We start from the raw sequence: 56,753 nt of genomic DNA on the forward strand, positions 1-56,753 counted from the left end.
TCCCAGCCGCCGCGCACGCCGCCGGCATGCTTGTCGATCAGTTCGCGCAGCGGGATGCCCATCTCCTCTTCCACGTTGCACGGCGTCTCGACGTGGCCGGAGATGCAGAACAGCTTGGTGCCGGTGTTGTTGGGCTTGCCGAGGCCGGCGAACCAGGCGCCGCCGCGCCGCAGGATCTCCGGCACGACGGCGATCGACTCGACGTTGTTGATGGTGGTGGGGCAGCCGTAGAGACCGGCGTTGGCGGGGAACGGCGGCTTCATCCGCGGCATGCCCTTCTTGCCCTCGAGGCTCTCGAGCAGGGCTGTCTCCTCGCCGCAGATATAGGCGCCGGCGCCGTGATGGACGTAGATGTCGAAGTCCCAGCCGTTCTTGTTGTTCTTTCCGACCAGACCGGCTTCGTAGCACTCGTCGATGGCGGCTTCGAGATGCTCGCGCTCGCGGATGAACTCGCCGCGCACGTAGATGTAGCAGGCATGGGCGCGCATCGCGAAGGAGGCGATCATGCAGCCCTCGATCAGCTGGTGCGGCTCGAAGCGCATGATGTCCCGGTCCTTGCAGGTGCCGGGCTCCGATTCGTCGGCATTGACGACGAGGTAGTGCGGACGCTCGCCGACTTCCTTCGGCATGAACGACCATTTCAGCCCGGTCGGGAAGCCGGCGCCGCCGCGCCCGCGCAGGCCGGACGCCTTCATCTGCTCGATGATCCAGTCCTGTCCCCGGGCGATGATGTCGGCGGTTTCCGACCACGAGCCGCGCTGGCGCGCGCCCTTCAGGCCCCAGTCGTGCAGGCCGTAGATGTTGGTGAAGATGCGGTCCTTGTCGGAGAGCATCGCCTATGTCCTCTTTCCGGTCGGTGCGGAGGATGCCGCGCCGTCCTTGCCGGCCAGGTTGGTGGCCTGGACGATCCAGTCGTCCCGGTCGATCCGGCCCTTGAAGTTCAGATGGCCGTTGACCCACGCCACTTCAGCCGGCGTCCAGGCGGCGATCTGCTCGAAATGGTAGACGCCGATCGAGTGCAGCGTGCTCTCGATCCGGGGCCCGATGCCGGCGATCTTGGTGAGATCGTCGGGCTTGCCGTCGCGGGGTGCGTCGAGCCCGGGGGGCCTGGTCTCCTGCTCGGGCACGGCACCGGCGGTGCTTGAGTCCTCATCGGTATTCGACGCGGAGCGGGCCACTTCGGCTTCGGCCGTGTCTTCGCCGCTCGGCTTGGCGGCATACTCGTGGCGCGCCTTCGGCGTCGCCGGGTCGACATCCGCGTCCGGAGTGTCCACCTTCTCGGCCGCTGCTTCGCGCGTCGGCGTCGCCGGGCCGGGATCGCCCTTGAGCACCTTGGCGCCGCCGAGCGGCGCGGAGTAGTGCCGTCCGTTCTGGGGGCCCGGCGCAGGCGTCTCGCCGGCATCGAAGGCGTCGAGAATCGCCTCGAAGCTCTCCGCCGTCAGGTCCTCGTAGGTGTCCTTGAACACCTGGATCATCGGCGCGTTCACGCAGGCGCCGAGGCACTCGACCTCTTCCCAGGAGAACGCCCCGTCCTCGGAGACGTCGTGGGCGTGCTCGGCGATCCGCCTCTTGCAGACGGCGATCAGGTCGCCGGCCCCGCGCAGCATGCACGGCGTCGTCCCGCAGACCTGCACGTGGGCCTTCGTGCCGACCGGCCGCAGCTGGAACATGGTGTAGAAGGTCGCGACCTCCAGCACCCGGATGTAGGGCATGTCCAGCATGTCGGCGACATGCCGGATCGCCGGTTCTGAGACCCAGCCTTCCTGCTCCTGCGCCTTCCACAGCAACGGGATCACGGCCGAGGCCTGGCGGCCTTCCGGGTAGCGCTTGATGGCCTTTTCGACCCACGCGGCATTGTCCGCCGAGAAGGCGAAACCGTCGGGCTGCTCGTGCCAGAGACGACGCACGGACATCAGCGGTCAACCTCCCCGAAGACGATGTCGAGAGAGCCGAGCACCGCCGACACGTCGGCCAGCATGTGGCCGCGGCAGAGGAAGTCCATCGCCTGCAGATGCGCGAAGCCGGGCGCCCGGATCTTGCAGCGGTAGGGCCGGTTCGACCCGTCGGAGACCAGATAGACCCCGAACTCGCCCTTCGGCGCCTCGACGGCGGCGTAGACTTCGCCGGCCGGCACCTTGTAGCCCTCGGTATAGAGCTTGAAGTGATGGATCAGGGCTTCCATCGAGCGCTTCATCTCGCCGCGTTTAGGCGGGACGATCTTTTGGTCGGTCGAATGCACCGGCCCCTGTCCGCCTGCTGCCTGCAGCTTCTCCACGCACTGCTTCATGATGCTCGTCGACTGGCGCATCTCCTCCATCCGGATGAGATAGCGGTCGTAGCAATCCCCGTTCTTTCCGATCGGGATGTCGAACTGCATCTCCTCATAGCACTCGTAGGGCTGCGACTTGCGCAGGTCCCACGCCGCGCCCGAGCCGCGCACCATGACGCCGGAGAATCCCCATGCCCAGGCATCCTCGAGGCTGACGACGCCGATGTCGACGTTGCGTTGCTTGAAGATGCGGTTCTCGGTGAGCAGCCCCTCGATGTCGTCGCACAGCTCGAGGAACGGGTCGCAGAAGGCGCCGATGTCGTCGATCAGCTCGGGCGGCAGGTCCTGATGGACGCCGCCGGGCCGGAAATAGGCCGAATGCATGCGCGCGCCCGATGCCCGCTCGTAGAAGACCATGAGCTTCTCGCGCGCCTCGAAGCCCCACAGCGGCGGGGTCAGCGCGCCGACGTCCAGTGCCTGCGTCGTGACGTTGAGGAGATGCGACAGCAGGCGGCCGATCTCGCAGTAGAGCACCCGGATGAGCTGGCCGCGCCGCGGCACTTCGATGCCGAGCAACCTCTCCGTGGCGAGCGAGAACGCGTGCTCCTGGTTCATCGGCGCGACATAGTCGAGCCGGTCGAAATACGGCAGCGCCTGCAGGTACGTCTTGTACTCGATCAGCTTTTCGGTGCCCCGGTGAAGAAGCCCGATATGCGGGTCGACGCGCTCGACCACCTCGCCGTCGATCTCGAGCACGAGACGCAGGACGCCGTGCGCGGCGGGATGCTGCGGACCGAAGTTGATCGAGAAGTTGCGGACTTCCGCCTCAGGCATTCCCGGACTCCGGCTTGCCCGTCACCATGGCGATGAATTCCGGTCCGGTCATTTTTCGTGTCTCGTTGGCAAATGCATAGTTCGGCGGCTGCTCGTCGACGAATATCTCGCTGACGAAACGGAACTGGGCCGGATCGTCGAACGCCTGTGCCGAAACGGCGTACTCGGAGCCGTCCTGCATGCGCCAGAACAGCGTCGTTCCGCAAGTCTTGCAGAAGACCCTCTCGCCCCAATCCGACGAGACGTACACGCCGAGCTGGCTGTCGTCGTTCACCCGGACGCTGTTGCCGCACTCGACGGCCATGAACGCGCCGCCCGACCAGCGGCGGCACTTGCTGCAATGGCATACGCCCATCTCGTCGTGTTTGGGCGTCGCCTCGAAGCGCACCGCACCGCACAGGCACCGACCGGTCTTCATGGCTGCCTCGTTCACGATCCGCTTCCCTTGCCCGCCTTCTCGTCGCCGGGAAGCACGTAGTCGACGCCTTCCCAGGGCGACAGGAAGTCGAAGTTGCGGAATTCCTGGTTGAGTCGCACCGGCTCGTAGACGACGCGCTTCATCTCGTCGTCGTAGCGCACCTCGACGAACCCGGTCAGCGGGAAGTCCTTGCGCAGCGGATGGCCCTCGAAGCCGTAGTCGGTCAAGAGCCGCCGCAGGTCCGGATGGCCCGAGAACAGGACCCCGTAGAGATCGTAGGTCTCGCGTTCGAACCACAGCGCGCCCGGCCAGATTTCCGTGAGGCTTGGGACCGGCGTCACGTCATCGGTGCGAATCGTAATCCGGATGCGCTGGTTCTGGCGCGGGCTCAGCAGGTGGTACACGACGTCGAACCGCTGCTCGCGCTCGGGATAGTCGACGCCGCACGCGTCGATGAACGAGATGAACTGGCACCGCGCATCGTCGTGCAGGAACCGGCATGTCTCCAGCAGCATGCCCGGCGACACCGAGAGGTTCAGCTCGCCGAGCGCGACGGTCCAGTCGACGTTGTCGGGACCGAGAGCCTGGCCGATATAGTCGCCAAGCTCGGTCAGTGCCTCTTCGTTCAGCGCCAGGTCCATCCCGCTTCTCCAAACTCTGCCAACGGCGCCGTCAGCGCTCGATGGTTCCCGTACGCCGGATCTTCTTTTGCAGAAGCAGAACGCCGTAGAGCAACGCTTCCGCCGTCGGGGGACAGCCGGGAACGTAGACATCGATCGGCACCACGCGGTCGCATCCGCGCACCACCGAATAGGAATAGTGATAGTAGCCGCCGCCGTTCGCACAGCTGCCCATCGAGATGACGTAGCGCGGCTCCGGCATCTGGTCGTAGACCTTCCGCAGAGCGGGCGCCATCTTGTTGGTCAGTGTGCCTGCCACGATCATCACGTCGGATTGGCGCGGGCTCGCGCGCGGCGCGAAGCCGAAGCGCTCGACGTCGTAGCGCGGCATCGACACCTGCATCATCTCGACCGCGCAGCACGCCAGGCCGAAGGTCATCCACATCAGCGAGCCGGTGCGGGCCCAGTTGATCAGGTCGTCGGATGCCGTGACGATGAAGCCCTTGTCGGCGAGTTCCGCGTTCACCTCGGTGAAGAACGGATCGTCGGCGCCGACCGGACGTCCGGTCGCCGGATCGATGGCGCCGGTGGGCGTTTGCCCGACCAGCGGCTGGTCTCGGTGAATCAGTCCCATTCCAGGGCCCCTTTGCGCCATTCGTAGGCGAACCCGACGGTCAGCACGGCAAGGAACACCATCATCGACCAGAATCCGAACAGTCCGACTTCACTGAATGCGACGGCCCAGGGAAACAGGAAGGCGACCTCCAGGTCGAAGATGATGAACAGGATGGCGACCAGATAGAACCGCACGTCGAATTTCATGCGCGCGTCGTCGAACGCATTGAAGCCGCATTCGTAGGCCGACAGTTTCTCCGGATCCGGATTCTGGTACGCGATGACGAAGGAGGAAAACATCAGGGCGAACCCGATGACCGCCGAAATTCCAATGAACACCGCTATCGGCAGATATTCCTGCAGAATATCGGGCATATCTCCTCAGCTCCGTTCGCGGGCGCTGTCGGGGTGCGCCGCACAATTTCGCTCTCGCCGGTACGCTTAGCCCACGCTCCCCATGAGGGCAAGCGTCCGCGCCGGGAGATTCACTCCGTTCGCCCGTCGCCCTCGGCTATCGCTTTCCGTCTTCCCGCGTTCATGCATAAATAGTGTCGCGGCGAAAGGAAACCATGGCGCGACGGACCGCCCGAGCCGGGGCTCGGTGCCGAATCGCAGCCGCAGCAATAGCGTGCCGGGGGCGGGGTCGTGTCGGTTTGGAGAGTGCTTGCGCCGGCGGCGCTCGTTGCGGCCGGTACGGTGGCGGGATGCGTCGGGACCGACCGGCCGGTGCTGCCGACCGCCTATTCCTTCACGGATCCGGCCGCCCTGTCTGCCGCCGCGCTGCTGCCGGCACGCCCGAAGGCCGAGCGCGGGGATGCGGTGACGGGGTCGTATGCCGTCGAATTCCGTGCCCGTACCGGTCCCGACATCATTGGCCACAGCTATCTCGTCTTCGGCAGGCTCGGCGCCGCTGGAGACATCGTCGATCCGGTCCACACCGGCCTCTATCCCGACGACGTGACGGGCTTCGCCTTCGCCGTCGGCGGCGCCAGGGCAACCACGGAATCGGTGCCGCTGGATGCCGAGATCGCTCCCACTGTGGTGTATCGACGCGCCCTGACGGCGCGCCAGTACGAGCGCCTTGCCGCAGCAGTGGAACGAGCCCGCGGCGAACCGCCGGCCTGGAGCTGGGCGAACTACAACTGCAACACCTACCTGGCCGATCTCGCCCGCGAGATCGGGCTTGAGACGCCGGCAGGCAGCACCTGGACCGCGCCGACGCTGTTCGTCGCGCAGCTCAAGGCGCTGAACGGATAGCCTGCGAGGAGAACCCCGCGGCAGGGAATCGCGTGTATACGGGAGAATTGGCGGGAGTGACGGGACTCGAACCCGCGGCCTCCGGCGTGACAGGCCGGCGCTCTAACCAACTGAGCTACACCCCCACAGGCGCCTGACGTGCCGGTCGATGTCACCGGCCCTCAGCAGCGGGTCGCCACGACTTAAGTGACGGCCCGCGGCAAGTCAAGCGGGCCGATCGCCAATTGTCGGGGCGCATCGAAATAGGTCTGCGGCGCGCCGGTCGAACCGGCGCCGGCGGCCTCCTCGGCCGCAACGGCCATCGGAGCCGAGACAGGCGATGGTGGGCGGTGAGAGGATCGAACTCCCGACATCCACGGTGTAAACGTGGCGCTCTACCAGCTGAGCTAACCGCCCTGCCCGTCTGCGGGGTTTATCGCCGGAACGACCGGCATTCAAGCGGATATCCCCAATCGAAAAGCCCCGTGACGATTCCGGCACGGGGCTCTTCGCAATTCGTTCCGGTGGCGGCGCAGTCGCCGCCGCCCCTTACTTGACGGAGTCTTTCAAGCCCTTGCCGGCCTTGAACTTCGGCAGCTTGGTGGCCGGAATCTTGATCGGCTCGCCGGTCTTGGGGTTGCGCCCGGTAGAGGCCGCACGCTTCGCGACGGAAAACGTTCCGAAACCGGCCAGCTTGACTTCATCGCCGGACTTCAGGGCTCCCGAGATCGCGTCGAACACTGCGTCGACGGCACCGGCCGCCTGTGCCTTCGGTAGCTCGGTATCGTCGGCCACCTTCGCGATGAGATCTGCCTTGTTCACGGTCTTGTCCTTTCGTCCTGCGTTTCTATTGGTTGCATTCGGCGAATCGCGCCTCACTGCGGATTTTAGCGCCGAAGCCCGGAGAAATAAGGGTTTCTTGCCGCCGCATCTACAAAAAAGAAGCGCCCGCCTGAAGAGGCGGGCGCTCTCGGAACGCAGGTGTGGTCAGTGGGCCACGACGCCGGACTTCGCATCGCCCTCGGCGACGACCTGAGGAGCGGCGACCGGCTCCGACCACTCGATCGCTTCCGGCTCGCGGACCAGTGCCAGTTTCAGCACCTCGCCCAGCCGCGACACCGGAATGATCTCCAGGCCGCTTTTGAGGTTGTCGGGGATCTCGGCGAGATCCTTGGCATTGTCCTCGGGGATGATCACCCTCTTGATGCCGCCGCGAAGCGCCGCCAGCAGTTTCTCCTTCAGGCCGCCGATCGGCAGAACGCGGCCGCGCAGCGTGATCTCCCCCGTCATCGCCACGTCCTTGCGGACGGGAATGCCGGTCATCGTCGAGACGATCGCGGTCGCCATGGCGACACCCGCGGACGGCCCGTCCTTCGGCGTCGCGCCTTCCGGGACGTGGACGTGGATGTCGCGCCGGTCGAACAGCGGCGGCTCGATGCCGAAGTCCACCGACCGCGAGCGCACGTAGGCGGCGGCGGCCTGGATCGACTCCTTCATCACGTCGCGCAGGTTGCCGGTCACCGACATCTTGCCCTTGCCCGGCATCATGACGCCTTCGACGGTGAGCAGTTCGCCGCCGAATTCCGTCCACGCCAGGCCCGTAACGACGCCGACCTGGTCCTCGCGTTCGGCCTCGCCGAAGCGATAGCGGGGAACGCCGAGGAAATCGCCGAGGTTGGCTTCCGTGACCCGGATGTCCTTCTTCGACGTGACGATCAGTTCCTTGACCACCTTCCGCGCCAGCGTCGCCAGCTCCCGCTCGAGGTTACGCACCCCGGCTTCCCTGGTGTAGAGGCGGATGACGGTCAGCAGGGCCGCATCGTCGATAGCGAACTCCTTGCTCTTCAGACCGTGCTCGCGGATTGCCTTGGGCAGCAGGTGCCGCCGGGCGATCTCGACCTTCTCGTCTTCCGTGTAGCCGGCGATGCGGATGATCTCCATCCGGTCCATCAGGGCCGGCGGGATGTTCAGCGTATTCGCCGTCGTCACGAACATGACGTTCGACAGATCGTAGTCCACCTCGAGATAGTGGTCGTTGAAGCTGCCGTTCTGTTCCGGGTCGAGCACCTCGAGCAGAGCCGCCGACGGATCGCCGCGGAAATCGGCACCCATCTTGTCCACCTCGTCGAGGAGGAACAGCGGATTGGTGTGCTTGGCCTTCCGCATCGACTGGATCACCTTGCCCGGCATCGAGCCGATATAGGTGCGCCGGTGGCCGCGGATCTCCGCCTCGTCGCGCACGCCGCCGAGCGACACGCGGACGAATTCGCGTCCCGTTGCCCGTGCGATCGACTTGCCCAGCGACGTCTTGCCGACGCCGGGCGGGCCCACCAGGCACAGGATCGGGCCACGCAGCTTGTTGGCCCGCTGCTGCACCGCGAGGTACTCGACGATGCGGTCCTTCACCTTCTCGAGCCCGAAGTGGTCGGCGTCCAGCACCGCCTGGGCGTGACCCAGGTCCTTCTTGATGCGGGATTTCTTGCCCCACGGGATCGACAGCAGCCAGTCGAGGTAGTTGCGCACGACGGTGGCTTCCGCCGACATCGGGCTCATCTGGCGGAGCTTCTTCAGCTCGGCCATGGCCTTTTCGCGGGCTTCCTTCGAGAACTTGGTCTTGGCGATCTTGTCCTCGAGTTCGCCGAGCTCGTCGCGCCCCTCATCGGAATCGCCGAGCTCCTTCTGGATCGCCTTCATCTGCTCGTTCAGGTAATACTCGCGCTGCGTCTTCTCCATCTGACGCTTGACGCGGCTCCTGATCCGCTTCTCGACCTGCAGCACGCTGATCTCGCTTTCCATCAGCCCGAGCACCTGCTCCAGCCGGCCGGGGACGGACACCGTCTCCAGGATCTGCTGCTTGTCGGGGATCTTGACGGCCAGGTGCGAGGCCACCGTGTCGGCGAGCTTGGCGTAGTCGTCGATCTGCGTGACCGCGCCGAGCACTTCCGGCGAGACCTTCTTGTTGAGCTTCACGTAGTTGTCGAACTCGGACACCACCGACCGCGCCAGGGCCTCGACCTCGACGGGATCGCCTTCCTCTTCGGCGAGCGCAACGGCCTCGGCCTCGTAGTACTCGCTCTGGTCCGTGTAGCCGAGGATCTTCGTCCGCGACTGTCCCTCGACGAGGACCTTGACGGTGCTGTCGGGCAGTTTCAGCAGTTGCAGGACGGTCGCCATCGTTCCGACGTCATAGATCGCGTCGGTGTCGGGATCGTCGTCGCTGGCGTTCTTCTGGGTGGCCAGCAGGATCGGGCGTTCGGCCCGCATCACTTCCTCGAGCGCGCGAATGGACTTTTCGCGGCCGACGAAGAGCGGCACGATCATGTGTGGAAAGACCACGATATCGCGCAGCGGCAGGACCGGGTAGATGTCCTGCGACCCGGGTGTATCGATGATGCGCGGCTTCTCGTTGGCCATGTGCATTATCCTCTCGTTTGAGGCACTCAGCAGCGATGCGCCGGGGAGACGCGCACGTTATGCTGACCGGTAGGATTACTACGCATCCGGATCGCCTTTGGATCCGGACCGGCCGACTCGCTTTGCTGCGGTACCGTTCGTCGACCAATTAGGTGGCCACGCGCCCGAGCCAAGTCAAGTAGCGGGTCCGGCGCGCGCCGAAACCCGGGGCAGAACGGCCGGCGCGGCGCGCCGGCCTTGGGATTCGGGGAGATCAGGCGCTGCTTTCGACGTTCTTTTCCGCCCGGTCGGCGTAGATGTAGAGCGGCCGTGCATTGCCCTCGATGACATCGGGGCCCAGCACCACCTCCTCGACGCCGTCGAGGCCGGGCAGTTCGAACATCGTGTCGAGGAGGATCGCCTCCATGATGGACCGCAGGCCGCGTGCGCCGGTCTTGCGGTCGATCGCCTTGCGGGAAATCGCCTGGAGCGAGTCGAGCGGCAGCGCCAGTTCGACGCCCTCCATCTCGAACAGCCGCTGGTACTGCTTCACCAGCGCGTTCTTGGGCTCGGTGAGAATGCGCACCAGCGCCTCCTCGTCGAGGTCGTCGAGGGTCGCGATCACCGGCAGGCGGCCGATGAATTCGGGGATCAGCCCGAACTTCAGCAGGTCCTCAGGCTCGACGTCGCGGAAGATCTCGCCGGTGCGCCGGTCGTCGACCGACTTCACCTCGGCGCCGAACCCGATCGACGTCCCCTCGCCGCGGCTGGAGATGATCTTCTCGAGGCCCGAGAATGCGCCGCCGCAGATGAACAGGATGTTGGTCGTGTCGACCTGCAGGAACTCCTGCTGCGGGTGCTTGCGGCCGCCCTGCGGCGGAACGCTGGCGACCGTGCCCTCCATGATCTTCAGCAGCGCCTGCTGGACGCCCTCGCCCGACACGTCGCGGGTGATGGAGGGGTTGTCGGACTTGCGGCTGACCTTGTCGACCTCGTCGATGTAGACGATGCCGCGCTGGGCCCGCTCGACGTTGTAGTCGGCCGCCTGCAGCAGTTTCAGGATGATGTTCTCGACGTCCTCGCCGACATAGCCGGCCTCGGTCAGCGTGGTTGCGTCGGCCATGGTGAAGGGCACGTCGAGAATCCGCGCGAGCGTCTGCGCGAGCAGCGTCTTGCCGCAGCCGGTCGGGCCGATCAGCAGGATGTTCGACTTGGCCAGTTCGACGTCGTTCGACTTGGCGCTGTGATTGAGGCGCTTGTAGTGATTGTGGACGGCGACCGACAGCACCTTCTTGGCGTGCGACTGCCCGATCACGTAGTCGTCGAGAACCTGGCAGATCTCGTTCGGCGACGGGACCCCGTCGTTGGCCTTCACGAAGGAGTTCTTGTTCTCCTCGCGAATGATGTCCATGCACAGTTCGACGCACTCGTCGCAGATGAACACGGTCGGTCCCGCGATCAGCTTGCGCACCTCGTGCTGGCTCTTGCCGCAGAAGGAGCAGTAAAGGGTGTTTTTCGAGTCGCTGCCGCTGACCTTGCTCATTCGGTCACTCCGCTTCGCCCAAGGCCACCCGCCTTTGGCGCAATGCTTGCCGGGCCATGTGCCCCGCTTACTCCGGCATCACCGTCCCTCTCGGCAATACCACGAAAGATTGTTTATAGCCGCCCATCGGCATCGGGCCAATGCAACCATGCTAGGTAGCCAGAAATCAACAGACCATTAACGCTAACTCGATGCAAATGGTGCCGTTTCGTCCCGGCAGGCGCCCTACGCTCGCCGTCCCCGCCGTCACTCCGGCCCCTTGTCGCCGTTTGCGGCGGCAAGATCGGCGCGCTTCTCCATAACCGAATCGACGATGCCGAATTCCTTCGCCTCGTTGGCGGTGAGGAAATAGTCGCGGTCCAGGGTGCGCTCGATCGTCTCGTAGTCGCGCCCGGTGTGTTTCACGTAGATCTCGTTGAGCCGCCGCTTCATCTTGATGATGTCCTCGGCGTGGCGCTCGATGTCGGAGGCCTGGCCCTGGAAGCCGCCGGAGGGCTGATGCAGCATGATGCGCGCGTTGGGCAGCGCGTGGCGCATGCCGGCCTCGCCGCAGGCGAGCAGCAGCGAGCCCATCGACGCGGCCTGTCCGATGCACAGCGTCGACACCGCCGGGCGGATGAACTGCATCGTGTCGTAGATCGCCAGGCCGGACGTCACCACGCCGCCGGGCGAGTTGATGTACATGGCGATTTCCTTCTTGGGGTTTTCGGCCTCCAGGAAGAGAAGCTGCGCGGTGATCAGCGTCGCCATGTGGTCCTCGATCGGACCCGTCACGAAGATGATGCGCTCCTTGAGCAGCCTCGAATAGATATCGAACGCGCGCTCGCCGCGGTTGGTCTGCTCCACCACCATCGGCACCAGCAGGTTCATGTATGTATCGACAGGATCGCGCACGTCAGTCTCCCAATGTCATTCGCTCGCTCGAGGCCGCGTCATGGCCACGAAGCCACATACAGGAATGTGGCGATTCGCAGGGGGGATTGTTAGGTTCCCCCCGGTTATCGGGCCGATGGTCGCTTCCGGCCGACCGGCGAACGCCGATCGGCTGGCGATCGCGCGGTCAGTCGGGCTTTGCGCCGGACGACTTCTTCCCGTGATCGTGATCATGGTCGTGACCGTGCGAATGGTCGTGGTCATGATCATGGTCGTGCTCGTCGTCGGGATCGTGGAACAGTTCCTCCCGCGACACCGGCTTCTCGGTCACCTTCGCCAGCGCGAGGATGTAGTCGACGACCTTCTCCTCGAATATCGGCGCCCGCAGCTCGGCCGTCGCCTGCGGGTTCTTCTGATAGTACTCCCAGACCACCTGCTCCTGACCCGGGAACTGGCGCACCCGGTCGACGAGCGCCCGGTTCAGTTCCTCGTCGGTCACCTTTATTTCGTTCTTCTCGCCGATGTCGGCAAGTAGCAGGCCGAGGCGAACGCGCCGCTCGGCGATCTTGCGGTACTCGGCGCGCGCTTCTTCTTCGGTGGTCTTCTCGTCCTCGAAGCTCCTGCCGCTGCGCTCGAGATCCTGGGTGACCTGCTGCCAGATCGCCTCGAACTCGTTGTCGACGAGCTTCTCGGGAAGTTCGTAGGTGCAGGCCTCGTCTAGCGCGTCGAGAAGCTGGCGCTTCACCTTGGTGCGGGACTGCTGCTCGTAGTCCTTGGCGATCTGCTCGCGGACGGCTTCCTTCAGCTTCTCGAGCGACTCGAGCCCCAGCGACTTGGCGAATTCGTCGTCGATCGTCACCTCGCCCGGCGCGGCGATCTCCTTCACCGTGACGTCGAACTCGGCTTCCTTGCCGGCCAGATGCGCGGCCTGGTACTGCTCCGGGAAGGTCACCTTGACCACCGTCTCGGTGCCTGCGGTCAGCCCCGTCAGCTGCTCCTCGAAGCCTGGAATGAAGGAGCCGCTGCCCAGCTGGATCTGCGCGTCCTGGTCGGCGCCGCCCTCGAACGGCTCGCCGTCGATCTTGCCGACATAGTCGATCGTCAGCCTGTCGCCCGATTCCGACTTGGCGCCCTCCTCGCGGGGGGCGTAGGGCTTGTTCTGCTCGGCGATGCGCGAGATGCTCTCGTCGATCACCGCCTCGTCGACGGTGGCGACTTCCTTCTCGACCTCGATCTTGCCGAAATCCGGGGCGGCCAGCGCGGGCAGGATCTCGAAGCTCATCTTGTAGGCGAGGTCGGCCTCTCCCTTCAGGATCTTCTCGATCTCGTCCTTGTCCTCGGTCAGCGCGATGTCGGGCTGATAGGCGGGGCGCTCCTCGCGGTCGGTGATCGCCTGCTGGCTGGTCTCGTTGACCGTCTGCTCGACGACCTCGGCCATCACCGAGCGGCCGTAGACGCGCTTGAGATGCGCGACGGGCACCTTGCCCGGCCGGAAGCCGCGGATCCGCACGGTGTCCTTGAGGTCCGTGAGCCGGTTGTTGAGGCGGGTGTCGAGATCGCCTGCCGGAACGGTGATCTGGAGCTCGCGCTTGAGCCCTTCGTTTACGGTTTCTGTGACCTGCATAACGTGTTGATCGCTGCCTTGCGTGTGTCTGGGCATTCGGGCGTGCCTGCCCGGTATTCGGGTCCCGGAATTGGGCATGGTGCGGGCGGAGGGACTTGAACCCCCACGGCTTTCGCCACGAGAACCTAAATCTCGCGTGTCTACCAGTTCCACCACGCCCGCGAATGGCCGGCGGGCGGTCCGCGCACGGCGGGGGTCTATAGCACACCGATTCCGCGCGGCGCCAGCGAAAACGCACTGTCCGCCAGGGTCACGCCAATCTAGGCAATTCCCGCCGCCTTGCAAGCCCGCCGCGCGGTCCCGCGGTTCCGCGGCACGTCGCCCGGCCGTCGTTCAGAGATCGGCCAGAATCGCCGGCAGCGCCTCCGGCAGGTCCTCGGCGATCAGGCCGCGTCCGATCCGGTTCGCCGCCGCCCCGTGCAGCCAGACGGCGGCCGACGCCGCCTCGAAGCCGGCCATGCCCTGCGCCAGCAGGCCGAGCGCCATCCCGCCCAGCACGTCGCCGGACCCGGCGGTCGCCAGCCAGGGCGGCGCGTCGGCGTTGATCGCGACCCGTCCGTCCGGCGCGGCGACGACCGTGTCGGCGCCCTTGAGGATGACGACCGCGCCGCTGCGGGCCGCTGCGCGGCGCGCCCGTTCCGGCCGCCCGGGCGCCGCCTCGGCGATGTCGGGAAACAGCCGCCGGAACTCGCCCTCATGCGGGGTGAGCAGGACCGGACGGCCGGCATCCGCCCCGATCGCCTCGAACAGGCGCGGCGGATCCTCGGCGAAGCTGGTCAGCGCATCGGCGTCCAGCACCACGGGCCGCGCCGCCGCGAGCGCCACCAGGGCCCGGGCCGCCGTCTCCTCGCCGACCCCCGCCGCCGGCCCGAGCAGCACGGCATTGCGCCGCGAATCCTGCAGGGCCGCCGCCAGCCCGTCGAGCCCCTCCGCCTCGGTCAGCATCACCCCGGTCAGATGTGCCGCGTTGACCGGCAGGGCAGCGGTCGGGCTTGCCACGGTGACGAGCCCCGCGCCGATGCGCAGCGCCGCCCCGGCCGCCAGTCTCGCGGCGCCCGTGTTCCAGGGGCCGCCGCTGACGACGACCGCATGGCCGCGATCGTACTTGTGGCCGTCGGCCTGCGGCGCCGGAAAGTGTTGCCGCCAGAGCTGCGGACCGTTCGCCCGGATCGACGGCCTTATGGTGTCCAGCACCACGCCGGGAATGCCGATGTCGGCAAGCCGCAGGTCGCCGCACAGGCTGCGGCCGGGCATCAGCAGGTGGCCGGGCTTCAGCCGGAAGAAGGTGACCGTGCGCGCAGCCCGTACCGCCGCGCCGCGGACCTCGCCGGTGGTCCCGTCGACGCCGGACGGCACGTCCACCGCGACGACCGGGACGGTCATGGCGTTTACCGCTGCGACGACCGCCGCGGCCGCCCCCTCGATCGGCTTCGACAGACCCGCCCCGAAGACCGCGTCGACGACCACGCCGGCCCCCTTCAGGCAATCGGGCTGCAGCGTCTCGATCGGCCCCTCCCACCGGGACGCCATCAGCGCCGCATCCCCCTTCAGCCTGTCGCGTCCGCCGAGCAGCGCCACCCGGACCCGGCGCCCCGCGCAGGCCAGGTGCCGCGCCGCCACGAAGCCGTCGCCGCCGTTGTTGCCCGGACCGCAGAGGACGACCACCTCGGCGCCCCGCCCGAGGGCCAGCGTGGCGGCCGCCACCGCGCGGCCGGCATTCTCCATCAGGGCCTCGCCGGCGACACCCGCTTCGATCGCCAGCGCGTCGGCCCGCGACATCTCCGACGTCGTCAGCAGCTCATTCATCGGCCCCGATCCGGATTGCGTTGCGACGCATTGTCTGTCCATTTCTTGGGCGTATGCCGCATTTTTGGACAGCGATTTTCACCGACTTTTGCCTTTTTTCCGGGCATGACATACTAACGCGTTGAACTGTATGGGATTTCTGAAAATTCCGTACTTGGCACAACGCATGCTAATCGGTAGCCGGGCCGCCCCCGATCCTGGCGCCCCACGCGAGGAGTCACGACCAGATGAAGAAAATTGAGGCCATCATCAAGCCGTTCAAACTGGACGAAGTAAAGGAGGCGCTCCAGGAAGTGGGGTTGCAAGGCATTACCGTAACGGAAGCCAAGGGCTTCGGCCGGCAGAAAGGGCACACCGAACTGTATCGGGGCGCCGAGTACGTGGTCGACTTCCTGCCGAAGGTGAAGGTCGAGGTCGTGCTCGGCGACGATCAGATCGACAAGGCCGTCGAGGCAATACAGAAGGCGGCACAGACCGGCCGGATCGGCGACGGCAAGATCTTCATCTCCAATATCGAGGACGCCATCCGCATCAGGACCGGCGAACGCGGTACGGACGCGATCTGAACGAGGCCGGCGAGCCGGCCGCCGACGCTGCCGCTCGAACCGACCAATTATAGAACCAGCTGGAAAATCAAAGAGGTAGTCACATGGCTGAAGCTAAGTCCGTTCTCAAGATGATCAAAGAGAACGACATCAAGTTCGTTGATCTGCGATTCACCGACCCGCGCGGCAAGCTGCAGCACGTCACGATGGACGTGGCCGTCGTCGACGAGGACATGTTTGCCGAGGGCGTGATGTTCGACGGCTCCTCGATTGCGGGTTGGAAGGCGATCAACGAATCCGACATGAACCTGATGCCGGATCCGGAGACGGCGGTAATCGACCCGTTCTTCGCCGCCCCGACGCTGGCGATCATCTGCGACATTCTCGAGCCGTCGACGGGCGAGGCCTACGAGCGCGATCCACGCACCACCGCCAAGAAGGCGGAAGCCTATCTCAAGCAGACCAAGATCGGCGACACCTGCTTCGTCGGCCCGGAGGCTGAGTTCTTCGTATTCGATGACGTGCGCTTCACCGCCGAACCCTACAACACCGGCTTCGCCATCGACTCCGCCGAACTGCCGTCCAACAACGGCACCGAGTACGAGGCCGGCAACCTCGGCCACCGTCCGCGCACCAAGGGCGGCTACTTCCCGGTCCCGCCGGTCGACTCCGCCCAGGACATGCGCTCGGAGATGCTGACCGTCATGGCCAGCATGGGCGTCGCGGTCGAGAAGCATCACCACGAGGTCGGTGCCGCCCAGCACGAGCTCGGCATGAAGTTCGCGCCGCTGACGCGCAACGCCGACCACATGCAGACCTACAAGTACGTCGTGCACCAGGTCGCCAACGCCTACGGCAAGTCGGCCACGTTCATGCCGAAGCCCGTCTTCGGCGACAACGGCTCGGGCATGCACGTCCACCAGTCGATCTGGAAGGGCGGCAAGCCGATCTTCGCCGGCAAGAAGTACGCCGGCCTGTCGAACGAATGCCTGCACTACATCGGCGGCATCCTGAAGCACGCCAAGGCCATCAACGCCTTCACCAACCCGCTGACCAACTCCTACAAGCGGCTGGTTCCCGGCTACGAGGCCCCGGTCCTGCTGGCCTATTCGGCCCGCAACCGCTCGGCCAGCTGCCGTATCCCGGTTGCCTCCTCGCCGAAGGCGAAGCGCGTCGAGGTCCGCTTCCCCGATCCGGGTGCCAACCCCTATCTCGGCTTCGCGGCGCTGCTGATGGCCGGCCTGGACGGCATCAGGAACAAGATCGATCCGGGCGATCCGATGGACAAGAACCTCTACGACCTGCCGCCGGACGAGCTCAAGGAGATCCCGACCGTCTCCGGCAGCCTGCGCGAGGCGCTTGCGGCGCTCGACGCCGACCGCGACTTCCTGACCGCCGGCGGGGTGTTCTCCGACGATCAGATCGACGCCTATATCGAGCTGAAGATGGACGAAGTCCTCGCGTTCGAGATGACGCCGCATCCGATCGAATTCGATCTCTACTACAGCGTGTGACCTCACCCCGCGGCCATCGCCGCGGCGGACTTCCGGGGCGGCGCAAGCCGCCCCCTTTTTTTGGGAACAGGGCGCGGCGCAAGCCGCCCCTTTTTTATGGGTTCAGGGCGCGGCGCAAGCCGCCCCTTTTTTATGGGTTCAGGGCGCGGCGCGAGCCGCCCCTTTTTTGTGTGAACAGGACGCGGCGCAAGCCGCCCCGTTCCATGGAAAAGCGTGGTTTGCGCCCGGTCGAATTCGCGCCCCGGTGGCAGTGGATATCGTCACGCGACTGTCAAGCGAACTGGATAGTGTCGCGACCGGATGATCGAGCGACGGCCCCACGCCGGGTCGACCGCCCCGGTTGCCGCACATTGGCGCCCGGCGCCGGCCTCATCTCGGCCCCCCCCCGCCCGACGAGCCGGCAACTCGCCATCGCGACGTCGTCCTGTCGTGCCTTGAGTTTTGGCCGCCCCATCCAGGGGCGGCCTTTTTTCCCCGGCCTTCAGTCCCCGGCCTTCAGTCCCCGGCCTCCAGTTCCCTGTCTTCATTCCCGGCATTCAATTGTGCGTGCCCGTCGCCGGACGCCATTGACAGGCTGCGGCGAGAGGCGCAGACTCCAGGTCATTCCGGAAAGGAGGTCTAGGACAATGGCCCCGCCGACTCGACTTCCGCCGCTGCGGGGCGCCTGAACTGGCGCGAAACCTTCAGCGGCGCATCAAGTCAGACAATAGAATCCGATTTTTTTGCGCATGAGGACGCGGCGAAAGCTTTGCGCGACATTGCTGCCGGCGCGTTCGACTGCGAAAAGCGAAACCCGAAAGGTTCGAATACGGACGTGCTGCGTCGACGACATGTCGGACGAGACGACCCGACGACGACCCCGCCGGCACCTGCCCGCGGGGTCGTCGCGTTTTGGACCCCCGGCAGAGGCACAGGCCCGGCAGGGGGTCAGGCCCCGGCAGAGGGTCAGACCTCGGGAGAGTTTCGGACGGGAGAGCGGAGACGGGCTTGAGTCCATGGCCGCCGCGGCGATAGTGCTTGCGCAGCCGTGATCGCCGCGGCGGAACCGTCCGCCCGCCGGCATCGGCTAGGCCCGCTGACACCGGAACCCGATCGAACGCATGCGCTCATTCAATGTCCTGCTGCTCGCCGCGGCATTCGTTCTGGTCGCCGTCACCATTGCCATGGAGGCGGACACCGGCCTCGGCGTGTTCGCGATTCCCGCCATCGGCTTCCTCGTCGCTCTCGCATTTTTGCCGTTCGTCCCCTTCGGCGTACTCAGCCGCCGCGCGGCGCGAACCGTCTCCGTAGCGATCTGCACGCTCGCGCTGCTTCTCCTTGCGGCCGTGTGGATATGGGGCATCGGCAGCGTGTTCTGGTGGAACGACACCCCGCACGCTCGGGACGGCCTCGTCTTCGTTGTCCTTCCCGCGTATATGATTGCCGCGTCCGGCATGGTTGCAGCCGGGATATGGGCGATTGAACGATATCTTTAGCGATTGAGCGGCAGGGTCGCCGTCTGCACGTCGCGGGCGGCTCGTCGTCGCCTTGAAACGTACAAAGTGGCACAATCGTTCGTGATTCGTTGCCATGCGCTGCCCCCGCGGGCGCCCACTCACAGGAACCCATTCGGACCGCCAATGGCCAAGGAAACAACGCTCTCGCTCTTCGACGAATCTCCGGCGACCGCTCCGAAGCCGGCAGCGGCCGCGCCGAAGCCGGAGGGCAAGTCCGCTCCTCGCGTCGTCTCCCGGGGGGGCGAGGACGCCTACACCGCAGCCGACATCGAGGTGCTCGAGGGACTCGAGCCGGTGCGCCGCCGGCCGGGCATGTATATCGGCGGCACCGACGAGAAGGCGCTGCATCACCTGTTCGCCGAAGTCATCGACAATTCGATGGACGAGGCGGTCGCCGGCCACGCGACCTGGATCGACGTCACCCTGGAGGCCGACGGCTACCTCACGGTCATCGACAATGGCCGCGGCATCCCCGTCGATCCGCACCCGAAATACGCCGGCAAGTCGGCGCTCGAAGTGATCATGACGACGCTGCACGCCGGCGGCAAATTCGATTCCAAGGTCTACGACACCTCCGGCGGCCTGCATGGCGTCGGCGTGTCGGTGGTCAATGCGCTCTCCGAGAGGCTCGAGGTCGAGGTCGCCCGCGGCCGCCAGCTCTATCGACAGGTCTACGAGAAGGGACAGCCCGTCACGGGGGTGGAATCGCTCGGCGAGGTCATGAACCGCCGCGGCACCCGCACCCGGTTCAAGCCCGACGCCGAAATCTTCGGCAAGGCGCAGTTCCGGCCCGCCCTGCTGTTCCGCATGACGCGCTCCAAGGCCTACCTGTTCCGCGGCGTCGAGATCCGCTGGTCGTGCGCGCCGGAGCTGCTCCAGGCCGGCGGCGCGGTTCCCGAAAAGGAGGTCTTCCGCTTCCCCGGCGGACTGAAGGACTTCCTTGCCGCCGAGATCGCCGGCGACACGCTGGTCGCCAACGACATCTTCGCCGGGCGTCTCGAGAAGGAACGGGGCCACGGCGGCGTCGAATGGGCGATCGCGTGGTGCGCGGGACGCGACGGCTTCGTCTCCTCCTACTGCAACACGGTGCCGACGCCCGACGGCGGCACGCACGAGGCCGGGCTGCGCACCGCACTCCTGAAGGGTCTGCGGTCCTACGCGGAACTGACCGGCCGCAAGCGCGCGCAGGTGTTCAGCGCCGACGACGTCATGACGTCGTGCACCGCGATGCTGTCGGTCTTCATCCGCGAACCCGAATTCCAGGGCCAGACCAAGGACCGGCTCGCCACGGGCGAGGCCGCCAGGATCGTCGAACAGGCGGTCCGCGACGAGTTCGACCACTGGCTGACCGCCAGCCCACAGCAGGCCACGAAGCTTCTCGACTGGGTGATCGAGCGGGCCGAGGACCGGATGCGCCGACGCCAGGAAAAGGAAGTCGGCCGCAAGTCGGCGGTCCGCAAGCTGCGGCTGCCCGGCAAGCTCGCCGACTGTTCGAACACCGCCACTGCCGGCGCGGAGATCTTCATCGTCGAGGGCGATTCGGCCGGCGGATCGGCGAAGCAGGCCCGTGACCGCAAGACCCAGGCCGTGCTGCCGCTGCGCGGCAAGATCCTGAACGTCGAGAGCGCCGCGGCCGGCAAGGTGGGGCTCAACCAGCAGCTCGCCGACCTGACGCAGGCGCTCGGCTGCGGCACCGGCGCCCAGTATCGCGGCGAGGATCTGCGCTACGACAAGGTCATCATCATGACCGACGCCGACGTCGACGGCGCGCACATCGCCTCGCTGCTGATGACCTTCTTCTACCGCCAGATGCCGAAGCTGATCGAAGACGGCCACCTCTACCTGGCCGTGCCGCCGCTCTACCGGATCAGTCAGGGCGGCAAGACGCTCTACGCGGTCGACGATCATCACAAGGACGAACTGCTGCGCACCGAGTTCACCGGACGCGGCAAGGTCGAGATCGGCCGGTTCAAGGGGCTCGGCGAGATGCTGCCGAACCAGCTCCGCGACACCACGATGGACCCGAAGCGCCGGACTCTGCTGCGCATCGAGGTCGAAACCGATCCCGAAGGCACCACCGATGCCGTCCGGCGGCTGATGGGCAACAACCCGGAAGCGCGCTTCCGGTTCATACAGGACAACGCGGAGTTCGCCGAGGATCTCGATATCTGAGCGGCGTCCCGAAGGAACCGCGTTTCCACCGGCGCGCTACGTTAGCTCTTGTCCGCTCATTCCCGCAAAAGTGGGGACTCCGGCGCAAGAACCCGGCGACGCCGCCGCTCCATCCAGGCTACGGATCGGGCTCCCTGTACCCGAATGTCCCCCGGCCGTCATGGCCGGGCCTGTCCCGGCCATCCACGTCTTCGCCGCGGCGACCGCTGTCCGTGGATGCCCGGCACAAGGCCGGGCATGACGGCGAGGTGGATCGCACGGCATTTGCCCATACCGCAGACTATCCGCCGGACCGCACCCGGAAGCGGTCAGCCTGCCGCGTTCAGGAAGTCGAGGAGCGCGTCGTTCACCGCCTCCGGGCGCTCCAGTGTCGTGAGGTGCCCGCACTCCGCGATCGTCACCAGCCGCGCATCGGGTATCCCCGCCGCAATCTCCGCGGAGTGGTCCGGGGGCGTCAGCCGGTCGCGATCGCCGACGATGACCAGCGTCGGCGCCGTGACCTTCGCCAGGTTCGGACGGGCGTCCCGCCGGCCCATGATCGCCGTCTGCTGCCGGATGAAGGTCGCCACGCCCGTGTCCTCGGCCATCTTGTAGACGACGGCGACGAGTTCGGCGTCCTGCATGCGGGTGGCGTCGATGAACAACGGCAGCAGCCGTTCCACCGCCGCGCCGATCCCCTGCTCCTCGGCGAGCGCGATCGTCTTCCTCCGGAATTCGGTCTGGTCGGGATGCTCCGGCCGTGCGGACGTATCCAGCAGCACCAGGGAGGAGATCCGGCCGGGCGCCATCTCCGCCATCTCAAGCGCGATGTAGCCGCCCATCGAAAGACCCGCCAGGACGAAACGGTCGGGCGCCGCCTCGAGAACGCTCTTCGCGATGGCCTCCATCGAGTCGTGGCCGGTATGGTCCGCGATCATGCAGTCCGCCCGGTCCGACAGGACGTCGAGTTGCGGGCCGAACAACGCGCCGGTGCACAGCAGGCCCGGTACGAAGACGATTGGATCCATCCCTTGCTCCTGCTGACGCCGCTCAAACCGCGTCGTCGCAATAGCACAGATCCTCCCCGATTTCGCTCGCCGGCGCCGGCGGGACCGGACGTCCCGTAACAGAATTGCCAAAACGTAACGATTGTGGCGTTGACATGCTGCCCGTACCCTCTATGTTCCGCCGGAAATCGAACGGAATTAAGAATCCTTGAAAAATCAGCGTTTGCACCCCTCCCGCCGCATGGATCATTGTGGCCGGTAATGGCATTTGATGATCTCGGACTGAGCCCGAAGGTTCTGGCCGCCGTCGAGGCTGCCGGCTACAAGGAACCTACGCCCATCCAGGCGCAGGCGATTCCGCACGTCATGTCGCGGCGCGACATCATCGGCATCGCCCAGACCGGCACCGGCAAGACCGCTAGCTTCGTGCTGCCTATGCTGTCGCTGCTGGAGAAGGGCCGCGCCCGTGCGCGCATGCCGCGCACCCTCATCCTCGAGCCGACCCGCGAACTCGCCGCCCAGGTCGAGCAGAATTTCGTCATCTACGGCCAGAACCACAAGCTGACCGTGGCCCTGCTGATCGGCGGCGTCTCGTTCGACGAACAGGAAAAGAAGCTCGACCGCGGTGCCGACGTCCTGATCGCGACGCCCGGCCGCCTGCTCGACCATGTCGAGCGCGGCAAGCTGCTGCTGACCGGCGTCGAGATCCTCGTTATCGACGAGGCCGACCGCATGCTGGACATGGGCTTCATCCCGGACATCGAGCGGATCTGCCGGCTGGTGCCGTTCACGCGCCAGACGCTGTTCTTCTCGGCGACCATGCCCAACGAGATCCAGCGGCTGACGGGCCAGTTCCTGCACAATCCCGAGCAGATCGAGGTCGCGCGTCAGGCGACGGCTGCGGACACTGTTCGCCAGGTCCTCGTCACCTCGCCGTCCGTGCCGAAGGAGAAGCGGGCGATCCTGCGCCAGGAGATCCGGGACGCGAAGAACCTCACCACCGCGATCGTCTTCTGCAACCGCAAGCGCGATGTCGCGACGCTGCATCGTTCGCTGCAGCGCCACGGCTTCAACGCCGGCGCCCTGCACGGCGACCTCGACCAGCGCGAGCGCATGGCGACGCTGGCCAAGTTCCGGGCCGGCGAGATCAATCTGCTCATCGCCAGCGATGTGGCCGCACGCGGGCTCGACATCCCTGCCGTCAGCCACGTCTTCAACTTCGACGTTCCCTCGCACGCGGAGGACTACGTCCACCGCATCGGCCGCACCGGCCGGGCCGGCCGGGAGGGCGACGCCATCACGATCGCCACGCCGGACGACAGGAAGTACGTCGCCTCCATCGAGAAGATGCTCGGCGGTCCGATTCCGAGGCGCGACGGCTCCGCCGACGAGGCGACCGGCGGCGACGACGCGCCGGAAGACCGCAAGCAGCGCTCCAGGCGCGGCGGCGGCAAGGACAGCCGGCAGGGCGGTCGTTCCGCTTCGTCGTCGAAGTCCGAAAAGCCGCAGGACAAGCAGACCGAAGAACGCGCTTCGGGCCGCCAGTCCGACAGGTCCGAGCGGAAGCCGGGCAAGTCGAGACGGTCGTCCGAAGACGCGGGCGCGGATCGTCCGGTGATAGGACTGGGCGATCACGTCCCGGATTTCCTGTTGAGACCGGTGAGACGGCCCGCCGACACCTCGGGTAATGACTGAAGAATCAGAACCTGACCAAAAACGACTGATGTTTGACATCAGGTAGGGAACGACGCCACGGGAGGATCGTTTGCGTCGCAGTTGTCGGGCCGCCGCTGGGGCGGCGATCGGTCCGGCACAATGATGGCGGGGAAGCCTGGCGTGTCACGATCCGAACAGTTTGAACGCTCCGTTTCCTTGGGGGAAGCGGCTCTTGGGCGCGTCAAGGCCCCTCCCGCGCGTCCTTATCCGCGCAGCTACGAGTTCTGGTACGTCTACGCGGCCGGCTTCAATCGCGAGCTCAACAAGGCGGTCAACGACGCCATCAAGCGCCTCGGTCACTTGCCCGAGGAGCTCACCGAACGGTTCCGTGAGGAGTTCCTCTCCCCGGTCCGCCTGAGCGACCGGGTCGGCGAAGTCAGCAGCCGGGTCTCGAAGGAACTCGACGACATCATCACGCTGCTGGAAGCCTCCGGCACCGAGCTCGAATCGTTCGGCCAGTCGCTGCGCAGCACCGCCGACGGCCTTGGCGGCGTCCAGTCCCTCGCCCAGTTGCGCACCGTTGTCGACACCGTCCAGAAGGCCACCCGCGACATGGGCGACCGCAGTGCGACCCTGGAGCTCCAGCTCAAGGCCTCGCGAACCCAGATCGCGGAACTCCAGGAGAGCCTCGAGGCGATCCGATACGAATCACTCACCGATCAGCTCACCGGCCTGGCCAACCGCAAGCACTTCGACCACAGCCTCGACAGCGCCATCGACTTCGCCACGCGGCGGTCCGAGAAGCTGTCGCTGGTGATGTGCGACATCGACCACTTCAAGGATTTCAACGATCGCTACGGCCACCAGACGGGCGACCAGGTCCTGCGCCTGGTGGGCGCGGCCATCGGCGGCGCCGTCAAGCCGCGCGACCTCGCGGCCCGCTACGGGGGCGAGGAGTTCTGCGTGATCCTGCCCAGCACCTCGCTTCAGGGCGCCGTGGCGGTCGCCAACCAGATCCGCGCCGCGCTGATGGCCAAGGAACTGATCAAGCGCTCGACCGGCGAGAGCCTGGGTCGGATAACGATGTCGGCGGGGGTTGCGGAACTGAATGCCAGCGACACGCATGACAGCCTGGTCGAGCGCGCCGACATGGCGCTCTACGCGTCCAAGCGCCTTGGCCGCAATCGCGTCACCTCGGAGGACGAGCTTCCCGACGTGCAGGCGGGCCGGTCCGCCGTCGCCTGACGCCGTCGCCTGACCCCATCGCCTGACAACACGCGGCGGGGCGCCCTCAGGCGTCCAGGCTGGCCGGCGTCAGCGCCACCGATTCGCCGCAGCCGCAGGCCGAGGTCTGGTTAGGATTGTTGAAGACGAAGCGCGCCGACAGCTTGTCGACCTGGAAGTCCATTTCGGTGCCGAGAAGGAAGAGGACGGCCTTGGGATCGATCAGCACCGTGACGCCCTTGTCCTCGACGACCTCGTCGAACGGCTCGGCGTCCTTGGCATATTCCATCGTGTAGGACATGCCCGCGCAGCCGCCGTTCTTGACGCCGACGCGCAGGCCGAGGATCGCCTCGTCGGAATTCTCGATGATCTCGCGCACCCGGTCCGCCGCCGCGTCTGTCAGCGTCACGACCTTGGGCCGGGGGCGTGGTGTCGTTGCCGTCATGCTCTCGTCCTGGGACTAGCTGTCGCCTGCGTCCATATATAGGTCAGTAGAAGTCGAGTGCGACCTTCGCCTCGTCTGACATGCGGCTTGGATCCCAGGGCGGGTCGAAGACCATCGACACCTTGACGTCGCCGACGCCGGCGACGGCGCCTACCGCGCTCTCCACCCAGATCGGCATCTCGCCGGCAACCGGGCAGCCGGGCGCCGTCAGCGTCATGTCGACGGTGACGTTGCGGTCGTCGTCGATGTCGATCTTGTAGATCAGGCCGAGTTCGTAGATGTCGACCGGGATCTCGGGGTCGTAGACCGACTTCAGTGCACCGATGATGTCGTCGGTGAGCCGGTCCAGTTCCTCGGCCGGTATCGCCGATTCCGTTGCCGGTTCGTGGGGGGCCGCGGTGTCCGGATTGGTGATTTCGTTCATGGGTCCGTCCTCAGGCGAAGAGCTGCTGGGCCTTGCCCAGCGCCTCGGCCAGCTGGTCCACCTCGTCGAGCGTATTGTACATGCCGAACGACGCCCGGCAGGTGGAGGTGACGCCGAACCGCTGCAGCAGCGGCTGGACGCAATGGGTGCCGGCGCGGACCGCCACGCCGTAGCGGTCGATCACGGTCGACACGTCGTGCGCATGCGCTCCTTCCAGCTCGAAGGAGACGATGGCTCCCTTCCCCGGCGCGGTGCCGAAGATGCGTAGCGAGTTCATCGCTCCCAGCCGTTCGTGCGCGTAGGCGTTCAGCCGCTGCTCGTGCGCCATGATGGCGTCGCGGCCGATCGTCTCCATGTAGTCCAGCGCCGCGCCAAGGCCGATCGCCTGGACGATCGGCGGCGTCCCCGCCTCGAAACGGTGCGGCGGCTGGCCGTAGGTCACCGTCTCCGTCGTCACGTCGAGGATCATCTCTCCGCCGCCGTTGAACGGCGGCAGCGCCTCGAGCGCCTCCTTGCGCCCGTACAGCACGCCGATCCCGGTCGGACCGTAGACCTTGTGCCCGGTGAACGCATAGAAGTCGCAGCCGATGTCCTGGACGTCGACGTTCAGGTGCACCGCGCCCTGGCTGCCGTCGACCAGCACCGGAATGCCGCGCTCGTGGGCGATGCGCACCACCTCCTTCACCGGCACCACGGTGCCCAGCATGTTCGACATGTGGGTGATCGCCACAATCTTGGTGCGTGGCGTCAGCAGCTTCTCGAATTCCTCGATCAGGAAGCTGCCGTCCTCGGCGACCGGCGCCCACTTCAGCACGGCGCCCTTGCGCTCGCGCAGGAAGTGCCAGGGCACGATGTTGGAATGGTGCTCCATGATCGTCAGGACGATTTCGTCGCCCTCCTCGATCCGCTGCCCGAGTCCGTACGCGACCAGGTTGATCGCCTCGGTGGCATTGCGGGTGAAGACGATCTCGTCGGAGGATGCGGCGTTCAGGAACCCGCTGACCCGCTCGCGCGCCGTCTCGAAGTTCTCCGTCGCCGTATTCGACAGGAAGTGCAGGCCGCGATGGACGTTGGCGTACTCGTTCTCGTAGGCGTTGCTCATCGCCTCGATCACGTGCCTCGGCTTCTGCGCCGAGGCGGCGTTGTCCAGATAGACGAGCGGCTTGCCGTAGACCTCGCGTCCCAGGATCGGGAAGTCGGCCCGGATCCGCTCGACGTCATAGACGTCCGGTACGATCGCGGCGGCGGCCTCGGTCAAGATCCGTCCTCCCCTTCGCCGGCCGCATGCCCGGACACCCAGTCGTGGGCGATCCCCGACAGCGCCTCGCCGATAGCCTCGTTGCCGATCGCCTGGATCGACTCTCCGATGAAGGCTTCGATCAGCAGCGCCTTGGCCATCAGCTCGGGAATTCCCCTGGCGCGCAGGTAGAACAGCAGGTTCTCGTCGATCCGGCCCGTCGTCGCGCCGTGGCCGCACTGGACGTCGTCGGCGTAGATCTCGAGCTCGGGCTTGTTGTCAGCTTCCGCACGCTCCGACAGCATCAGCGCCTGCGTCATCATCCTTCCGTCGACCTTCTGGGCATCCTTGCGGACGATGATCTTTCCCTGGAAGACGCCGCGGGCCCGGTCGTCGAGCACCGTCTTGAACAGTTCCCGGCTGGCGCCGTCCGGCAGCGCATGGTCGACGAACAGGGTGGTGTCGCCATGCTGGCGGCCGCCCAGCAGCTGGATGCCCGCAACGTTCAGCTCGGCGTGTACGCCGCCGAAGGCGAACGCGACCTGGTTGCGCGACAGCAACGCGCCCGTCGTGAACGGCGCATAGGTGAGCCGGGCGCGTTCGGCGATATCGATCGCGCTGGTCGAAAGGTGGAAGGCGGCGTTGCCGTCCCGCTGGACCTTCACCAGGGTCAGCATGGCGTCCCGGCCGACGGATATCCGGGCGGCCGTATTGACCACGTAGCCGATGCCGTCCGGCCCCTCGTAGCTTTCGATGACGGTTGCGGACGCGCCTGCTCCGACCTCGAGGCCGTTGCGCATGTAGACCGACGCGGCTTCCGGTACGGTCGTCACGCAGGCGATGTGGATCGGCCGGTCGAGCTGGACGCCCTCCCCGACCCGGATCACGACGCCCGTCGACATGAACGCGGTATTGAGGTCGAGCACCGAGGAGGCCGACTCCGCCGGCCAGTCCTGCAGCAGCTCGGCGCCGGCGTCACCCGACAGTTCCCGCGCCAGCGAGACCACCTCGACGCCCTGCGCGGCAAGCCCCTCGGGAATGCTCGGGGTCCCGCCGTCGATGATGACGATCCGCCAGGCATCGAGCTCAGAGAGCGATTCCGGGCCGATCGGCGCATCCGAGGGAACCGCCGGTGCGGGCAGGTCGCGCAGCGCCGCGCGCAGGTCCGTGTACTTCCAGTCCTCGATGCGCCTGTGCGGCAGGCCGTTGGCGCGGACCCGGCCGATCGCCTCGCGGCGGGCGGCCGCCGTCGCCGGCGAGCCCGGCAGGCCGCCGGCCGCGGCATCGAACTGCTCGACGGCGGCCTGTTCGGCGGCCGTCTTCACGGTGCGGACTTCGACGTTCATCTCCGTCTCTCCCGTCATTCGTCCTCAGGCCGCCTCGGTGAAGCCGGCATAGCCGGATTCCTCGAGCTCCATTGCCAGTTCCTTGCCGCCCGTCTTCACGATCCGGCCCGCCGACATGACGTGCACGATGTCAGGCACGATGTGGTTCAGGAGCCGCTGGTAGTGGGTGATCACGACCATCGAGCGATCGGCGGTCCGCAGCGCGTTGACGCCCTCGGCCACCACCCGCAGCGCGTCGATGTCGAGGCCCGAGTCGGTCTCGTCGAGCACGCACAGCGTCGGTTCCAGCAGCGCCATCTGGAGGATCTCGCTGCGCTTCTTCTCGCCGCCCGAGAAGCCGACGTTGACCGGCCGCCTCAGCATGTCCTGCGAAACGTTCAGCAGGCCCGCCTTGTCGCGCACGATCCGCATGAAGTCGGGCGTCGAGAGCTCACCCTCGCCGCGCGCCTTGCGCTGCGCGTTCAGCGCCGCCTTCAGGAACGTCATGAACGCCACGCCGGGAATCTCGACGGGATACTGGAAGGCCAGGAACACGCCGGCAGCGGCCCGCTCGTCGGGCTCCATCTCCGTCAGGTCCTGCCCCTTGAACAGGATCTCGCCGTCGGTGATCTCGTAGTCGTCCTTGCCGGCGAGCACGTAGGACAGCGTCGACTTGCCCGACCCGTTCGGCCCCATGATGGCGTGTACTTCGCCCGGGTTCACGGTGAGATCGAGGCCGCGCAGGATCTCCTTGTCCTCCTCGGCGATCTTCACGTGCAGGTTCTTGATTTCAAGTAGTGCCGTCATGTCGGTGTCTTCCCAGATATGTGTCGGTAGCTGCGGCTTTCGCGCAGCTCGTAGTGCTGTGAGCGGGCGTCGAAGCGCTTGAGCAGCTTCTTCGCGGCGTCCGGTACGTATGCGACTTCGTGGTCCTCGCCGACGAACGCCTTGACGTCCTCCAGTGTCTCGAACCGCATGATGGTGATGAATTCCTCTTCGTCTCCATCGGTGCGGCGCAACAGGTCGATCCCGGCAAATCCGGGGATCTCCTTCTTCTCGATCCCCAGGAAGATCTCCCGCTTGAGCAGCGCCTCGTAGTCGTCGGCGTTCGCCTGCGTCGTGTAGCCGTGCCAGATCCGGTAGATCATCGCCCTGTCCCGGAACCGGCCGTCAGCCGACCGAACCCTCGAGGCTGATGCCGATCAGCTTCTGGGTTTCGACCATAAACTCCATCGGCAGGTGCTGCAGGACGTCGCGGACGAAGCCGTTGACGATCAGCGCAACGGCCTCCTCCTCGGTCAGGCCGCGCTGCATGCAGTAGAACATCTGGTCGTCGGAGATCTTCGACGTGGTCGCCTCGTGCTCGAACTGCGCGGTCGAGTTCTTCGCCTCGATGTACGGCACCGTGTGCGCCCCGCAGCGGTCGCCGATCAGGAGCGAATCGCACTGGGTGAAGTTGCGCGCGTTGGTCGCCTTGGCATGGGCCGAGACGAGGCCGCGATAGGTGTTCTCCGAGACGCCGGCGGCGATCCCCTTGGAGATGATGCGGCTCGACGTGTTCTTGCCGAGATGGATCATCTTGGTGCCGGAATCGACCTGCTGGTGGCCGTTGGAGATGGCGATCGAGTAGAACTCGCCCCGCGAGTTGTCGCCGCGCAGGATGCAGCTCGGGTACTTCCAGGTGATCGCCGAGCCGGTCTCGACCTGGGTCCAGGAGATCTTCGAGTTGTCGCCCCGGCAGTCGCCCCGCTTGGTGACGAAGTTGTAGATGCCGCCCTTGCCCTGCTTGTCGCCGGGATACCAGTTCTGCACCGTCGAGTACTTGATCTCGGCATCCTCGTGCGCGATCAGCTCGACGACGGCTGCGTGGAGCTGGTTCTCGTCGCGCTGCGGCGCGGTGCAGCCCTCCAGGTAGCTGACATAGGCGCCCTTGTCGGCGATCAGCAGCGTGCGCTCGAACTGGCCGGTGTTCTTCTCGTTGATGCGGAAATAGGTCGACAGCTCCATCGGGCAGCGCACGCCCGGCGGAATGTAGACGAACGAGCCGTCCGAGAAGACCGCCGAATTCAGCGTCGCGTAGAAGTTGTCGGTCGTCGGCACCACCGATCCGAGGTATTTGCGGACCAGCTCCGGATGCTCGCGTATCGCTTCGGAAATCGAGCAGAAGATGATGCCGTGCTTAGACAATTCCTCCCGGAAGGTGGTGATCACCGAGACCGAATCGAAGACCGCGTCGACGGCCACGCGCGCGCCCTCGACGCCGGCCAGCACCTCCTGCTCCTTGAGCGGGATGCCCAGCTTGTCGTAGGTCGCAAGCAGCTCCGGATCGACCTCGTCGAGGCTCTTCGGCGCCACCGCCGTCTTCGGCGCGGCGTAGTAGTAGAGGTCCTCGAAGTCGATCTTCGGATACTCGACCTTGGCCCAGGTCGGCTCGGTCATGGTCCGCCAGCGCCGGTAGGCCTCCAGCCGCCATTCCAGCATCCACTCAGGCTCGCCCTTCTTGGCCGAGATGAACGCGACGGTATCCTCGTCCAGGCCTTTCGGCGCCCTCTCCGACTCGATGTCGGTGAAGAACCCGTACTTGTACTTGTCGACGTCGATCTCGCTGACCTGATCGATCGTCTCGCGTACTGCAGGCATCCATTGCTCCTTCACTCGCGGCTTCAAGGGCCGCGGGTTTCGCTATGCCGCTTCGATGACCTCCTGCGCCCGGCCGCCGCGCCTTTCCAGCAGCCGCCGCCAGGCTTCGATGAAGCTCTCCACGTCTTTCCTCGCGCTCGACCAGCCGAGGCTGACCCGGATCGCGCCGGCGGCGAGGTCCGGCGCGACGCCCATCGCCGACAATACGTGCGAGCGCCCGACTTTGCCCGACGAGCAGGCGGATCCGGAACTCACGCAGACGCCATCGAGATCGAGCGCAATCATCGCGGTCTCCGCAGACACGCCGGGCACGGCAAAACAGCTCGTGTTGGCCAGACGCCGCGCCCCCTTCGCGAATACCGCCGTTGCGGTCGAGATAGTGCACAATTCGGACTCAAACCAGTCCCTGATGCGCTCCAATTCGACCTGTCTGCCGATTTCCCCGGCCGCAAGTCGCGCCGCGACGCCCATTCCGGCGATGGCGGCGACCGATTCGGTGCCCGGACGCAGCGACCGCTCCTGGCCGCCGCCCCGGTACAGCGGCATCACCGGCACCGACCGGTCGCGGCGCACCAGCGCGCCGGCGCCCTGCGGGCCGCCGATCTTGTGGGCCGACAGCGTCACGTAGTCGGCGTCCAGGGCGGCGATGTCGATCGGCAGCCGCCCCGCCGCCTGCACGGCGTCGCAGTGCACCCGCGCACCTGCCGCATGCGCCAGCCGGGCAACCTCGGCGACCGGCTGGATCGCGCCGGTCTCGTTGTTGGCGAGCATCACCGAGACGATGGCCGGCGCCGTCTCCGTGCCGAGCCGCCGCTCCAGCCAGGCGAGATCGACCACGCCGTCCGGATCGACGGGAATCAGCTCGATCGCATCGGAGGCAAAGCGTCCGCCGCCGAGGACCGACGGGTGTTCCACCGAGGACGCCAGCAGAATGTCCGTTTCCGAGCGGCGGCCGAGCGCGAGCGCATTGGCCTCCGTGCCGCCGCCGGTGAACGTGACTGCGCCCGGTTCTGCACCGACGAGGGCGGCAACTTCGCGGCGAGCCTCCTCGACCAGCTTGCGCGCCGCGCGGCCCGCCGAATGCACGGAGGACGGATTGCCGCCGACGCGCATGGCCGCGCACGCCGCCTCGATCGCCTCGGGGCGGACCGGCGCGGTCGCGTTGAAGTCCAGGTAGGCGGATCCGGCCTCCACCCTGCCATCCTCATTGCTGCCGGCACTGTCGTCGTGCCTTGAACTCTTGCATTCGACACAAGATATGTGGTGTCTGTCGAAGCTTCCGGACAGGGCCGTCCCGCATACCACCATATAAAGCGGTCCGGAATTGCCCAGTTTCGAAAACTTCTAAAGTGTTTGTAGGGGGGTGTCTGGTAGGTGTCAAGGAAGGCCGCTGCGCCGCTCTGCATCCGGCGCGCGCCTGAAAGCGGTCCGTCGCCCCGGCGCAGCCGCGAAGTCCTGGAACACCCCTGCCCGTCACCCGTCAAGAGAGGACGTCGCGTACATGCCGGAAGTCATCTTCACCGGTCCCGCAGGCCGCCTGGAAGGCCGCTACCACCCGCCGAAAACCAGAAACTCCCGCATCGCCCTGATTCTTCATCCGCACCCGCAGTTCGGCGGCACGATGAACAACCAGGTCGCCTACCAGATGTACTACATGTTCGCCGAGCGCGGCTTCGCGGTGCTGCGGTTCAATTTCCGCGGCGTCGGCCGTAGCCAGGGCAGCTTTGACCACGGCCAGGGCGAGCTGTCAGACGCGGCCTCCGCACTGGACTGGGTGCAGAGCTTCAATCCCGATGCCCGCGCCTGCTGGATCGCGGGCTTCTCGTTCGGCGCCTGGATCGGCATGCAGCTCCTGATGCGCCGCCCCGAGGTCGAGGGCTTCATCTCGGTCGCCCCGCAGCCCAATCTCTACGATTTCTCGTTCCTGGCGCCCTGCCCCTCGTCCGGCCTGATCGTCCACGGCGCCGCCGACCGCGTCGTCACGCCGAACGACATGCAGTCGCTGATCGACAAGCTGAAGACCCAGAAGGGCATCGTCATCGACCAGCAGATCGTCGAGGGCGCCAACCACTTCTTCGAGAACAAGGTCGAGGAGCTGATGGGCATCGTCGGCGGCTACGTCGACAAGCGCCTCGCCGAGGCCGGCGCCGACGAGAACGCCGCTTGACCGGCCATCTCCCTGACCTGCGTCATCCCGGCCGAAGTGCCGGGATCGCCAGGGGCCAGTGCCCGTCGATCGACACGCCTCCTGCCGGGCGCCTCCGCCGATAGTCCTCCGTCTGGGCGATCCCGGGTCTCCGCGTCTCTCCGCCCGGGATGACGTGCCGACAGCGAAACACCCCCGAATGCCCTACTTCCGGGCTGCGGGCGCCCGACGGCCCCTCCGCGCCGACGGGAACGGCCTGGGCGATCCTCTCCCTGACCACGTCATCCCGGCCGAAGAGCCGGGATCGCCAGGGGCGACGGCCTGTCGATCGCCGAACGTCGAAGGCGCTTCGTTGCCGCGCGCGACCCGGCAATCACCCTAACCGTTCACATCCGAAACACGCCGAACTTCGTCTCCGGGATCGGCGCGTTCAGGCTTGCCGACAGCGACAGCGACAGCACCCGACGGGTCTCGCGCGGCGTGATGATGCCGTCGTCCCACAGCCGCGCGGTGGCGTGATACGGGTGGCCCTCCGCCTCGTAGCGCTCGCGGATCGGCGCCTTGAAGGCGTCCTCCTCCTCGGCCGACCACGATCCCCCGTCCGCCTCGATGTTGTCGCGCTTGACGGTGGCCAGCACGGAGGCGGCCTGCTCGCCGCCCATCACCGAGATCCGCGCGTTCGGCCACATGAACAGGAAGCGCGGCGCGTAGGCGCGCCCGCACATGCCGTAGTTGCCGGCGCCGAACGAGCCGCCGACGATGACGGTGATCTTCGGCACCTGCGCGCAGGCGACCGCCGTCACCAGCTTGGCGCCGTCCCTGGCGATGCCGCCGGCCTCGTAGTCGCGCCCGACCATGAAGCCGGTGATGTTCTGCAGGAACAGCAGCGGGATCTTCCGCTGGCAGCACAGCTCGATGAAATGGGCGCCCTTCAGCGCCGATTCCGAAAACAGGATGCCGTTGTTGGCGAGGATTCCGACCGGCATGCCCGACAGTCGCGCGAAGCCGGTGACGAGCGTCGTCCCGTACAGCTTCTTGAACTCGTCGAAGGCGGACTCGTCTACGATTCGGGCGATCACCTCGCGGATGTCATATTGCTGCGTCAGTGCCGCCGGCACCACTCCGTCGAGCTCCGAGGGATCGTAGGCAGGTTCCACCGGTTCCTGAAGATCCAGGCTTACATCCTTGCGCTGATTGAGATTTGCGACGATGCGCCGGGCAATCGCCAGGGCGTGGTTGTCGTCCAGCGCATAGTGGTCCGCCACGCCCGACCGGCGTGCGTGGACGTCGGCGCCGCCGAGGTCCTCCGCCGTCACGACCTCGCCGGTCGCCGCCTTCACCAGCGGCGGTCCGCCGAGGAAGATCGTCCCCTGGCGGCGCACGATGATCGTCTCGTCCGACATTGCCGGCACGTAGGCGCCGCCGGCCGTGCAGGAGCCCATGACCACGGCGATCTGGGGAATGCCGGCAGCCGACATGTTGGCCTGGTTGAAAAAGATCCGGCCGAAATGCTCCCGGTCCGGAAACACGTCCGTCTGGTTGGGCAGGTTGGCGCCCCCGGAATCGACCAGGTAGATGCAGGGTAGCCGGTTCTGCATGGCCACTTCCTGGGCCCGCAGGTGCTTCTTGATGGTCATCGGATAGTAGGTGCCGCCCTTGATCGTCGCGTCGTTGCAGACGATCACGCACTCGCGCCCCTCGACGCGGCCGATGCCGGTGATGATGCCGGCGCCGTGGATGGCGCCGTCGTACATGTCGAATGCCGCCATCGGCGACAGTTCCAGGAACGGCGATCCCGGATCGATCAGCCCCGTCACCCGGTCGCGCGGCAGAAGCTTGCCCCGGCTGACGTGCCGCTGGCGCGACTTCTCCGACCCGCCCAGCGCCGCGATCGCGCGCTTGGCCTGCAGGTCGACGGCAAGCGCCGCCATCGCTTCGGCGTTCAGCCGGAAGTCTTCCGTCGACGTGCTGATCTGGCTCTCGATGCGCGGCATTGGCAATCCTCCCGGTGGCAACGGTTAGACGATGGTCGCACGGGCGGCAAGTCGGCGCGCGCCGGGACCGCAAACGCCTGCCGAATAGGCGAGTCCCGCCATGATTCCGCCGCGAACTGAGCGCGATGCTCCGGCAACAGACCAACTTCCATCAGGAGTGCCGAAGTGATTGCCAATTTCCTCAAGGTGATTGCCCCCGTCGCAGTCGTCGTCCTTGCCGTCTCCGGCCCGGCGATGGCGAAGGACAAGCCGTCCAGGGTGAATGCCGCCGGCGAGACGGTCGCCCAGACCCAGCCCGGTGCGACGACCGGCACCGAGCCGAATGCCGCCCCCGGCGCGACCGGCACCGAGACCCCCGGTGCGACGGACGAGAAGCCGTCGGCGGAGACCGACGACAAGGTCATCGAGATGAACATCCCGCCAACCGGCAAGGAATCCGCCGAAGGCAAGTCCCAGAAGGCCGAGAAGGATCAGAAATCCCCGAAGAATCAGAAGAGCGCCAAGGCCAGGAAGAACGACAACGACAAGAAGGATCCGAAGAAGGACAACAAGAAGGACGGCGAGAAGGACAACGGCTGAGCCGCCGGTCCCTCGTTCACTTCACGTCGTTTTTTCGCCGGGGGCGGCCTCGGGTTTCTCGACCCGGCCGCCCGCCTTTTCCCAGGCGCCGAATCCGCCGTCGATGTGGCAGACTGGCTGGAGCCCCATTCGGCTCGCCGTCTGCGCGGCCAGCGCCGAGCGCCAGCCCCCCGCACAGAAGAAGACGAAACGCTTGTCCTCGGCGAAGATGGGCTTGTGATAGGGGCTTTCGGGGTCGATCCAGAACTCCAGCATGCCGCGCGGGGCATGCACCGCGCCGGGCATCCGGCCGCTTCGCGACAGTTCTCGGATGTCGCGGATGTCGACGAAGACGACGTCGTCCCGGCCGAGCAGGTCTTTTGCCTGTTCGGGCGAGATCGTCTCCACCTCCGCCAGCGCGTCGTCGACCAGCTTGCGGTACCCTGTCGTGATGTTCTGCGGCATGGCGGCCTCCCGTTGCTGGCGAGGCTAGCAAGTCTGCAGAGCCCGACAAATGGAAAATTGGCTGCCCTCAAATGGAAAGCGGCGCCGCCGTTTCCGGCAGCGCCGCTTTCCTAGAAACCCGTTCGAACCTATCGCGCAGCGACGGCGCTCGGTTCAAATCCGCCGAACAGCGCCGTTACGGCCATCACGCCGACCAGGATGGCCAGCGTCCAGACGGTAACACGCAGATAGGACGGACCTACTTCGCGTTCCATTCAAAACCCCATTGGTTAATGCCGGCGTCCAGGGCATCGTAGCCTGAGTCGCCATTTTCGGCAGCCTCGTTACGATTTATTAACACCTGACGCAAGCGGCTTGTTGCAGCGCAATATGGCGGTCCACAGGGTCGTCCACAATAATCGCCCGCATGCTGCCGCCGCATGGCTGAAATCCGTTTGTGACGGGGCCGAAGCGCCCTCTCCAGAGGTCCGCTCCACGATCGGCGCCTCGGGCGACCGGACCCCCGAGCGGCCGACAAAGCGGCGGCGCGCGGTGCGCTGATCTGTACCCAGATCGCTCTAAGGCGCCGGAAACAGGTGTTGCGTCCGCCCGGTCGCCCGGTAGGCGACCAGGCCGATCCACTCGCGCATCCCCGTATCGACCCGCCGAAGCCCTTCGGACACGGCCGAGAACGGACGCCGCAGGTCCGACCAGCCCCGCGTCCGGTAGTCGACCGGATAGGCCTCAACGTCGAAGCCGGCCGCCCGGAAGCATCCGACAGCCCTCGGCATATGGGTTGCCGAGGTCACCAGCAGCCACCGCTCGCCACGGTTCGGATCGACCAGGTCGCGCGTGAACACCGCATTCTGCCAGGTGTTGCGGGACCGGTCCTCGAGGATCACCCGCGCCGGGTCGATGCCGAGCCCGGTGAAGAACGAGCGCGCGATCTCGGCCTCCGTCGCCCCGTCAAACAGGATTCGGCCCGATCCGCCGGTGAACACCAGCTTTGCGTCGGGAAAGCGGCGCGCCAGTTCGGCGAAAGCCGTGAGCCGCTCGCCGGCCTCGTTGGTCGTCACCGTCTCGCGGCCGGCGCTCACCGCGGTGTCGAACGAGCCGCCGAGCACGACAATTCCGTCCGGCGGAGGGCCGCTGCCCTGCTGCCATTGCGGAAACCGCTCTTCGAGCGGCAGCACCAGCAACTGCCCGAACGGCGAGAAGCCGCAGATCAGGAGCCCGGCCAGCGCCAGTCCGAGGAGCGAGCCGCCGAGCCGCCTGTAGCGCCCCAGCAGAAGCAGCGCGCCTGCAACGGCGAGCAGGACGAGCAGGTTGGAGGGCTGCAGAAAGAACCAGGCGATCTTCGACAGATAAAAGAACATGGCCGCCATGCGCTCGGGCATATGGAATCGGTGGACGCTGCCGTCCGTGCGGTTAAGAACACGGAATGATCCGCAAGCCAACCGCCGCCGATTTCGCGCTGATCCTGGTCATGGTGTCGATCTGGTCGTCAGCCTTCGTCGCGATCAAGGTGGCGGTTGTCGAAGTCGGTCCTTTCTGGCTGGTGGTGGCGCGCGTCGGGTTCGGCTTTCTGGCGCTGCTGCCCTGGACCTTGTGGCGCGGCATCGTGCTGCCGGCGAGCCGGCAGGAATGGCTCTACGTGGTGCTCGTGGCCCTGCTCAGCGCGGTGGTGCCGTTTCTGCTGATTTCCTGGGCCCAGCTGACGATCAGCGCCGGGCTGACCGCGCTGCTGATGGGCACCGGCCCGTTCCTCGGCCTGCTTCTCAGCCATGTCACGACCACCGACGACCGGCTCAACGTCCCGAAGCTGGTGGCCGTGCTGCTCGGCTTCACCGGCGTCGCGCTGGTGGTCGGCCCCGAGGCGAGAGCCGGCTTCGAAGGCGGCCTTGCCGCGCCGGCCGCCGTCATCTGCGCCTGCGCCTGCTACGCCGTGGCCGGCACGCTGGTGCGCCGCATCGACTCCGTTCCGCCGACGCGCCTGACCTCCCTCGTCCTGGGCATCGCGTTGGTCGTGCTGGCTCCCGTCGTCGCCTGGCGTCATGCCGAATTGCCCGCCATGCCGGACGGCACCGCGCTGCTGTCGATGGTCTGGCTCGGGGTCGGCCCGACGGGCCTGGCCTACCTGATGCGCTATCATCTGATCCGGGCGATCGGCTACAGCTACGTCGCGCTCGGGCTGAACCTGCTGCCGGCATGCGGCGTCGCCATGGGAGCGCTGCTGCTGGGCGAACCGGTGTCGCTGACCGTGCTGGCGGCCCTGCTGCTGGTGCTGGCGGGTCTTGCCGTTGCCCGGATCGGTGCCGGGCGCGCTGCCGTGGATCTGTGACCGCCGCGCCGCCAGGGCCGGACCTGCCTACAGCGAGCGCATCGCCGGGATCTCGACGGGATCTGCCGCGCTCGTGATCCGGGTTCCCACGCCGATGACCGCGGTCGCCAGCAGGGCGGCGAGCAGGATGGTCAGTATGGCGGCCTTCGGGCGCATGATATCCCCCCTGGATAGCGTTCCGGGACAAGACCTATCGCTGCGTCAATGAACGGAAGCTGAATCGCCCGCCCCGCCGGCCGGGGCGTCTGGAAACGTGCTTAACGCGGGGTTATCCGGGCCGGCGCCGTCCCGGCCTCACGGGCCAGGCATCGAGATCTCGACCAGTTCCCGGGTCCGCGCCGGCTCCAGCGCGTCGACCAGCCCGATGCGGAAGCAGACCAGAGAGAACGCGGCCAGCACCGCCATGTCCCAGCCGAACGGCAGCACCGCGATGCCGCCGCCGAAGGTGCCGAGATACGACACCGCGTTGACGCCGATGATGTAGATGAACAGCCAGCGCGCGCTGGTCAGGTCGACCGGGTCGTCGCCCGGCTCCAGCCGCCGCTTGACGACGTAGATCAGCAGGCCGGCGGCGAGCCCGATGTCGAGCCGCCAGATCGTCCCCCAGCCGCTCCAGTAGATGATCAGGGTGGCGACGATGAAGCCCAGCGGCGCCATGACCGCGGCGGCGGGCAGCCGGATCGGCCGGCGCCGGCGCGGCAGTTGCTTGCGCATGGCAACGACCGCCAGCGGCCCGATGCACAGCGACAGCACGATCGCCGAGGAGTTCAGCGCCACGACCTCCGGCAGCGACAGCGTCAGGAAGCACACGCCCGCGGCAAATCCCAGCACCAGCGCGTTGAACGGCACGTCCTTCGACGACAGCCGCGTGAACAGCGCGGGAAAGAAGCCGTTCTCCGCCAGCGCCATGCCCAGCCGCGCGTTCGAGCCGGTGGCGATCAGGCCGGATCCGAACGGTCCGAGCACCGCCCCGCCGTAGATCAGCGCGATCAGCCAGGAGGCGCCGATCACCACGGCGATGCCGGCGAGCGGCCCGAGGTGATGGGCGAAGTCGGTCTTGTTCCAGCCGTTCGAGACGGCCGAGGCCGGCACGCCGCCGATGAAGGCGACCTGCAGCAGGACATAGAGGCCGAAGCAGGCCACCACGGTCAGCATCAGCGCGGTCGGCACGTTGAAGTGCGGCCGGCTCGCCTCCCCGGCCAGGTCGATGATGTGCCGGAATCCCAGGAACGCGAAGACCACCCCGCCGAGCGACACCGCGCTCAGTATTCCGGCGAGGCCGTAGGGGGCGAAGCCGCCGAAGGCGGTGAAGTTGCCGATGTGGAAGTCCGTCGTCAGGAATGTGGCGATGATGATCAGCGGCAGCAGGATCTTGGCCGTGGTGATGATCGCGTTGGCCTTGTTCAGCCAGGCGACGCCCAGGGCGTTGATCACCACCATCACCGCCAGGATCGCGCAGGCCGCGACGTAGCCGCCGGTGGTCGGCCCGTGCGCCAGGTCGGTCGCGGTCGGGTCGAAGATCCCGGGAAACAGCGGGTGCACGTACTTGATGATGGCGATCGCCTCGATCGGCGGCGCGGTGGCGTAGCCGAGCCAGGCCGACCAGCCGATGATCATGCTGGTCATGCCGCCGTGCGAGTAGCGCGGCAGCCGCGCCATCGCGCCGGCCTCCGGCAGCAGCGCGGTCAGTTCCGCGAACGGCAGCGCCACGATGATGATGGCGACGCCGCCGATGCACCAGGCCAGGATCGCGGCCGGCCCGGCCTGCTGCGCGGCCAGCATCGGGGCGAACAGCCAGCCGGAGCCCAGCACGCCGCCCATGCCGATGAAGGTGAGACCGGTCAGGCCGATCGTCCGCTGCAGGGCCATCCCGTCCCCCTCCCCCTGATCCCCCGGCCGCCGGCCGCCGAATTGTGGAATCGGCGTGTCGCCCCGGCCGCCCATTGTGACGCACCGGCAGCCGCGGCGGAAGTCGCCTTGCCGGCTCTGCGGTCAGGGCGGCGCGATGGTGCGGATCAGTCCCAGTCCGGCGCCCAGGCGACGTTGACCAGCCGGCCGTCGGGACGGGCCAGCCCGGAAATCGCGGCCATATCCTCCTCCGACAGCGCGAAGTCGTCGATGTCGAGGTTCTCGGCGAGCCGTGCCGGCGAACTGGTCCGCGGGATGGCGATCACGTCGGGCTGCTGCACCAGCCACCGCAGCGTCACCTGCGCCGCCGACTTGCCGTGCCGCCCGGCGATCGGATCGATCACCGGATCGCCCACCACCTTGCCGCGCGCGATCGGACAGTAGGCCGTCACCGAGATCCCGTGCCGCGCACAGGCCTCGCGTACCTTGGTCTGGTCGAGATAGGGGTGGTACTCGATCTGGTTGGTGACGATCGGCGCCTCGGAGGCGGCCACCGCCTCGTCGATCTGGGCGACGGTGAAGTTCGAGATGCCGATGTGGCGCGCCAGTCCGGCGGCGCGGACCTCGGCCATCGCGCCCATCGTCTCGGCGATTGGAACCGCGGGATTGGGCCAGTGGATGAGCAGCAGGTCGACATAGCCGGTGCCGAGCGCGGCGACGCTCTCCTCCGCCGCCGCCCGGAACGGTCCGGCCTTGAGGTTGTCGTGCCATATCTTCGTCGTCAGGAAGATGTCCTCCCTGGCGACGCCGGAGGCGCGGATGCCCTCGCCCACCTGGGTCTCGTTGCCGTAGCCCTGCGCGGTGTCGACATGCCGGTAGCCGGCCTTCAGGCCCGCCTCGACGATACGGGCGCACTGGTCGCCGCGCAGCTCCCAGGTTCCCAGGCCGAGCGCCGGTATGCGCGCCCCGTTGCTTTCGACGTTGTGCATGCGTCCCCCCTTGCGGATTGTCGCCCGGCCGGAAACCGCCGGGACTGTCGATGATACCAAACACCGCGGACCGGTCATTGCCAATCCCGTCCCGGGCACTTAATTGACCCACCTTGCCAATTCGCCCCCGGGAACCGGTTCCGATGTCGCAGGAAAAGCGGTCCGTCGCATTGCTGTCGCTGCTGGCCAGCGCCGTGCTGACCGTGGCGAAGTTCGCCGTCGGGCTGATGACCGGCAGCCTCGGCATCCTGTCGGAAGCGATCCACAGCCTGCTCGATTTCGGCGCGACCGCGATCACCTATTTCGCGGTCCGGGTCGGCGACCGGCCGCCCGACCGGACCCATCACTTCGGTCACGGCAAGATCGAGAGCGTCGCGGCGCTGGCCGAGACCGGCCTGCTGTTTGCGACCTGCGCCTGGATCATCTACGAGGCGGTGCGCCGGCTCCTCGTCGCCCAGGTCCACGTCGACGTCACCTGGATCGCGGTGGCGGTCATCGTCGGCTCGATCCTCATCGACTTCAACCGTTCCCGGGCGCTGAAACGGGTCGCGCTGAAGCACGGCAGCGAGGCGCTGGAAGCCGACGCCCTGCACTTCTCCTCGGACATGTACAGTTCCGCCGTCGTCCTCGTCGGTCTCGGCCTGACCTGGCTCGGCTACCCGCAGGCCGATGCGCTGGCGGCGATCGGCGTCGCAGTCTTCGTCTGCCTTGCCGGCTGGCGGCTCGGCCGGCGCACCGTCAACACGCTGATGGACGCCGCCCCCGAAGGCGCCGCCGAGACCATTGCCGAACTGGCCCGCGACACCGACGGCGTCCTCGCGCTGGACCGGCTGCGGGTGCGTCCGGGCGGCGGCACGCTGTTCGTCGACATCGACATCAACGTCGCCCGGACCCTGCCCTTCGACCGTGTCACCCCGATCAAGAACAGGCTGATCGCGCGGATACACGACGCCTACCCCAGGTCGGACGTCAGCGTCACCACACATGCCGTGCCGCTCGACGACGAGACGGTGCACGACAAGGTGATGCTGATTTCCCGGCGGCGCGGCCTGGCGGTCCACCACGTCACGATCCAGCACGTCGGCGAGCGGCTGTCGGTCAGCTTCGACATCGAGGTCGACGGCGCCATGCCGCTCGGCGCGGCCCACGACCTCGCGGATTCGCTGGAGAAGTCCATTGCCGACGAACTCGGCACGGACGTCGAGGTGGAAAGTCACATCGAGCCGCTGCAGATCGAGACGCTGGCGGGACGGGACGTTCCCGAAGACCGCCGCCACGCCTATCACGAGACGCTGTCGGAGCTGGCGGCGCAGGGGATGCTCACCGACGTCCACAACCTGCGCGCCCGCCAGACCGACCAGGGCATCTTCGTGACCTTCCATTGCCGGGTCGATCCGGCCACCCATGTCGAGGACGTGCACGAGGCGGTCGACGTCCTCGAGCACCTGTTCCGCGAAAGGATGCCGGAGGTGCGCCGGGTCATCGCCCACACCGAGCCGCTGGGAGCCGCGCCGGCTTGAACCGGCCGTCAGGCCGCCGCGGAGCGCACCGCGTGAACCTGGTTTCGGCCGGACTCCTTGGCCCGGTAGAGCGCCTTGTCGGCGGTTCCCAGCAGCAGGTCGATGTCCAGGCCGGTTTCGTCGGCCACGGCGATGCCGATACTGACGGTCGCCGGAATCCGCGCGCTGCTGCCCTCGATGCGGATGACCGAGAAGGCCGCGCGGATGCGCTCCGCCGCCGCGATCGCCCCGTCCTGGTCCGCATTCGTCAGCAGGGCCAGGAACTCCTCCCCGCCGATCCGGCCGAAGATGTCTTCCTCCCGCAATTGCCCCGCCGCAACCATCGCGAACGTCCGGAGCACCTCGTCGCCCGCCGGGTGGCCGTACCGGTCGTTGATCTGCTTGAAATGGTCGAGGTCGAACAGCAGCACCGCCGCCGACCTGCATTTGGGTGCGGCGATCGACGCCCGTGCGCGCGTCAGCGTCGCTCCCCGGTTCGGCACCAGTGTCAGCGGATCGATCTCCGCAAGGTAGCGCTGCTCCGCCTCGACGCGTTCCTTTGCGATCGTCACCACGAGGATGGCGATCATCGCCCCCACGATCGTGGGCCCGAGGATCGTCAGTGCGAACCATATGCTGGTGTCGGAATACTGCCGCGGCTCGCCCATCGGCATCAGGTAGGCGAAGACGATCCGGCTGGCGTAGAACGCCGACAGCAGGAGGCAGGCTCCAACCAGCATGTACCTCGATTTCAGGCGGTCGGCCCTGCCGCGCCAGAACTCGATTGCGATCGCCGCGGCGACGGCGCTGTGGATCAGCGAATATCCCGCAACCCGCCAGCTCATCGAGTCATAGAACTCGGGGATCCTGCATGCGAACGCCCAGAGCCCGGGCGGCAGGAATATCAAGAGGATCGGCGTCGTGCGGCCGTTGAACGCCCGTGCGCCGACCAGGCCGAAGGCAGCGCCGAGCAGCACCAGCGCGTTGGCGAAATCGATCGTGATGAGATCGGGTATCAGCCCGCGCAGCCCCAGCAGGCTGAGACCCACGATCGTCACCGCGAACGTGCCGCTCCACCAGGCCAGGGCCGGCTCCGCGCGATTGCCCCGCCACGCCACGAACAGGACGATCGCCAGCGGCACGCAAAAGGTCACCGCCATCACGTAGATCGTAGCGTAGTCGAGCTGCATTCCGGCGATATCTCAATTTCTTCGGAATAGGCGCAATAGGAGAATGCCTTATTGCCTCTTTGCAAGGACTGCCAATGAATTTTCCGGCTGTCGCCCCCATTTACTGGAGGATCGTCTCCGATTACAGCCGCCATCGTGGCCGGCGATACTGCGACGGGCAGTGACGAATCTGTGATTGCGGGAAAGTCGGTCGCTCGCCTCCGGCAGCGCCTCTACGTCAGTCATCCGGGCGGGATCCTGGGTCTTGAGTGCCACCCGGCCCTCGGTATCGACGCTGCACCGCGGCGACTCCAATCGCGAAGGGATGCTTCGCGAGCTGGACGCCGGAGCCGGCGCGCGACTATGCAGCGGCGGATCCTGTCGCATGGACCTGGTCGCGGCCAGCATTCTTGGCCCGGTACAGGGCCCCGTCGGCTGCGACGAGGAGCAGATCGATGTCGGTGACATTCTTGTCGGCCATGGCTATGCCGATGCTCACCGTCGCGGAAATACGCATGCCGTTCTCTGCGGCGCCGACTTCGGCGAAGGCCTTGCGGATCCGCTCCGCTACGCGCATCGCGGCTTGGCGGTCAACGCCCGTGAGGAAGGCGAGGAATTCCTCGCCGCCGATCCGCCCGAACACGTCGCCGTCGCGCAGGTGGGTCACCGCGATCCGCGCGAACCGCCGCAGCATGTGATCGCCGGCAGGATGGCCGTACCGGTCGTTGATCTGCTTGAAGTGATCGAGGTCGAACAGGAGCACTGCCGCGCCTCTCTCCTCGCATTTTTCCATCTCTTCGGCGATCCGCCGGAGGGTTGCGCCGCGGTTGGGGACCTTTGTCAGCGGATCGATCTCGGCCAGATACCGCAGCGCGACTTCAACGCGTTCCTTGGCGATCGCCAGGACGAGGATGGCGTTGGAAATGCCGATCACGATCGGACCCAGCATCGAAATGCTGGCCAGGATGTGCGAGTCCAGGTAGTCGCGCGGGTCCGGCAACGGCATAACGGCGACCAGGACAATCCGGCTCAGATACACTGCAGCGAGCAGCGCAAAGGTCGCCGAAAGCATGTATCGGGCCGTCAATCCGTCTGTCCGGCCGCGCCAGTACTCGAAGGCGATCGCCGCCGCGACCGCCGCGTTGACCGTCGAGAACGCGGCAATTCGCGCGGGGCCCATCTGTTGCAGTTCGGGAATGTAGCTGGCGACGGCCCAGGCTCCAGGTGCCAGGAAAAGCATCCAGACCGGCGTCCGGCGCCCGTTGAACGACCGCGCCCCCGCCAGGCCCAGGGACAGGCCGAACAGCACCATCGCGTTTGCGAGATCGACCGACACCACATCGTGCATCCGGTCGCGCTGGCCATACAGGCCGAGGCCGACAAGGCTCGCGAGGAAGCTGGCGCTCCACCATAGCAGCGAGCGCTCGGACCGGTTCTGCAGCCACGCCAGAAACAGCAGGAAGGCGATCGGCACACAGATCGCGACCGCCATTACGATGATCGTTATCAGATCGAGGCGCATGGGTGTCCGGAAGTTCGCTGGCGAGCTTCGTCGCCTTAATGACCTGCATATTGACGTTACGCCAACTCCACAATGTTTTTTTGGCCTCCGGGTCGCCCCGCGGTGCGGTGCCGCCGCACCGCACTGCATCTGTATTGCGCCCTGCCGGTTGGGACTCGCCACCGTTCACAGGGCGCCGGGGGTCCCTCGGCGCGCACCCGTGGCTGCCGTACATGCGGAGCGGCATCTGAGGCCGTGGCGCCGGTCAGGTTCCGGCCAGAACTTCCACGCAGACCTGGTCCCGGCCGGCGTCTTTTGCCCGGTAAAGGGCCTTGTCGGCTGCGTGAATCAGTTCGTCCAGGTCGGCGGCCTTCGTGTCGGCAAATGCCACGCCGATGCTGACGGTCGCGGGAACCTGCGCCTCGCCGTCGGCGACGCCGATCGCGGCAAACGCCTGGCGGATGCGCTCCGCCACGCTCAGCGCGGCGTCCTGGTCGACATCTGCAAGGAATCCCAGGAATTCCTCCCCGCCGATCCGGCCGAAGGCATCGCCATCGCGCATGTTCGACGCCGCGACCTCGGAGAATCGGCGCAGCATTTCATCCCCGGTGGCATGGCCGTAGTGGTCGTTGATTCGCTTGAAGTGATCGAGGTCGAACATCAGGACGGCTGCGCCACCGGCCCCTTCCTTCGCAAGTCCGGCCTTGATCTGCCGGAGTGCGCCGCCGCGGTTCGATACGCCGGTCAACGGGTCGATTTCGGCGAGGCGCCGCTGCGTCGCCTCGGATCGCTCGTTGACGATCGCAATGGCCAGGATGGCGATCGCCATGGTGACCACCACGGACGCCAGCATCAGCAGCATTGTCCACAGGTTCGCATGGAAATACTCGCGCGGGTCGGCCAGCGGCATGACCGCGACCATGACGAGCCGGCACACGTAGACGCCAACCAGCAGCAGGAACGTCGCTACCATCATGTAGCGGGTCGCCAGCCGCTCCGCCCTGCCCCGCCAGTACTCCACGGCGACGGCGAGCCCGATGGTTCCATTGAAAACGGAGAAAACGGCCATCCGGTAGGCGCCGTAGTCGCGGAATTCGGGAATGCGGCACAGCGCGATCCACAGCGCCGGGGCCGCCAGGAAGACCCAGAGCGGTGTGCCCCGGCCGTTGAAGGATCGTGCCGCGACCAGCGCCAGCCCGATGCTCAGCAGGACCATCGCGTTGGCGAGGTCGATGGTCACGAAGTCGGAGATGTAGCCGCGCGGCCCGTAGAAGCCCAAAGCAAACAGCAGCGCGACGAAACTGGCGCACCACCACAGTTGCGCCGGCTCCTCCCGGTGCGACAGCCAGGACATGTACAGCAGGACGATGACCGGCACACAGAGCGTCACCGACATCGCGGCGATCGTGATCGTATCGAGGCTCATGGCGACGGCAAGTCCCCCCGGGCAGGCGTCGTGTAAGGCGTCCCGTCAATAGTGACGTCGGGGAATGACCTCAATTGTTTTCTTGAAGCGGTTCAGCAATTGCCGCCTGTGCGGGCCGGCCACCGGTCGGCCCGATGAGGAAGGCCGACGGCCCGGTCGCGGGTCAGCTCGTCTCCTGAAACAGCTCACGGCCGATCAGCCAGCGGCGGATCTCGCTGGTGCCGGCGCCGATCTCGTAGAGCTTGGCGTCGCGCAGCAGCCTGCCCGTCGAATACTCGTTGATGTAGCCGTTGCCGCCGAGGCACTGGATCGCCTCCAGCGCCATCCACGTCGCGGTCTCCGCCGCATAGAGGATCGCACCGGCGGCGTCCTTGCGGGTGGTCTCGCCGCGGTCGCAGGCCTTCGCCACCATGTACACGTAGGCCCTCGAGGCGTTCATCCGCGTGTACATGTCGGCGAGCTTGCCCTGCATGAGCTGGAATTCGCCGATCGGCTGGCCGAACTGCTTGCGCTCGTGCATGTAGGGCAGCACCACATCCATGCAGGACTGCATGATGCCGATCGGTCCCGCCGCCAGCACGATGCGCTCGTAGTCGAGGCCCGACATCAGGATGTTGACGCCGCGGCCGACCTCGCCCAGCACGTTCTCCTCCGGCACCTCGCAATTGTCGAACACCAGTTCGCCGGTGTCCGACCCGCGCATACCCAGCTTGTCGAGCTTCTGCGCGGTGGAGAATCCCTTGAAGCCCTTTTCCACCAGGAACGCCGTGATGCCCCGCGGTCCGGCGTCGGGGTCGGTGCGGGCATAGATCACCAGCGTGTCTGCCGCCGGCCCGTTGGTGATCCACATCTTCGAGCCGTTGAGGATCCAGCGGTCGCCCTTCTTCTCGGCGCGGGTGCGCATGGAGACCACGTCGGATCCGGCTCCCGGCTCCGACATCGCCAGCGCGCCGAGATGCTCGCCGGAAATCAGCTTCGGCAGGTAGCGCCGCTTCTGCTCGTCCGATCCGTTGCGCCGGATCTGGTTCACGCACAGGTTGGAGTGCGCGCCGTAGCTCAGTCCGACCGACGCCGAGCCGCGGCTGATCTCCTCCATGGCGATGCAGTGCTCGAGATATCCCATGCCCGAGCCGCCGTACTCCTCCTCCACCGTCACCCCGAGCAGACCGAGGCTGCCGAGCTTCGGCCAGAGACCGCGCGGGAACTCGTTGGTCCGGTCGATCTCGGCGGCGATCGGCGCGATCTCGTCGTCGGAGAACGAGCGCACCATGTCGCGCAGGATGTCGGCATGCTCGCCGAGGTCGAAATTCAGCGTCGGGTAGTCGTTCGGGCGCATCTCATTGCCTCTCGTCTGGTCGTAACGGCCGTGGCACACCGGCGGCACTCTCCCGGCACTCTCCTGGCACTCTCCTGGCAGGGTCTTGGCACAGTCCTGACACACCCTAGTCGGGCATCGGGCGGGCCCGCTCGACGATCGCCGCTTCGTCGAGGCCGTCCGGCAGCAGACCGAACGCCAAACCGATTCCGTCTTCCAGACGCGTCGCGCAGAACCCGTCCGCCACGTAGCCGGGCGCGAACCGCACTAACAGCGACGCCTGCAGGCCAAGCGCCAATTCCATCGCGATCTGCCGCGCATGCGATTCGGAAAACCGTTTGTCCACAATCCGTTGCTTGAGTTTCTCAAGGTGTCGATCGAAGCGCCGGTCGGCCCCGGCGGCGAGTTCCATCTCGTCCATCACCGCTGTCAGCGCAGTCGGATCCCTGGCGATGGCGCGCAGCACGTCGAGGGCCATGACGTTGCCCGATCCCTCCCAGATCCCGTTGAGCGGCGCCTCGCGGTAGAGCCGGGCCATTTCGCCCGTCTCCACGTAGCCGTTGCCCCCGTGCAGTTCCAGCGCCTCGGCGACCAGCGCGGGGCAGCGCTTGCAGTGCCAGAACTTAGCGACGGCTACGGAAATGCGCGCAAATGCCTGTTCCGCCTCGTTTTTTCCGCCTTGGTCGAAGGCGCGCGCAACCCGCATCGCCAGCGCCGTGGAGGCTTCGCTCTCCAGCGCGACGTCGGCCAGCACCCGCCGCATCGCCGGCTGGTCGACCAGTTTCTTCTGGAAGGCGCTGCGATGGCTTGCATGATGAATGGCCCGCGCCACCGCGTTGCGCATGATCCCGGCCGCCGAGATGCCCGTGTCCAGGCGGGTGTGGTGGACCATCTCGATGATGGTGCGCACGCCGCGCCCCTCCTCGCCGACCATCCGGGCCCAGGTATCCCGGTACTCGATTTCGGAGGACGCGTTGGATTTGTTACCCAATTTGTCCTTCAGCCGCTGGATCAGGAAGACGTTGCGCTCGCCGTCCGGCGTCCATCGCGGCACGAAGAAGCAGGTCAGGCCCGCATCGGTGTTGGCAAGTGTCAGGAAGCCGTCGCACATCGGCGCCGAGCAGAACCACTTGTGCCCCGTCAGCAGGTATTCCCCGCCCGGTCCCCCACCGTTCAGCGGCACCGCACGCGTGGTGTTCGCCCGCACGTCCGAACCGCCCTGCTTCTCGGTCATCGCCATGCCGATCTGCGCGCCGGTCTTCCCCGGTGCCGGCATGAACCGGGGATCGTAGTGATCCGAAACGATCCGCGGCTCCCACTCGGCGGCGATCTCCGGCTGCTGTCGCAACGTCGGAACGGCCGCGAAAGTCATCGTCACCGGGCACAGCACGCCGATTTCGGCGAAGTTGTAGAGGAAATGCAGACCGGCGCGCACGACATAGACGCCCGACCGCGGGTCGGCAAAGGGCAGCGCGTGGATCTCCTCCGCGATCGCCTTGCCCAGGAGTTCGTGATAAGCGGGATGGAACTCGACCTCGTCGATGCGGTTGCCGTACCGGTCGAAGGTCTTCAGGACGGGCAGCCAGGTGTTTGCCAGCCGCGCCAGCTCCTGGGTGCGGCTGCTGGCGACCCACTCGCCGAGAGCGGAAAGCCGCTCGCGGCCCCAGCCGCCGCCTTCGCGATCCACCGCCTCTTTCAGCGCCGGATCACCAAGGAACGCATTGAATCCTTCGAGCGGCGGAACCTGGTTGAAGACCTCGTGGGTCGCGCCCGGATCCTGCATGACGTCCTCCCGAAGCTGTCGCCGCCCTTGCCGGCGTTCGCCGCATCCTAACGCAACCGCCCCTGCCGGTCGCTCGTCAATCCTCGAGACCTTCCAGGCAGATCATCGACAACAGGGCCGTGGCGACATGGGTCCGGCAATCGCCCTCGATTCCAAATACATCCGACCTGCAGACCGTGAGGGTGCGCCCCGGCTTCACGACACGGCCCTCCGCCACCAGTCTCTGCCCGCGCGCCGGATTGAGCAGGTTGACCTTGAACTCGGTGGTCAGGACGCCGGTCCCCCTTGGAAAGAGCGACAGCGCGGCGTATCCCGACGCGGAGTCGGCGATCGTCGTAGTCGCTCCGGCGTGGAAGAAGCCGTGCTGTTGTGTTAGATCAGGCCGGTAAGGCAGCACCAGATCGACTTCCCCGGGTGCCAGATGCGCGATCTCGGCTCCAAGCCCCGCCATGAAGGCCTGACGGCTAAAGCTGGCGCGCACGCGCCCCTCCCACTCCGGGTCCCGCGGCTCGAAGCTCGTCACTGCCGCCCCTTCGGGATCTTCGCGAGACGATCGCGACAGCCTGCCTCGACTGCGTCCAGTTCGGCGAGCGTTTGGTCGATGTCGTGCCGCCGGGCCTGGAGTTCGGTCCGCTTCCGGGCGATCTTGTCCACCAGCAGCGTAAGTTGTCCGTGCTCGCCGGGAGGTGCATCGTACATGTCGACGATTTCCCGAATCTCCGCCAACGAGAACCCCAGCCGCTTGCCGCGCAGGATCAGATTCAACCGGGTTCTGTCGGCCGGCCGGTAGAGACGCGTTCGTCCGCGGCGGAGCGGATCGATCAGACCCTGCTGCTCGTAGAAGCGCAGAGTCCGCGTTGTAACCTCGAATTCGCGGGTCAGGTCGGTAATCGTGTACAGCGCGCGCATTGCCAGATCCTGTGCGCCGACACGATCTTTGACTTTGACGTAAAAGTCAATATTCTGGAAAAATCAATTATTTCCTGATAGTTACAGTATCTACGGCAGAGGGCTATTCAGCCTGCAGGGAGCTCCGGGACGCGGTCAGTAGCGTCCCTTCAGGAATTGCCGCCAGTCGGTTTCCGTCCCCACGAAGGCATTGCGGTCGACGTTGCCGTCGATGCCCGGCACCGAGCCTTCGGCAGTGTATTGCCAGAACGTCCAGCGGCGATTGCCGTATCTGAGGCTGGGATGTCCGGCGACGCTGCGGACCCACATGTGGTGGCCGTTGAACGCCCCCACGAGGACGTCCTCGTGAAAGTCGACCGAGGTATAGATGACCGGCCGCTTGCCATAATACTCTTCAAGCCCATCCGCGAAGTATTTGATATCTCTCAGAAGTTCCGAGGCAGGCGGGCGGCGGCGACAGGTCTTGGACTCGTTGTTCCATTCCATGTCGATCACCGGCGGCAGTGCGTCGGGATCGTTCGGGACGTTGGCGATGAACCAGGCGAGCTGCTCTTCCACCGGTCGGCAGAAATACCAGAAGTGGTAGGCACCGCGCGGGACGCCGGCAACCTTTGCGGCGTACCAGTTGGTGTAGAACATCGGGTCCAGGTAATCGCCGCCTTCGGTCGCCTTGATCCAGGCGAACTGGACTCCACCGCGAGAGGCCTTCTCCCAGTCGACCTCGCCCTGATAGCGCGAGATATCGATGCCGTGGACCCGGAAATCCGTCGGCTTGGGAAGCGGCGGCTCAAATCCGGCGCAGGCGCTCACCAGAGAAACGAGCGCTACCGCCGCCAGGCGCGCGATTGCGCGGACGCCGCCGCGCGGCGCTTTATGCACTGTACTGCTTGGGAAAATCATTGCCTGTCCGACTGTGTCGCCGTTGTCGCCAATCCCTTGGCGGCCGCCCCAAGCCGCACACCATAACCAGCCCCATTCTGGTTAAGCCAAGGTAACGCGAAACGGTAAATTTTCAGACAAGGCGCCGGCGATCGCGGCGGGAAGATGCGCCGGACAGGCTTCCGCGCCCTCTCAGCAGTGTCAGCGGGCGTACTGGACGAAGGGTGTCAGCGTGGCAATCCGGTCGTACAGCCGGCGGGCGGTTTCGTTGGATTCCTGCGTGGCCCAGTAGACGCGGCCAGCGCCACGCGCCTCGGCAGCCTCATAGACGGCTTCGATCAGTTTCCTGCCGAAGCCGGAGCCGCGGACATTCGGATCGACGAACAAGTCCTCAAGATAGCAATAGGGGCCCTCCGACCAGGTGGAGGGATGGAAAAGGTAGTGGCAGATTCCGACGATCCGGGTGCCGTCGCTGACGCAGATCCCGTTCATGTCGAACTGCGGGTCCATGAGGCGCGCCCAGGTTCGCTCGGAGATCTCGTTTGGCAGAGGCTCGTCGTAGAATGTCAGGTAACCCTGCCAAAGTTCGTCCCAGTCGGTGCGATCCTGCGGCGCCAGCGGTCGAACGACGGCCTCGGCGATCACCCCGCGGCCTCGCGAAGCTGCTCGGCGACGAAGGCGATCTCGCGATCCTCGATGTCACCGTGGATCGGAAGGCTCAACACCTCCTGAACCAGGCGTTCGGTCACGGGAAGCTCGAGCCCTTCCGGCGCCCATTGCGCAAACGCGGGATGGCGATGAAGGGCGACACGATAGAACAGCCCGGTACCGACGCCGGCCCTGGCCAGCTTCTCGCGCACCCTGTCGCGGTCCGCCACCCGGATCGTATACAGGGCCCAGGCACTTTCGAAGAGATCCGGTATCCTGGGCGTCGCAAAGCTGCCGGACAACTGCTCGGTATAGGCGGCCGCCACCTGACGACGCCGCACCAGTTCCTCGCCGAACGCTTCCAGCTTCACCAGAAGGACCGCTGCCTGGATCGTGTCGAGGCGACCGGTCATGCCGATCCGCAGCGCTTCGTCGCCATCGCCCTGCCGGCCATGGGTGCGGATCATCTTCACCGCTTCGGCCAGTTCGTCGTCCTCGGTGAAGATCGCCCCGCCGTCGCCGTAGGCGCCGAGCGGCTTTGTCGGATAGAAGCTCGTCGCGGTGATCGGTGCGAGCGTGCCGACATGCTTGTTGCCGACCTGGCCGCCAAAGCTCTGTGCGGCGTCCGCCAGCACTCGCATGCCGTGGCGCGCCGCGATCCCCGAGATCGTCGCGTAGTCGGCAGGCAAGCCGTAGAGGTCGACAGGCATGACGACCTTCGGATTGAGCCGGCCCTCGGCCTCGACCGCCGCAATCGCTGTCTCCAGGGAAGACGGATCCATGTTGAACGTGTTCGCGTCGACGTCGACGAACACCGGTTCCGCGCCGAGCGGGGCGATCGAGGCCGCGCTGGCGGAAAACGTGAAGCCGGGCACGAAGACCGCGTCGCCGGGACCGACGCCGAGCGCCATCATGGCCATGGTGAGGGCGTCGCGGCCGCTCGAGACACCGATCGCGTGCCTGGCGCCGGCGAACTGGGCGAGATTGCGTTCCAGTTCCTCGACTTCGGGTCCCAGGATGAACTGGCCGTGCTTGAGGACGTCGTCGATCCGCGCCTCGATGCGCACACCCAGGCGGTCGCGTTGGCGCGTGAGATCGAACAGTCCTACCGAGGTGACGGGCTGTTCCGACACGACCGTTGCCAAAGACCCTGCTGTCGCCACTGCTGAATTCTCCTTGTCGGACCGCTAACCCGCCAGGCTCGCTTCGATTCGCGCGCGGTGGCTTCGGATACTGTCGGTGATCAACATCGCGACATGTAGGGCATCGCGCCCTACCCGGCCATCGACCGTCGGCCGGCGCTTGGTCACGATGCAGTCCAGGAACTCGGCGATCTCGTTTCCCAGACTGTCTTCGCGGGCGATATCCCACGATTCCATCGAGATCGCATTGGGGCCATGCGTCGCAGCCTCTCCGGGCTCGATACCGGGATCGCGGGTGAATCGCGTTACCCGATGGTCGACGAAATCGCACACCAGATAGCTGTCGCGCTGAAACAGCCGGAGCTGCCGTTCGGTCTTGCTGGCGATCCGGCTCGCCGTGATGTCGGCCACCGCACCGTTGGCAAAGGTGAGCCTGGCGTTGGCGATGTCCTCACTAGCATTCAGAACCGGCGCACCGACTGCCTGGACCGTTTCGACCGGAGCGGCGACGAGGCCGAGCACGATGTCGATGTCGTGGATCATCAGGTCGAGCACCACGTCGACATCGGTGGCCCGCTGCTTCCATGGCGAGATTCGCCGGCTTTCGATGAACAGCGGCCGCTCGACCTTCTCCTCCAGCGCCCTGAAGGCGGCGGAGAACCGTTCGATGTGGCCGACCTGGAGGACGACGCCCCGATTCTCCGCCAGGGCCACGAGCCGGTCGGCCGCGCCGACATCGTCGGTGATCGGCTTCTCGACCAGGACATGGACGCCCGCCTCGATGAACTCGCGCGCGACGTCGAAATGCATCGAAGTCGGCACTGCGACCGACACGGCATCGACCTTGCCCAGCAGTTCACGATGATCGGACACGGGTGCACCGCCGAACTCGCCGGCGACCTCCGCGGCGCGGCGCGGATCGACGTCACAGACCGCGACGAGCTGCACTCCCGGGTTCGCAGCATGATGCTTTGCGTGGAACCGGCCGAAATATCCCAAGCCGACCACGGCTGTGCGAACGGGCGAGTGCATAACGGTCGTCATTGCACTTCCGTTTCACATAAGCAAGATCGTGGCGAGGCCCAGAAAAGCAAAGAATCCAACAACATCTGTAACAGTCGTGAGGAACACCGTGGAGGCGATCGCCGGGTCGACGCCGATCTTGTCGAGGCCGACCGGAATCGCGATGCCGAAGAGGCCCGCACAAAACATGTTGACGATCATCGCCGTGGCGATGACTGCGCCGAGCTGGATGTTCGTGAACCAGACGGATGCCACGAACCCGATGATGATCGCAAAGAGGAAGCCGTTGACGATCCCGACAAGCATTTCGCGTGTCACGAAGCGCCGGATGTTGTAGCCGCCCAGTTCCCGGCTCGCCAGCGCGCGCACGGCGACCGTCATCGTCTGGGTGCCGGCATTGCCCCCCATCGAGGCGACGATGGGCATCAGGATGGCCAGCGCCACCATCTGCTGCAGGGTCGCGTCGAACATGCCGATGACCAGGGACGCCAGCACGGCGGTGACAAGGTTGAGAAGCAGCCAGGTGAAGCGGCTGCGGGCGGTATAGAGGAACGTATCGGAGATTTCTTCGTCGCCGACGCCGGCAAGGCCGCGGATGTCCTCTTCCGCCTCCTCCTGGATGACGTCGACGATGTCGTCGAACATCAATACCCCGACCAGGCGTTCGTGATCGTCGACGACGGCCGCCGAGACCAGGTTGTAGCGCTCGAACAGGTGGGCCGCCTCCTCCTGGTCGAGATCAGCGCGCACGGTATGGACCGGCGCATCCATGATTGTCTCGATCAGGACGGGCCGCTTGGTCCTGAGGAGGGTATTGAGCGCGACCTTGCCGATCGGCTTGAACGACGGGTCGACGACGATAATCTCATAGAATTCGTCGGGGAGATCGTCGGAATCACGCATGTAGTCGATCGTTCGTCCGACGTTCCAGAACGGCGGGACGGCGATCAGGTCCGTCTGCATCCGACGGCCGGCGCTGTCTTCCGGATAGTCGAGACTGCGCTTCAGCAGCGCCCGCTCGAAGTCCGGGATCTGCGCCAGGATTTCCTGCTGCTCGTCCTCCTCGAGGTCTTCGAGGATGTAGACGGCATCGTCGGATTCCAGGTCGCGCACACCCTCGGCGACGGCGGCGGACGGCAGCGCCTCGAGGATCTGCTCGCGGATAGTGTCCTCGACTTCCGTGAGGACGGCGTAGTCGAAGTCTTCGCCGAGCAGCTGGATGAACTTCGGCCGCTCGTCGGGCTCCAACTGCTCCACGAGGTCGGCGATATCCGCCTCGTGCCGCTCCAGGCACAGCGCGCGCAGTTCGCCGGCATCATCGCGGGCGACCGCACCGCTGACGGCGGCAAGGAACGGTGCCGCGATGGCACCATTCTCGTCGCGCACGGCGATCGCGCCAGCGGATTCGGACGGCGCTGCCTGTTCCACGTGCTCCTGCACGCCGCACCCCTCGATTGTTATCGGCTGATCGGCCGAACGGATAACGCCCGTAGCCCGTTCTAGACGGCCAGAGGTCTACATGACACCCGCCAGGCTGCAAATCCGCACGGGCGCCAACATGATCTGGTGGGCCTAAACTCTCAAACTATCCACCGGAAAGCAGAAACATGCTCCCGCTCCGGCTAGAACGCGGCGGCAAGCTCCGCAACCCGGCGCCCTATTGCAAGCGACGCGGTCAGACCGGGAGACTCGAATCCGAACAGGTTGATCACCGCACCACGTCCTGCCGTCTCGATCCGGAAGTCCGGGCTTGCCGCGCCGTCCAGCTTCACCCGCACACCCGAATAGTCCGGCTGCAAAGCGCCGTCCGGAAGCCCGGGCCAATAGTTGCGGATTGCGGCGTAAAAAGGCCGCGACCGCTGCGGATCGACTCTGTAGTCGGGTTCGCGGCCCGGCTGGTCGCTGAAGTCGTCGATCCATTCCACGTCGGGCCCGAAACGGGCCTGGCCACCCATGTCCAGCGTCAGATGCACCCCCAGCCCGCCCGGCTCGGGAACGGGATAGATCAGCCGCGAGAACGGGCTCTTTCCCTGCAACAGGAAATAGTTGCCCTTGGCGAAACCGACAGGCGGAACAGAACCGGGCGGGATGCCGTCGATCGAGGCGGCGATACGGTGGGCCGTCAGCCCCCCCGCATTGACCAGAAGGCGCGCCTTCAGCCGAATCGGCGCCACGCCACCGGTGCGGACCACGACACCATCCGAGAGGAGTTCACCACCTTCCATCGGCGTACGGAAGGCAATC

At 66.3% G+C, this 56,753-nt stretch carries 53 protein-coding genes and 3 tRNA genes (2 of these 56 cut by a window edge); 11 read left to right on the forward strand and 45 right to left on the reverse strand.

Features of this window, described 5'->3' with window-relative positions; translation table 11 throughout:
- The 7 genes in view from nuoF to V3328_RS24485 are tightly spaced (at most 31 nt apart) and all read right to left on the reverse strand, a layout consistent with a single transcriptional unit that may run on beyond the window.
- Nucleotides 1–833: the 5' portion of an NADH-quinone oxidoreductase subunit NuoF gene (gene nuoF, locus V3328_RS24455; protein ID WP_340332356.1), read on the reverse strand. 469 nt of this gene lie to the left of the window's left edge; only the first 833 of its 1,302 coding nucleotides appear in the window; the start codon lies at nt 831–833; its stop codon lies beyond the left edge, outside the window.
- Nucleotides 834–836: 3 nt separating this feature from the next.
- Nucleotides 837–1,913 (reverse strand): NADH-quinone oxidoreductase subunit NuoE, encoded by a 1,077-nt coding sequence (gene nuoE / locus V3328_RS24460; RefSeq protein ID WP_340332357.1) that lies wholly within the window; start codon nt 1,911–1,913, stop codon nt 837–839.
- Nucleotides 1,913–3,103 carry an NADH-quinone oxidoreductase subunit D gene (locus V3328_RS24465; RefSeq protein WP_340332358.1) on the reverse strand — a complete coding sequence of 397 codons (1,191 nt, stop codon included), beginning with the start codon at nt 3,101–3,103 and terminating at the stop codon, nt 1,913–1,915. The genes nuoE and V3328_RS24465 overlap by 1 nt, the downstream gene beginning before the upstream one ends.
- Nucleotides 3,096–3,536 carry a GFA family protein gene (locus V3328_RS24470; RefSeq protein WP_340332359.1) on the reverse strand — a complete coding sequence of 147 codons (441 nt, stop codon included), beginning with the start codon at nt 3,534–3,536 and terminating at the stop codon, nt 3,096–3,098. Before V3328_RS24470 ends, V3328_RS24465 begins: the two co-directional genes overlap by 8 nt.
- On the reverse strand, nt 3,533–4,162 hold the full coding sequence (locus tag V3328_RS24475; RefSeq protein WP_340332360.1) for an NADH-quinone oxidoreductase subunit C: 630 nt from the start codon (nt 4,160–4,162) through the stop codon (nt 3,533–3,535). The genes V3328_RS24470 and V3328_RS24475 overlap by 4 nt, the downstream gene beginning before the upstream one ends.
- A gap of 31 nt (nt 4,163–4,193) precedes the next feature.
- Complete coding sequence (locus V3328_RS24480) at nt 4,194–4,775, reverse strand: NuoB/complex I 20 kDa subunit family protein (protein WP_340332361.1); 582 nt, start codon at nt 4,773–4,775, stop codon at nt 4,194–4,196.
- Nucleotides 4,766–5,131 (reverse strand): NADH-quinone oxidoreductase subunit A, encoded by a 366-nt coding sequence (locus V3328_RS24485; protein WP_340332362.1) that lies wholly within the window; start codon nt 5,129–5,131, stop codon nt 4,766–4,768. The genes V3328_RS24480 and V3328_RS24485 overlap by 10 nt, the downstream gene beginning before the upstream one ends.
- Before the next feature lie 270 nt (nt 5,132–5,401).
- Between V3328_RS24485 and V3328_RS24490 the strand changes: the two genes are divergently transcribed.
- Complete coding sequence (locus tag V3328_RS24490) at nt 5,402–6,013, forward strand: hypothetical protein (RefSeq protein ID WP_340332363.1); 612 nt, start codon at nt 5,402–5,404, stop codon at nt 6,011–6,013.
- Nucleotides 6,014–6,061: 48 nt separating this feature from the next.
- Here the strand turns inward: V3328_RS24490 and V3328_RS24495 are convergent.
- The 9 genes from V3328_RS24495 to V3328_RS24535 form a co-directional block, all read right to left on the reverse strand.
- Nucleotides 6,062–6,138 (reverse strand) — tRNA-Asp (locus V3328_RS24495).
- A 195-nt stretch (nt 6,139–6,333) separates the two neighbouring features.
- A tRNA-Val gene (locus V3328_RS24500) sits at nt 6,334–6,409 on the reverse strand.
- A gap of 132 nt (nt 6,410–6,541) precedes the next feature.
- Nucleotides 6,542–6,814, reverse strand: coding sequence for an HU family DNA-binding protein (locus V3328_RS24505; RefSeq protein ID WP_340332364.1), 273 nt, complete (start codon nt 6,812–6,814; stop codon nt 6,542–6,544).
- 165 nt (nt 6,815–6,979) lie between these two features.
- Nucleotides 6,980–9,406 (reverse strand): endopeptidase La, encoded by a 2,427-nt coding sequence (gene lon, locus V3328_RS24510; protein WP_340332365.1) that lies wholly within the window; start codon nt 9,404–9,406, stop codon nt 6,980–6,982.
- Between the two features lie 253 nt (nt 9,407–9,659).
- Nucleotides 9,660–10,928: an ATP-dependent Clp protease ATP-binding subunit ClpX gene (gene clpX / locus V3328_RS24515; protein WP_340332366.1), complete on the reverse strand. Its 1,269-nt coding sequence runs from the start codon at nt 10,926–10,928 to the stop codon at nt 9,660–9,662.
- 246 nt (nt 10,929–11,174) lie between these two features.
- Nucleotides 11,175–11,822 (reverse strand): ATP-dependent Clp endopeptidase proteolytic subunit ClpP, encoded by a 648-nt coding sequence (gene clpP, locus V3328_RS24520; protein WP_340332367.1) that lies wholly within the window; start codon nt 11,820–11,822, stop codon nt 11,175–11,177.
- Nucleotides 11,823–11,988: 166 nt separating this feature from the next.
- A complete protein-coding gene (gene tig, locus V3328_RS24525; RefSeq protein WP_340332368.1) occupies nt 11,989–13,425 on the reverse strand; it encodes a trigger factor in 1,437 nt (478 codons plus the stop codon).
- A 77-nt stretch (nt 13,426–13,502) separates the two neighbouring features.
- Nucleotides 13,503–13,587, reverse strand: a tRNA-Leu gene (locus V3328_RS24530).
- A 171-nt stretch (nt 13,588–13,758) separates the two neighbouring features.
- Nucleotides 13,759–15,231 carry an NAD(P)H-hydrate dehydratase gene (locus V3328_RS24535; RefSeq protein WP_340332369.1) on the reverse strand — a complete coding sequence of 491 codons (1,473 nt, stop codon included), beginning with the start codon at nt 15,229–15,231 and terminating at the stop codon, nt 13,759–13,761.
- Nucleotides 15,232–15,458: 227 nt separating this feature from the next.
- Between V3328_RS24535 and V3328_RS24540 the strand changes: the two genes are divergently transcribed.
- From V3328_RS24540 to parE, 4 genes are all read left to right on the forward strand, one after another.
- Entirely contained in the window at nt 15,459–15,797 is a 339-nt protein-coding gene (locus V3328_RS24540) for a P-II family nitrogen regulator (RefSeq protein WP_340332370.1), read from the forward strand.
- Between the two features lie 83 nt (nt 15,798–15,880).
- On the forward strand, nt 15,881–17,290 hold the full coding sequence (glnA, locus tag V3328_RS24545) for a type I glutamate--ammonia ligase (RefSeq protein WP_340332371.1): 1,410 nt from the start codon (nt 15,881–15,883) through the stop codon (nt 17,288–17,290).
- Nucleotides 17,291–18,390: 1,100 nt separating this feature from the next.
- Nucleotides 18,391–18,765, forward strand: coding sequence for a hypothetical protein (locus V3328_RS24550; protein ID WP_340332372.1), 375 nt, complete (start codon nt 18,391–18,393; stop codon nt 18,763–18,765).
- 144 nt (nt 18,766–18,909) lie between these two features.
- A complete protein-coding gene (gene parE / locus V3328_RS24555; protein WP_340332373.1) occupies nt 18,910–20,958 on the forward strand; it encodes a DNA topoisomerase IV subunit B in 2,049 nt (682 codons plus the stop codon).
- A gap of 308 nt (nt 20,959–21,266) precedes the next feature.
- Here parE and V3328_RS24560 read toward each other — a convergent pair whose 3' ends face one another.
- A complete protein-coding gene (locus V3328_RS24560) occupies nt 21,267–21,965 on the reverse strand; it encodes an alpha/beta fold hydrolase (RefSeq protein ID WP_340332374.1) in 699 nt (232 codons plus the stop codon).
- 240 nt (nt 21,966–22,205) lie between these two features.
- On the opposite strand from V3328_RS24560, the gene V3328_RS24565 reads away from it, so the two are divergent.
- Nucleotides 22,206–23,639 (forward strand): DEAD/DEAH box helicase, encoded by a 1,434-nt coding sequence (locus V3328_RS24565; protein ID WP_340332375.1) that lies wholly within the window; start codon nt 22,206–22,208, stop codon nt 23,637–23,639.
- Between the two features lie 141 nt (nt 23,640–23,780).
- Nucleotides 23,781–24,845: a GGDEF domain-containing protein gene (locus V3328_RS24570; RefSeq protein WP_340332376.1), complete on the forward strand. Its 1,065-nt coding sequence runs from the start codon at nt 23,781–23,783 to the stop codon at nt 24,843–24,845.
- A 46-nt stretch (nt 24,846–24,891) separates the two neighbouring features.
- Here the strand turns inward: V3328_RS24570 and sufA are convergent, their stop codons facing one another.
- From sufA to V3328_RS24610, 8 genes are read right to left on the reverse strand one after another with little or no spacing between them, the layout of a single operon-like run.
- Nucleotides 24,892–25,269: a Fe-S cluster assembly scaffold SufA gene (gene sufA / locus V3328_RS24575; RefSeq protein WP_340332377.1), complete on the reverse strand. Its 378-nt coding sequence runs from the start codon at nt 25,267–25,269 to the stop codon at nt 24,892–24,894.
- A gap of 43 nt (nt 25,270–25,312) precedes the next feature.
- Nucleotides 25,313–25,693, reverse strand: a complete 381-nt coding sequence (locus tag V3328_RS24580; protein WP_340332378.1) for an SUF system Fe-S cluster assembly protein — start codon at nt 25,691–25,693, stop codon at nt 25,313–25,315.
- A gap of 10 nt (nt 25,694–25,703) precedes the next feature.
- Complete coding sequence (locus V3328_RS24585; RefSeq protein ID WP_340332457.1) at nt 25,704–26,930, reverse strand: cysteine desulfurase; 1,227 nt, start codon at nt 26,928–26,930, stop codon at nt 25,704–25,706.
- A 17-nt stretch (nt 26,931–26,947) separates the two neighbouring features.
- A complete protein-coding gene (gene sufD / locus V3328_RS24590; protein WP_340332379.1) occupies nt 26,948–28,276 on the reverse strand; it encodes a Fe-S cluster assembly protein SufD in 1,329 nt (442 codons plus the stop codon).
- A gap of 24 nt (nt 28,277–28,300) precedes the next feature.
- Entirely contained in the window at nt 28,301–29,062 is a 762-nt protein-coding gene (sufC, locus tag V3328_RS24595; RefSeq protein WP_340332380.1) for a Fe-S cluster assembly ATPase SufC, read from the reverse strand.
- On the reverse strand, nt 29,059–29,403 hold the full coding sequence (locus V3328_RS24600; protein ID WP_340332381.1) for an antibiotic biosynthesis monooxygenase family protein: 345 nt from the start codon (nt 29,401–29,403) through the stop codon (nt 29,059–29,061). Before V3328_RS24600 ends, sufC begins: the two co-directional genes overlap by 4 nt.
- Before the next feature lie 22 nt (nt 29,404–29,425).
- Nucleotides 29,426–30,895 carry a Fe-S cluster assembly protein SufB gene (sufB, locus tag V3328_RS24605; protein WP_340332382.1) on the reverse strand — a complete coding sequence of 490 codons (1,470 nt, stop codon included), beginning with the start codon at nt 30,893–30,895 and terminating at the stop codon, nt 29,426–29,428.
- A 42-nt stretch (nt 30,896–30,937) separates the two neighbouring features.
- Entirely contained in the window at nt 30,938–32,089 is a 1,152-nt protein-coding gene (locus V3328_RS24610) for a cysteine desulfurase family protein (protein WP_340332383.1), read from the reverse strand.
- 307 nt (nt 32,090–32,396) lie between these two features.
- Between V3328_RS24610 and V3328_RS24615 the strand changes: the two genes are divergently transcribed.
- On the forward strand, nt 32,397–33,062 hold the full coding sequence (locus V3328_RS24615; RefSeq protein WP_340332384.1) for an alpha/beta hydrolase: 666 nt from the start codon (nt 32,397–32,399) through the stop codon (nt 33,060–33,062).
- Between the two features lie 365 nt (nt 33,063–33,427).
- Here the strand turns inward: V3328_RS24615 and V3328_RS24620 are convergent, their stop codons facing one another.
- The gene (locus V3328_RS24620; RefSeq protein ID WP_340332385.1) at nt 33,428–35,035 is read right to left on the reverse strand and encodes a carboxyl transferase domain-containing protein; all 1,608 of its coding nucleotides are present in this window, start codon (nt 35,033–35,035) and stop codon (nt 33,428–33,430) included.
- 165 nt (nt 35,036–35,200) lie between these two features.
- Here V3328_RS24620 and V3328_RS24625 point away from each other — a divergent pair, with 165 nt between their 5' ends.
- Complete coding sequence (locus tag V3328_RS24625) at nt 35,201–35,614, forward strand: hypothetical protein (protein ID WP_340332386.1); 414 nt, start codon at nt 35,201–35,203, stop codon at nt 35,612–35,614.
- A 21-nt stretch (nt 35,615–35,635) separates the two neighbouring features.
- Here V3328_RS24625 and V3328_RS24630 read toward each other — a convergent pair whose 3' ends face one another.
- From V3328_RS24630 to V3328_RS24640, 3 genes are all read right to left on the reverse strand, one after another.
- A complete protein-coding gene (locus V3328_RS24630; RefSeq protein ID WP_340332387.1) occupies nt 35,636–36,058 on the reverse strand; it encodes a rhodanese-like domain-containing protein in 423 nt (140 codons plus the stop codon).
- Between the two features lie 128 nt (nt 36,059–36,186).
- Complete coding sequence (locus V3328_RS24635) at nt 36,187–36,312, reverse strand: hypothetical protein (protein WP_340332388.1); 126 nt, start codon at nt 36,310–36,312, stop codon at nt 36,187–36,189.
- A gap of 303 nt (nt 36,313–36,615) precedes the next feature.
- Complete coding sequence (locus V3328_RS24640) at nt 36,616–37,434, reverse strand: YdcF family protein (RefSeq protein WP_340332389.1); 819 nt, start codon at nt 37,432–37,434, stop codon at nt 36,616–36,618.
- Between the two features lie 44 nt (nt 37,435–37,478).
- On the opposite strand from V3328_RS24640, the gene V3328_RS24645 reads away from it, so the two are divergent.
- Nucleotides 37,479–38,378: a DMT family transporter gene (locus V3328_RS24645; RefSeq protein WP_340332390.1), complete on the forward strand. Its 900-nt coding sequence runs from the start codon at nt 37,479–37,481 to the stop codon at nt 38,376–38,378.
- 27 nt (nt 38,379–38,405) lie between these two features.
- Here the strand turns inward: V3328_RS24645 and V3328_RS24650 are convergent, their stop codons facing one another.
- The 3 genes from V3328_RS24650 to V3328_RS24660 all read right to left on the reverse strand — a co-directional run bounded on the left by V3328_RS24650 (nt 38,406) and on the right by V3328_RS24660 (nt 41,215).
- A complete protein-coding gene (locus tag V3328_RS24650; protein ID WP_340332391.1) occupies nt 38,406–38,534 on the reverse strand; it encodes a hypothetical protein in 129 nt (42 codons plus the stop codon).
- 138 nt (nt 38,535–38,672) lie between these two features.
- Nucleotides 38,673–40,247 (reverse strand): APC family permease, encoded by a 1,575-nt coding sequence (locus V3328_RS24655; RefSeq protein ID WP_340332392.1) that lies wholly within the window; start codon nt 40,245–40,247, stop codon nt 38,673–38,675.
- A 146-nt stretch (nt 40,248–40,393) separates the two neighbouring features.
- Nucleotides 40,394–41,215 carry an aldo/keto reductase gene (locus V3328_RS24660; protein ID WP_340332393.1) on the reverse strand — a complete coding sequence of 274 codons (822 nt, stop codon included), beginning with the start codon at nt 41,213–41,215 and terminating at the stop codon, nt 40,394–40,396.
- A 143-nt stretch (nt 41,216–41,358) separates the two neighbouring features.
- Here V3328_RS24660 and V3328_RS24665 point away from each other — a divergent pair, with 143 nt between their 5' ends.
- On the forward strand, nt 41,359–42,735 hold the full coding sequence (locus tag V3328_RS24665; RefSeq protein WP_340332394.1) for a cation-efflux pump: 1,377 nt from the start codon (nt 41,359–41,361) through the stop codon (nt 42,733–42,735).
- 8 nt (nt 42,736–42,743) lie between these two features.
- Here V3328_RS24665 and V3328_RS24670 read toward each other — a convergent pair whose 3' ends face one another.
- The 13 genes from V3328_RS24670 to V3328_RS24730 all read right to left on the reverse strand — a co-directional run.
- The gene (locus V3328_RS24670) at nt 42,744–43,904 is read right to left on the reverse strand and encodes a GGDEF domain-containing protein (RefSeq protein WP_340332395.1); all 1,161 of its coding nucleotides are present in this window, start codon (nt 43,902–43,904) and stop codon (nt 42,744–42,746) included.
- A gap of 340 nt (nt 43,905–44,244) precedes the next feature.
- Nucleotides 44,245–45,405, reverse strand: a complete 1,161-nt coding sequence (locus tag V3328_RS24675; RefSeq protein WP_340332396.1) for a GGDEF domain-containing protein — start codon at nt 45,403–45,405, stop codon at nt 44,245–44,247.
- A gap of 244 nt (nt 45,406–45,649) precedes the next feature.
- On the reverse strand, nt 45,650–46,810 hold the full coding sequence (locus V3328_RS24680; protein ID WP_340332397.1) for a GGDEF domain-containing protein: 1,161 nt from the start codon (nt 46,808–46,810) through the stop codon (nt 45,650–45,652).
- Between the two features lie 163 nt (nt 46,811–46,973).
- Complete coding sequence (locus V3328_RS24685; RefSeq protein WP_340332398.1) at nt 46,974–48,146, reverse strand: isovaleryl-CoA dehydrogenase; 1,173 nt, start codon at nt 48,144–48,146, stop codon at nt 46,974–46,976.
- Between the two features lie 106 nt (nt 48,147–48,252).
- A complete protein-coding gene (locus tag V3328_RS24690; protein ID WP_340332399.1) occupies nt 48,253–49,908 on the reverse strand; it encodes an acyl-CoA dehydrogenase family protein in 1,656 nt (551 codons plus the stop codon).
- A 76-nt stretch (nt 49,909–49,984) separates the two neighbouring features.
- Nucleotides 49,985–50,389: a PaaI family thioesterase gene (locus V3328_RS24695; protein ID WP_340332400.1), complete on the reverse strand. Its 405-nt coding sequence runs from the start codon at nt 50,387–50,389 to the stop codon at nt 49,985–49,987.
- A gap of 38 nt (nt 50,390–50,427) precedes the next feature.
- Nucleotides 50,428–50,817 carry a MerR family transcriptional regulator gene (locus V3328_RS24700; RefSeq protein WP_340332401.1) on the reverse strand — a complete coding sequence of 130 codons (390 nt, stop codon included), beginning with the start codon at nt 50,815–50,817 and terminating at the stop codon, nt 50,428–50,430.
- A gap of 135 nt (nt 50,818–50,952) precedes the next feature.
- Entirely contained in the window at nt 50,953–51,696 is a 744-nt protein-coding gene (locus V3328_RS24705) for a GH25 family lysozyme (RefSeq protein ID WP_340332402.1), read from the reverse strand.
- A gap of 201 nt (nt 51,697–51,897) precedes the next feature.
- Nucleotides 51,898–52,341 carry a GNAT family N-acetyltransferase gene (locus V3328_RS24710; protein WP_340332403.1) on the reverse strand — a complete coding sequence of 148 codons (444 nt, stop codon included), beginning with the start codon at nt 52,339–52,341 and terminating at the stop codon, nt 51,898–51,900.
- Nucleotides 52,338–53,477 (reverse strand): DegT/DnrJ/EryC1/StrS family aminotransferase, encoded by a 1,140-nt coding sequence (locus tag V3328_RS24715; RefSeq protein ID WP_340332404.1) that lies wholly within the window; start codon nt 53,475–53,477, stop codon nt 52,338–52,340. The genes V3328_RS24710 and V3328_RS24715 overlap by 4 nt, the downstream gene beginning before the upstream one ends.
- A 54-nt stretch (nt 53,478–53,531) precedes the next feature.
- A complete protein-coding gene (locus V3328_RS24720; protein ID WP_340332405.1) occupies nt 53,532–54,530 on the reverse strand; it encodes a Gfo/Idh/MocA family oxidoreductase in 999 nt (332 codons plus the stop codon).
- A gap of 12 nt (nt 54,531–54,542) precedes the next feature.
- Nucleotides 54,543–55,949, reverse strand: a complete 1,407-nt coding sequence (gene mgtE / locus V3328_RS24725; protein ID WP_340332406.1) for a magnesium transporter — start codon at nt 55,947–55,949, stop codon at nt 54,543–54,545.
- A 182-nt stretch (nt 55,950–56,131) separates the two neighbouring features.
- Nucleotides 56,132–56,753, reverse strand: the 3' portion of a protein-coding gene (locus V3328_RS24730) for an NAD(P)/FAD-dependent oxidoreductase (protein ID WP_340332407.1). Its footprint extends 506 nt past the window's final position; only the last 622 of its 1,128 coding nucleotides appear in the window; the start codon falls outside the window, past its right edge; it ends in the stop codon at nt 56,132–56,134.

It is taken from the genome of Microbaculum marinum, assembly GCF_037855135.1.
GTDB lineage: Bacteria > Pseudomonadota > Alphaproteobacteria > Rhizobiales > Tepidamorphaceae > Microbaculum > Microbaculum marinum.

Excerpts from the sequence above, each read along its gene's own strand:
- tig (WP_340332368.1), bottom strand. The coding sequence starts at position 13,425 with ATGCAGGTCACAGAAACCGTAAACGAAGGGCTCAAGCGCGAGCTCCAG.
- V3328_RS24680 (WP_340332397.1), bottom strand. The coding sequence starts at position 46,810 with ATGAGCCTCGATACGATCACGATCGCCGCGATGTCGGTGACGCTCTGT.
- V3328_RS24480 (WP_340332361.1), bottom strand. The coding sequence starts at position 4,775 with ATGGGACTGATTCACCGAGACCAGCCGCTGGTCGGGCAAACGCCCACC.
- V3328_RS24550 (WP_340332372.1), top strand. The coding sequence starts at position 18,391 with ATGCGCTCATTCAATGTCCTGCTGCTCGCCGCGGCATTCGTTCTGGTC.
- V3328_RS24675 (WP_340332396.1), bottom strand. The coding sequence starts at position 45,405 with ATGCGCCTCGATCTGATAACGATCATCGTAATGGCGGTCGCGATCTGT.
- V3328_RS24670 (WP_340332395.1), bottom strand. The coding sequence starts at position 43,904 with ATGCAGCTCGACTACGCTACGATCTACGTGATGGCGGTGACCTTTTGC.
- V3328_RS24720 (WP_340332405.1), bottom strand. The coding sequence starts at position 54,530 with ATGACGACCGTTATGCACTCGCCCGTTCGCACAGCCGTGGTCGGCTTG.
- glnA (WP_340332371.1), top strand. The coding sequence starts at position 15,881 with ATGGCTGAAGCTAAGTCCGTTCTCAAGATGATCAAAGAGAACGACATC.
- lon (WP_340332365.1), bottom strand. The coding sequence starts at position 9,406 with ATGGCCAACGAGAAGCCGCGCATCATCGATACACCCGGGTCGCAGGAC.
- V3328_RS24690 (WP_340332399.1), bottom strand. The coding sequence starts at position 49,908 with ATGCAGGATCCGGGCGCGACCCACGAGGTCTTCAACCAGGTTCCGCCG.
- V3328_RS24535 (WP_340332369.1), bottom strand. The coding sequence starts at position 15,231 with ATGAATGAGCTGCTGACGACGTCGGAGATGTCGCGGGCCGACGCGCTG.
- V3328_RS24645 (WP_340332390.1), top strand. The coding sequence starts at position 37,479 with ATGATCCGCAAGCCAACCGCCGCCGATTTCGCGCTGATCCTGGTCATG.
- V3328_RS24620 (WP_340332385.1), bottom strand. The coding sequence starts at position 35,035 with ATGCCGCGCATCGAGAGCCAGATCAGCACGTCGACGGAAGACTTCCGG.
- V3328_RS24465 (WP_340332358.1), bottom strand. The coding sequence starts at position 3,103 with ATGCCTGAGGCGGAAGTCCGCAACTTCTCGATCAACTTCGGTCCGCAG.
- V3328_RS24560 (WP_340332374.1), bottom strand. The coding sequence starts at position 21,965 with ATGGATCCAATCGTCTTCGTACCGGGCCTGCTGTGCACCGGCGCGTTG.
- V3328_RS24685 (WP_340332398.1), bottom strand. The coding sequence starts at position 48,146 with ATGCGCCCGAACGACTACCCGACGCTGAATTTCGACCTCGGCGAGCAT.
- V3328_RS24580 (WP_340332378.1), bottom strand. The coding sequence starts at position 25,693 with ATGAACGAAATCACCAATCCGGACACCGCGGCCCCCCACGAACCGGCA.
- V3328_RS24540 (WP_340332370.1), top strand. The coding sequence starts at position 15,459 with ATGAAGAAAATTGAGGCCATCATCAAGCCGTTCAAACTGGACGAAGTA.
- sufA (WP_340332377.1), bottom strand. The coding sequence starts at position 25,269 with ATGACGGCAACGACACCACGCCCCCGGCCCAAGGTCGTGACGCTGACA.
- sufD (WP_340332379.1), bottom strand. The coding sequence starts at position 28,276 with ATGAACGTCGAAGTCCGCACCGTGAAGACGGCCGCCGAACAGGCCGCC.
- V3328_RS24700 (WP_340332401.1), bottom strand. The coding sequence starts at position 50,817 with ATGCGCGCGCTGTACACGATTACCGACCTGACCCGCGAATTCGAGGTT.
- parE (WP_340332373.1), top strand. The coding sequence starts at position 18,910 with ATGGCCAAGGAAACAACGCTCTCGCTCTTCGACGAATCTCCGGCGACC.
- V3328_RS24655 (WP_340332392.1), bottom strand. The coding sequence starts at position 40,247 with ATGGCCCTGCAGCGGACGATCGGCCTGACCGGTCTCACCTTCATCGGC.
- V3328_RS24660 (WP_340332393.1), bottom strand. The coding sequence starts at position 41,215 with ATGCACAACGTCGAAAGCAACGGGGCGCGCATACCGGCGCTCGGCCTG.
- V3328_RS24650 (WP_340332391.1), bottom strand. The coding sequence starts at position 38,534 with ATGCGCCCGAAGGCCGCCATACTGACCATCCTGCTCGCCGCCCTGCTG.
- sufB (WP_340332382.1), bottom strand. The coding sequence starts at position 30,895 with ATGCCTGCAGTACGCGAGACGATCGATCAGGTCAGCGAGATCGACGTC.
- V3328_RS24665 (WP_340332394.1), top strand. The coding sequence starts at position 41,359 with ATGTCGCAGGAAAAGCGGTCCGTCGCATTGCTGTCGCTGCTGGCCAGC.
- nuoE (WP_340332357.1), bottom strand. The coding sequence starts at position 1,913 with ATGTCCGTGCGTCGTCTCTGGCACGAGCAGCCCGACGGTTTCGCCTTC.
- V3328_RS24600 (WP_340332381.1), bottom strand. The coding sequence starts at position 29,403 with ATGATCTACCGGATCTGGCACGGCTACACGACGCAGGCGAACGCCGAC.
- V3328_RS24615 (WP_340332384.1), top strand. The coding sequence starts at position 32,397 with ATGCCGGAAGTCATCTTCACCGGTCCCGCAGGCCGCCTGGAAGGCCGC.
- sufC (WP_340332380.1), bottom strand. The coding sequence starts at position 29,062 with ATGACGGCACTACTTGAAATCAAGAACCTGCACGTGAAGATCGCCGAG.
- V3328_RS24640 (WP_340332389.1), bottom strand. The coding sequence starts at position 37,434 with ATGCCCGAGCGCATGGCGGCCATGTTCTTTTATCTGTCGAAGATCGCC.
- V3328_RS24485 (WP_340332362.1), bottom strand. The coding sequence starts at position 5,131 with ATGCCCGATATTCTGCAGGAATATCTGCCGATAGCGGTGTTCATTGGA.
- V3328_RS24630 (WP_340332387.1), bottom strand. The coding sequence starts at position 36,058 with ATGCCGCAGAACATCACGACAGGGTACCGCAAGCTGGTCGACGACGCG.
- clpX (WP_340332366.1), bottom strand. The coding sequence starts at position 10,928 with ATGAGCAAGGTCAGCGGCAGCGACTCGAAAAACACCCTTTACTGCTCC.
- V3328_RS24635 (WP_340332388.1), bottom strand. The coding sequence starts at position 36,312 with ATGGAACGCGAAGTAGGTCCGTCCTATCTGCGTGTTACCGTCTGGACG.
- V3328_RS24565 (WP_340332375.1), top strand. The coding sequence starts at position 22,206 with ATGGCATTTGATGATCTCGGACTGAGCCCGAAGGTTCTGGCCGCCGTC.
- V3328_RS24475 (WP_340332360.1), bottom strand. The coding sequence starts at position 4,162 with ATGGACCTGGCGCTGAACGAAGAGGCACTGACCGAGCTTGGCGACTAT.